Origin of the sequence: Pseudomonas sp. BF-R-26 (genome assembly GCF_019947395.1) — a bacterium.
Taxonomy (GTDB): Bacteria; Pseudomonadota; Gammaproteobacteria; order Pseudomonadales; family Pseudomonadaceae; genus Aquipseudomonas; species Aquipseudomonas farris.
Genome location: NZ_JAGYGK010000010.1, coordinates 1 through 57,671, shown reverse-complemented (window position 1 = coordinate 57,671; position 57,671 = coordinate 1). Strand labels below are relative to the sequence as shown.

The 57,671-nt window shown below is 58.7% G+C and carries 42 protein-coding genes (1 of these 42 running past the window's edge); 26 read left to right on the top strand and 16 right to left on the bottom strand.

Translation table 11 applies throughout. The features are described 5' to 3' along the window. Positions 1–117, bottom strand: the start of a protein-coding gene (locus tag KGB18_RS16430) for a hypothetical protein (protein ID WP_038981868.1). The gene continues 174 nt to the left of window position 1, outside the view; 117 of the gene's 291 nt are visible here — the first part of the coding sequence; its start codon is at positions 115–117; its stop codon lies beyond the left edge, outside the window. Positions 118–522: 405 nt separating this feature from the next. Here KGB18_RS16430 and argF point away from each other — a divergent pair, with 405 nt between their 5' ends. After that, a complete protein-coding gene (gene argF / locus KGB18_RS16425; protein ID WP_123719358.1) occupies positions 523–1,443 on the top strand; it encodes an ornithine carbamoyltransferase in 921 nt (306 codons plus the stop codon). After that, positions 1,440–2,549, top strand: a complete 1,110-nt coding sequence (locus tag KGB18_RS16420; RefSeq protein WP_123719359.1) for an ABC transporter ATP-binding protein — start codon at positions 1,440–1,442, stop codon at positions 2,547–2,549. The genes argF and KGB18_RS16420 overlap by 4 nt, the downstream gene beginning before the upstream one ends. A 122-nt stretch (positions 2,550–2,671) precedes the next feature. On the opposite strand, the gene KGB18_RS16415 is transcribed toward KGB18_RS16420, so the two are convergent. Next, complete coding sequence (locus KGB18_RS16415; RefSeq protein ID WP_123719360.1) at positions 2,672–3,454, bottom strand: PhzF family phenazine biosynthesis protein; 783 nt, start codon at positions 3,452–3,454, stop codon at positions 2,672–2,674. Between the two features lie 116 nt (positions 3,455–3,570). Further along, positions 3,571–4,041 (bottom strand): Cys-tRNA(Pro) deacylase, encoded by a 471-nt coding sequence (ybaK, locus tag KGB18_RS16410; protein WP_123719361.1) that lies wholly within the window; start codon positions 4,039–4,041, stop codon positions 3,571–3,573. 370 nt (positions 4,042–4,411) lie between these two features. On the opposite strand from ybaK, the gene KGB18_RS16405 reads away from it, so the two are divergent. The 11 genes from KGB18_RS16405 (at position 4,412) to KGB18_RS16355 (ending at position 17,047) form a co-directional block, all read left to right on the top strand. Beyond that, entirely contained in the window at positions 4,412–5,263 is an 852-nt protein-coding gene (locus KGB18_RS16405; RefSeq protein ID WP_123358047.1) for an MIP/aquaporin family protein, read from the top strand. 76 nt (positions 5,264–5,339) lie between these two features. After that, positions 5,340–6,845, top strand: a complete 1,506-nt coding sequence (gene glpK / locus KGB18_RS16400) for a glycerol kinase GlpK (protein ID WP_007898522.1) — start codon at positions 5,340–5,342, stop codon at positions 6,843–6,845. Positions 6,846–6,929: 84 nt separating this feature from the next. Further along, positions 6,930–7,685 carry a DeoR/GlpR family transcriptional regulator gene (locus KGB18_RS16395; RefSeq protein ID WP_007898523.1) on the top strand — a complete coding sequence of 252 codons (756 nt, stop codon included), beginning with the start codon at positions 6,930–6,932 and terminating at the stop codon, positions 7,683–7,685. 329 nt (positions 7,686–8,014) lie between these two features. Next, the gene (gene glpD / locus KGB18_RS16390; RefSeq protein ID WP_123719362.1) at positions 8,015–9,553 is read left to right on the top strand and encodes a glycerol-3-phosphate dehydrogenase; all 1,539 of its coding nucleotides are present in this window, start codon (positions 8,015–8,017) and stop codon (positions 9,551–9,553) included. A 448-nt stretch (positions 9,554–10,001) separates the two neighbouring features. Then, the gene (locus KGB18_RS16385; RefSeq protein ID WP_123719542.1) at positions 10,002–10,916 is read left to right on the top strand and encodes a glutamate/aspartate ABC transporter substrate-binding protein; all 915 of its coding nucleotides are present in this window, start codon (positions 10,002–10,004) and stop codon (positions 10,914–10,916) included. 193 nt (positions 10,917–11,109) lie between these two features. Next, a complete protein-coding gene (locus KGB18_RS16380) occupies positions 11,110–11,856 on the top strand; it encodes an amino acid ABC transporter permease (protein ID WP_030128211.1) in 747 nt (248 codons plus the stop codon). Next, positions 11,856–12,527, top strand: a complete 672-nt coding sequence (locus KGB18_RS16375) for an amino acid ABC transporter permease (protein ID WP_123719363.1) — start codon at positions 11,856–11,858, stop codon at positions 12,525–12,527. Before KGB18_RS16380 ends, KGB18_RS16375 begins: the two co-directional genes overlap by 1 nt. Next, positions 12,524–13,258, top strand: a complete 735-nt coding sequence (locus tag KGB18_RS16370) for an amino acid ABC transporter ATP-binding protein (RefSeq protein WP_052966165.1) — start codon at positions 12,524–12,526, stop codon at positions 13,256–13,258. Before KGB18_RS16375 ends, KGB18_RS16370 begins: the two co-directional genes overlap by 4 nt. Before the next feature lie 224 nt (positions 13,259–13,482). Beyond that, entirely contained in the window at positions 13,483–15,384 is a 1,902-nt protein-coding gene (locus tag KGB18_RS16365; protein ID WP_123719364.1) for a sensor histidine kinase, read from the top strand. Continuing rightward, positions 15,381–16,709: a sigma-54-dependent transcriptional regulator gene (locus KGB18_RS16360; RefSeq protein WP_123719365.1), complete on the top strand. Its 1,329-nt coding sequence runs from the start codon at positions 15,381–15,383 to the stop codon at positions 16,707–16,709. Before KGB18_RS16365 ends, KGB18_RS16360 begins: the two co-directional genes overlap by 4 nt. An 8-nt stretch (positions 16,710–16,717) precedes the next feature. Next, the gene (locus KGB18_RS16355) at positions 16,718–17,047 is read left to right on the top strand and encodes a GlpM family protein (RefSeq protein WP_176466865.1); all 330 of its coding nucleotides are present in this window, start codon (positions 16,718–16,720) and stop codon (positions 17,045–17,047) included. 63 nt (positions 17,048–17,110) lie between these two features. On the opposite strand, the gene KGB18_RS16350 is transcribed toward KGB18_RS16355, so the two are convergent. The 3 genes from KGB18_RS16350 to KGB18_RS16340 form a co-directional block, all read right to left on the bottom strand. After that, a complete protein-coding gene (locus KGB18_RS16350) occupies positions 17,111–18,019 on the bottom strand; it encodes a hypothetical protein (protein ID WP_123719366.1) in 909 nt (302 codons plus the stop codon). Beyond that, a complete protein-coding gene (locus tag KGB18_RS16345; RefSeq protein ID WP_123719367.1) occupies positions 18,016–18,711 on the bottom strand; it encodes a hypothetical protein in 696 nt (231 codons plus the stop codon). The genes KGB18_RS16350 and KGB18_RS16345 overlap by 4 nt, the downstream gene beginning before the upstream one ends. A gap of 96 nt (positions 18,712–18,807) precedes the next feature. Beyond that, entirely contained in the window at positions 18,808–19,473 is a 666-nt protein-coding gene (locus KGB18_RS16340) for a DsbA family oxidoreductase (RefSeq protein WP_123719368.1), read from the bottom strand. 545 nt (positions 19,474–20,018) lie between these two features. On the opposite strand from KGB18_RS16340, the gene KGB18_RS16335 reads away from it, so the two are divergent. After that, the gene (locus KGB18_RS16335; protein WP_223570240.1) at positions 20,019–20,375 is read left to right on the top strand and encodes a DUF6124 family protein; all 357 of its coding nucleotides are present in this window, start codon (positions 20,019–20,021) and stop codon (positions 20,373–20,375) included. Positions 20,376–20,445: 70 nt separating this feature from the next. On the opposite strand, the gene KGB18_RS16330 is transcribed toward KGB18_RS16335, so the two are convergent. After that, complete coding sequence (locus tag KGB18_RS16330) at positions 20,446–21,480, bottom strand: alpha/beta fold hydrolase (protein WP_123719370.1); 1,035 nt, start codon at positions 21,478–21,480, stop codon at positions 20,446–20,448. Positions 21,481–21,780: 300 nt separating this feature from the next. On the opposite strand from KGB18_RS16330, the gene KGB18_RS16325 reads away from it, so the two are divergent. Continuing rightward, a complete protein-coding gene (locus KGB18_RS16325; RefSeq protein ID WP_223570239.1) occupies positions 21,781–27,357 on the top strand; it encodes a dermonecrotic toxin domain-containing protein in 5,577 nt (1,858 codons plus the stop codon). 45 nt (positions 27,358–27,402) lie between these two features. On the opposite strand, the gene metE is transcribed toward KGB18_RS16325, so the two are convergent. After that, the gene (gene metE / locus KGB18_RS16320; RefSeq protein WP_223570238.1) at positions 27,403–29,715 is read right to left on the bottom strand and encodes a 5-methyltetrahydropteroyltriglutamate--homocysteine S-methyltransferase; all 2,313 of its coding nucleotides are present in this window, start codon (positions 29,713–29,715) and stop codon (positions 27,403–27,405) included. Between the two features lie 120 nt (positions 29,716–29,835). On the opposite strand from metE, the gene metR reads away from it, so the two are divergent. Beyond that, entirely contained in the window at positions 29,836–30,753 is a 918-nt protein-coding gene (metR, locus tag KGB18_RS16315) for a transcriptional regulator MetR (RefSeq protein WP_007898547.1), read from the top strand. A gap of 88 nt (positions 30,754–30,841) precedes the next feature. On the opposite strand, the gene KGB18_RS16310 is transcribed toward metR, so the two are convergent. The 4 genes from KGB18_RS16310 to KGB18_RS16295 all read right to left on the bottom strand — a co-directional run bounded on the left by KGB18_RS16310 (position 30,842) and on the right by KGB18_RS16295 (position 33,923). Then, complete coding sequence (locus KGB18_RS16310; protein WP_123719373.1) at positions 30,842–31,339, bottom strand: GNAT family N-acetyltransferase; 498 nt, start codon at positions 31,337–31,339, stop codon at positions 30,842–30,844. A gap of 2 nt (positions 31,340–31,341) precedes the next feature. Further along, positions 31,342–31,980: a LysE family translocator gene (locus KGB18_RS16305; RefSeq protein ID WP_123719374.1), complete on the bottom strand. Its 639-nt coding sequence runs from the start codon at positions 31,978–31,980 to the stop codon at positions 31,342–31,344. Between the two features lie 23 nt (positions 31,981–32,003). Then, positions 32,004–32,438, bottom strand: a complete 435-nt coding sequence (locus tag KGB18_RS16300; protein ID WP_201060519.1) for an NUDIX hydrolase — start codon at positions 32,436–32,438, stop codon at positions 32,004–32,006. A gap of 126 nt (positions 32,439–32,564) precedes the next feature. After that, positions 32,565–33,923: an HD domain-containing phosphohydrolase gene (locus tag KGB18_RS16295; RefSeq protein WP_123719376.1), complete on the bottom strand. Its 1,359-nt coding sequence runs from the start codon at positions 33,921–33,923 to the stop codon at positions 32,565–32,567. A 256-nt stretch (positions 33,924–34,179) separates the two neighbouring features. Between KGB18_RS16295 and KGB18_RS16290 the strand changes: the two genes are divergently transcribed. The 6 genes from KGB18_RS16290 (at position 34,180) to KGB18_RS16265 (ending at position 43,122) form a co-directional block, all read left to right on the top strand. Next, positions 34,180–36,486: an EAL domain-containing protein gene (locus tag KGB18_RS16290; RefSeq protein WP_223570237.1), complete on the top strand. Its 2,307-nt coding sequence runs from the start codon at positions 34,180–34,182 to the stop codon at positions 36,484–36,486. Next, positions 36,483–38,357: a putative bifunctional diguanylate cyclase/phosphodiesterase gene (locus tag KGB18_RS16285; protein WP_223570236.1), complete on the top strand. Its 1,875-nt coding sequence runs from the start codon at positions 36,483–36,485 to the stop codon at positions 38,355–38,357. Before KGB18_RS16290 ends, KGB18_RS16285 begins: the two co-directional genes overlap by 4 nt. A 46-nt stretch (positions 38,358–38,403) precedes the next feature. Continuing rightward, positions 38,404–39,363 carry a cytochrome-c peroxidase gene (locus tag KGB18_RS16280; protein ID WP_123719379.1) on the top strand — a complete coding sequence of 320 codons (960 nt, stop codon included), beginning with the start codon at positions 38,404–38,406 and terminating at the stop codon, positions 39,361–39,363. Further along, complete coding sequence (locus KGB18_RS16275; RefSeq protein ID WP_123719380.1) at positions 39,360–41,171, top strand: DAHL domain-containing protein; 1,812 nt, start codon at positions 39,360–39,362, stop codon at positions 41,169–41,171. The genes KGB18_RS16280 and KGB18_RS16275 overlap by 4 nt, the downstream gene beginning before the upstream one ends. Beyond that, positions 41,168–42,574: an ATP-binding protein gene (locus tag KGB18_RS16270; protein ID WP_223570235.1), complete on the top strand. Its 1,407-nt coding sequence runs from the start codon at positions 41,168–41,170 to the stop codon at positions 42,572–42,574. The genes KGB18_RS16275 and KGB18_RS16270 overlap by 4 nt, the downstream gene beginning before the upstream one ends. 263 nt (positions 42,575–42,837) lie before the next feature. Continuing rightward, positions 42,838–43,122, top strand: a complete 285-nt coding sequence (locus KGB18_RS16265; RefSeq protein WP_030129588.1) for a putative quinol monooxygenase — start codon at positions 42,838–42,840, stop codon at positions 43,120–43,122. On the opposite strand, the gene KGB18_RS16260 is transcribed toward KGB18_RS16265, so the two are convergent. From KGB18_RS16260 to KGB18_RS16250, 3 genes are read right to left on the bottom strand one after another with little or no spacing between them, the layout of a single operon-like run. Next, positions 43,070–44,641, bottom strand: coding sequence for a glycosyltransferase family 39 protein (locus tag KGB18_RS16260; RefSeq protein ID WP_223570284.1), 1,572 nt, complete (start codon positions 44,639–44,641; stop codon positions 43,070–43,072). The genes KGB18_RS16265 and KGB18_RS16260 overlap by 53 nt on opposite strands. A gap of 47 nt (positions 44,642–44,688) precedes the next feature. Further along, positions 44,689–46,197 carry a glucosyltransferase domain-containing protein gene (locus tag KGB18_RS16255; RefSeq protein ID WP_223570234.1) on the bottom strand — a complete coding sequence of 503 codons (1,509 nt, stop codon included), beginning with the start codon at positions 46,195–46,197 and terminating at the stop codon, positions 44,689–44,691. A 1-nt stretch (position 46,198) separates the two neighbouring features. Then, positions 46,199–47,140 carry a glycosyltransferase family 2 protein gene (locus KGB18_RS16250; RefSeq protein ID WP_123719383.1) on the bottom strand — a complete coding sequence of 314 codons (942 nt, stop codon included), beginning with the start codon at positions 47,138–47,140 and terminating at the stop codon, positions 46,199–46,201. A 253-nt stretch (positions 47,141–47,393) separates the two neighbouring features. Here KGB18_RS16250 and KGB18_RS16245 point away from each other — a divergent pair, with 253 nt between their 5' ends. Further along, entirely contained in the window at positions 47,394–48,518 is a 1,125-nt protein-coding gene (locus KGB18_RS16245) for an OpgC family protein (RefSeq protein ID WP_223570233.1), read from the top strand. 274 nt (positions 48,519–48,792) lie between these two features. Here the strand turns inward: KGB18_RS16245 and KGB18_RS16240 are convergent, their stop codons facing one another. Then, on the bottom strand, positions 48,793–50,214 hold the full coding sequence (locus KGB18_RS16240) for an amino acid permease (protein WP_201060509.1): 1,422 nt from the start codon (positions 50,212–50,214) through the stop codon (positions 48,793–48,795). 708 nt (positions 50,215–50,922) lie between these two features. Between KGB18_RS16240 and KGB18_RS16235 the strand changes: the two genes are divergently transcribed. From KGB18_RS16235 to KGB18_RS16225, 3 genes are all read left to right on the top strand, one after another. Then, positions 50,923–51,381, top strand: a complete 459-nt coding sequence (locus KGB18_RS16235) for an REP-associated tyrosine transposase (protein ID WP_123719386.1) — start codon at positions 50,923–50,925, stop codon at positions 51,379–51,381. A 345-nt stretch (positions 51,382–51,726) separates the two neighbouring features. Continuing rightward, positions 51,727–54,840 carry a transglycosylase domain-containing protein gene (locus KGB18_RS16230; protein ID WP_223570232.1) on the top strand — a complete coding sequence of 1,038 codons (3,114 nt, stop codon included), beginning with the start codon at positions 51,727–51,729 and terminating at the stop codon, positions 54,838–54,840. A 175-nt stretch (positions 54,841–55,015) separates the two neighbouring features. Next, positions 55,016–57,671, top strand: a 2,656-nt coding sequence (locus tag KGB18_RS16225) for a dermonecrotic toxin domain-containing protein (protein WP_317850979.1), incomplete at its 3' end; no start/stop codon positions are given.

Below are 57,671 nucleotides of genomic sequence, written 5' to 3'. Positions count from 1 at the left end.
TTCGTCTTCACTACGCATCAGCTCGAAAGACATCGAGGTCATGGAAGCGGTGAGGTGAGTCAGGGAGCGGGCCGTAAGGCCGAGTAGCTCCATTAACAGTTGTTCTTTCGATTCCATTCCTGAGGCTTCCTGCGTCGCTCGTGCTCTAGTTATAACCCAGCACTTTGCTTTAGCAAATGTTTCGGACAAGACACATTGCCCGCCAAAGGCCCGAATGACAGGTCAAAAACCGACCGCCAGCGTGTCGCCCGCGCCCTGTTTGATTGCCAAGCCCGGCGAGCGCGGTGTACAAATGGTTAGCTGCTGTCAGGAAACAGGCTTCAAAAGCGCTACTGCGGTCACCCGTAGCCCCTCTGAAATCCTCTAAACACCGTAGCCCATTGGAAAAACGCGACATTTAATGTCAATATCGCGCCTTCCCCTATTTCGTCGCCCCGTGCGGCTTACGCCGCAGGTCTCGCCCGTTTTTCAGTTAAACAAGGCTTTGAGTATCTGCGGTCTGTTGCAAAAAGGTAGTCAATGATGAGCGCAAGGCACTTTCTCTCCCTGATGGATTGCACGCCCGAAGAGCTGGTCAGCGTGATCCGTCGAGGCGTTGAGCTCAAAGACCTGCGTAACCGCGGCGTACTGTTCGAGCCTCTGAAAAACCGCGTGCTCGGGATGATTTTCGAGAAATCGTCGACCCGCACCCGTATTTCGTTCGAAGCCGGCATGATCCAGCTCGGTGGGCAGGCGATCTTCCTGTCGCCACGCGATACCCAACTGGGTCGCGGCGAGCCGATCGGCGACTGTGCCATCGTCATGTCGAGCATGCTCGATGCAGTGATGATCCGTACCTTTGCCCACAGCACCCTGACCGAATTCGCCGCCAACTCCCGCGTGCCCGTGATCAACGGCCTGTCCGATGACCTGCACCCGTGCCAGTTACTGGCCGACATGCAAACCTTCCTCGAACACCGCGGTTCGATTCAAGGCAAGACCGTGGCCTGGATCGGCGATGGCAACAACATGTGCAACAGCTATATAGAAGCGGCGATCCAGTTCGACTTCCAGTTGCGCATCGCCTGCCCGGAAGGTTACGAGCCTAACCCTGAGTTCGTGGCTAAAGCCGGCGATCGGGTGACCATCGTCCGCGATCCGCAGGAAGCCGTGCGTGGCGCGCACCTAGTGAGCACCGACGTCTGGACCTCCATGGGCCAGGAAGAGGAAACCGCCAAGCGCCTGAAGTTGTTCGCACCGTTCCAGGTCAACCGTGCCCTGCTCGACCTGGCCGCGACGGACGTGCTGTTCATGCATTGCCTGCCGGCCCACCGTGGTGAGGAAATCAGCCTCGACCTGCTCGACGACTCGCGCTCGGTGGCCTGGGATCAAGCCGAAAACCGTCTTCATGCGCAAAAGGCCTTGCTCGAATTCCTCGTCCCGCCTTCGTACCACCACGCATGAGCCAGCCATTACTGCTGAACCTGCGCAACCTGGCCTGCGGTTACCAAAACCAGCGGGTTGTGCAGAACCTCAACCTGCATTTGAATGCCGGCGATATCGGTTGCCTGCTGGGGTCTTCGGGCTGCGGCAAAACCACCACCCTGCGGGCGATTGCCGGTTTTGAACCGGTGCACGAAGGCGAAATCCAGCTGGCGGGCGAGACCATCTCCAGCGCTGGTTTCACCCTCGCCCCGGAGAAGCGCCGGATCGGCATGGTGTTCCAGGATTACGCACTGTTTCCGCATTTGAGCGTGGCCGAGAACATCGCTTTCGGGATCCGCAAGCACCCGCAAAAGGATCGCATCACCGAAGAGCTGCTCGAACTGGTCAACCTGAAAAACCTCGGCAAGCGCTTCCCTCATGAGTTGTCCGGTGGTCAGCAGCAACGTGTCGCCCTCGCCCGCGCCTTGGCGCCGGAACCGCAGCTGCTGTTGCTCGACGAACCGTTTTCCAACCTCGACGGCGAATTGCGACGCAAGCTCAGCCATGAAGTACGCGCCATTCTCAAGGCTCGCGGCACCAGTGCGATTCTGGTGACCCACGATCAGGAAGAAGCCTTCGCGGTCAGTGACCATGTGGGGGTTTTCAAGGAAGGTCGCCTGGAGCAGTGGGACACGCCCTACAACCTCTATCACGAACCCCTTACGCCATTCGTGGCCAGTTTCATTGGCCAGGGTTACTTCATTCGCGGTCAGTTGAGCAGCCCGGAGTCGGTACAGACCGAGTTGGGTGAATTGCGCGGCAACCGTGCCTACACCTGGCCAATCGGTTGTGCCGTGGATGTGTTGTTGCGTCCGGACGATATCGTCTATGCGCCGGACAGCCCACTGAGGGCGCAGATTGTTGGCAAGAGCTTCCAGGGCGCATCAACCCTGTACCGCTTGCAGTTGCCTACGGGCGCGCAGCTGGAGTCGATTTTCCCGAGCCATGCCGATCATCTGGTCGGTGCTGAAGTAGGCATTCGGGTGGCGGCTGAACACCTGGTGCTGTTTCAGGCGAACGGCAGCACGGCGGCGCAGATCCCGGTGATCGAATCCGGTGTTCGGCGGTACAGCACCGCCAGCTGACACCAGAATCTGTAGGAGCGAGGCTTGCCCGCGAAGGCGTCGTGTCAGTCAATGATGATGTCGACTGACACGGCGCCTTCGCGGGCAACTCGGATCGCCGCACCGCTCGCTCCTACAAAAAATCATCCGAGCAATAATTTGCCGCTTGCGACCAGCGTCGCATTCCCGCCAATACTCACCCGATCCCCTTCCAGCTGGCAAAACAACTCCCCGCCCCGTGCCGAACACTGATAAGCCGTCAGACTCGACTTGCCCAAGCGTTCCGACCAATACGGAATCAGGCTGCAATGGGTCGACCCGGTCACCGGGTCTTCGTTGATGCCGATTGCCGGGGCAAAGTATCGCGACACAAAATCATGCTTGTTGCCCTTGGCCGTCACAATGGCGCCCAGCCACGGCAGTTTTGCCAGCGCAACCATGTCCGGCTGACAATCGAGCACCGCTTGCTCGGACTCCAGCACCACGAACAATTCTTTCGAGCCCAGCACATCAACCGCTTTCACACCCAAGGCGCGCTCGATATCCAGGGTCACGCCCACTTCCGTCGGCACGATGACCGGGAAATCCAGCCACAAGCGCTCGCCCTCACGGCTGACACTCAGCAGGCCGGACTGGCAGATGAAGTCCAGCCGTTCGACCGGTTCCTTATAGATTTCAAACAGAACATAGGCGCTGGCCAGGGTCGCATGGCCGCATAACGGGACTTCGGTGGTCGGGGTAAACCAGCGGATGTGCCAAACGGCCGCCTCACGTACCAGAAACGCGGTTTCGGCGAGGTTGTGTTCGGCGGCGATTTTTTGCATCAACTCATCGTCGAGCCAGGCATCGAGCCGGTACACCATCGCCGGGTTGCCACTGAACGGCTGATCACTGAACGCGTCGACCTGATGAAACTCTAGCTGCATGCCACATCTCCCTTTTTTAGGTCGACGAGCATGCAGCCACGAAGAGCCCTTCACCAGTGACAGAACCAATCAATTTCCACCATACGGGGCCGGGCTGAACGCCCGAGACCCTCTACTCAGGCGCGACCGATATCGGCGAACTTCGCCTGGGTGTGTTCGGCCAACACGGCGGGCGCCAGTTCAACTTCCAGACCACGCCGTCCGGCGCTGACGAAAATGCTGGAAAAAGGCTGGGCTGAACGGTCAATAAAGGTACGCAGGCGCTTCTTCTGCCCGAGCGGGCTGATGCCGCCCAACAGATACCCCGTCGAACGCTGTGCAGCCGCGGGGTCGGCCATTTCGACTTTTTTTACGCCAGCGGCATGCGCCAGCGCCTTCAAGTCCAGACTTCCGACGACCGGCACCACCGCCACCAACAACTCTCCCTTCTCGCTGGCCGCCAACAATGTCTTGAACACCTGAGCCGGGTCCAACCCCAGTTTTTCCGCGGCCTCCAGACCATAGGACGCCGCCTTTGGATCATGTTCGTAACTGTGCACGCGATGTTCGGCACGAACTTTTTTCAACAAATCCAATGCGGGGGTCATGGCAGCTCCAAGCTTGGCGGCAGAAGAAAAATACTGCGCAGGATTCTAGGTCATTGATCGATAAAAGGCTCTATTACAACGCCATTTCAATAGCTTGGCCGGCCTTCGGTGCCGTTCGTCCACGGTCGGCCTGCCTGATGAACGATGCGGTCATTCACGTGACTAATAGTTGAAATGTGACCAACAGTTCACTTTCGACCTTTGACAGCAGCGTTTCTTGTCTATATTTTTTCGAATCTGAATACTGTACGAATGTCTCACCGCAGCACCCAGCAGTAAGCCGAGCACAGGATGGGGATTCTGCCTTGGTGAAAATCGCGCTTTGACCTTGATGAAAAAGCGCCAGACAACAACAAAAACGAGGTTTTCAATGACAACTGCTTTACAACAACCGTCGCTCTCGAGCCAATGCATGGCCGAGTTTCTGGGTACTGCACTGCTAATCTTTTTCGGTACCGGCTGCGTTGCCGCGCTCAAGGTGGCGGGTGCCAGCTTCGGACTGTGGGAAATCAGCATCATTTGGGGGGTGGGCGTCAGTATGGCGATCTACCTCACCGCCGGCGTTTCCGGCGCGCACCTCAATCCTGCAGTGAGTATCGCGCTGAGCATTTTCGCTGACTTCGAAAAGCGCAAACTGCCGTTCTATATCCTCTCCCAGGTGGCCGGCGCCTTCTGCGGGGCTTTGTTGGTTTACACGCTATACAGCAACCTTTTCTTCGATTTCGAACAAACTCACCAAATGGTTCGTGGCACCCAGGCCAGCCTTGAATTGGCTTCGGTGTTCTCCACCTTCCCGAACCCGGCCCTGACCACAGCCCAGGCCTTTTTGGTTGAAGTGATCATCACCGCCATCCTGATGGGCGTGATCATGTCGCTGACCGACGACAACAATGGCCTGCCCAAAGGGCCGCTGGCGCCGTTGCTGATCGGCCTGCTGATTGCCGTGATCGGTAGCTCGATGGGCCCGTTGACCGGTTTCGCGATGAACCCGGCCCGCGACTTCGGTCCTAAACTAATGACTTTCTTCGCAGGCTGGGGTGAAATTTCCTTCACTGGCGGACGCGATATCCCGTACTTCCTGATCCCGATTTTTGCACCGATTGTTGGTGCCTGCCTCGGTGCTGCAGCTTATCGCGGGCTGATTGCCCGTCATCTGCCCAGCGCCATACCTGCTACAAAGGATGCAGCACCGGCCATTGACGGCAAACCAAGAACGTCTTGAAACCGTTGGCGCGTGATCCTGCCCATGTGGTCCCGCGCCTGACCTCACTTCCTATTTTTCGTCCAAGGCAATCGACATGACCGACATACAGAATAAGAACTACATCATTGCCCTCGATCAGGGTACGACCAGCTCCCGCGCGATCATTTTCGACCGTGACGCGAACGTGGTCTGCACCGCCCAGCGCGAATTCGCGCAGCATTACCCGCAAGCCGGTTGGGTCGAACATGACCCGATGGAAATCTTCGCCACCCAAAGCGCCGTGATGGTCGAGGCCTTGGCTCAAGCCGGCCTGCATCACGATCAGGTCGCGGCCATCGGCATCACCAACCAGCGCGAAACCACCGTAGTCTGGGACAAGACCACCGGCCGCCCGATCTACAACGCGATCGTCTGGCAGTGCCGCCGCAGCACCGAAATCTGCCAGCAGCTCAAGCGCGATGGCCACGAGCAATACATCAGCGACACCACTGGCCTGGTCACCGACCCGTACTTCTCCGGCACCAAACTCAAGTGGATCCTCGACAACGTCGAAGGCAGCCGTGAGCGTGCGCGCAAGGGTGAACTGCTGTTCGGCACCATCGATAGCTGGCTGATCTGGAAATTTACCGGCGGCAAAGTGCACGTCACCGACTACACCAACGCCTCGCGCACCATGCTCTTCAACATCCACACGCTGGAGTGGGACGCCAAGATGCTGGAAGTCCTCGACATCCCGCGCGAGATGCTCCCGGAAGTTAAGTCCTCGTCCGAAATCTACGGCCACACCAAAAGCGGCATCGCCATTGGCGGTATTGCCGGCGACCAGCAGGCGGCCCTCTTCGGCCAGATGTGCGTCGAACCAGGCCAGGCGAAAAACACCTACGGTACCGGTTGCTTCCTGCTGATGAACACCGGCGACAAAGCAGTGAAGTCCAAACACGGCATGCTCACCACCATCGCTTGCGGCCCGCGCGGCGAAGTGGCCTACGCCCTCGAAGGCGCGGTGTTCAACGGTGGCTCCACCGTGCAGTGGCTGCGTGACGAGTTGAAAATCATCAACGACGCCCATGACACCGAATACTTCGCCAACAAGGTCAAGGACAGCAACGGCGTGTACCTGGTGCCGGCCTTCACCGGCCTGGGCGCTCCGTATTGGGACCCGTATGCCCGCGGCGCGCTGTTCGGCCTGACTCGCGGCGTACGCGTGGATCACATCATTCGTGCCGCGCTGGAGTCGATTGCCTACCAGACCCGCGACGTCCTGGACGCCATGCAGCAGGACTCCGGCGAACGCCTCAAGTCCCTGCGCGTGGACGGCGGCGCAGTTGCAAACAACTTCCTGATGCAATTCCAGGCCGACATCCTCGGCACTCAGGTCGAGCGCCCGCAAATGCGCGAAACCACCGCATTGGGCGCGGCTTACCTGGCGGGTCTGGCGTGTGGCTTCTGGGGCAGCCTGGACGAGTTGCGCGGCAAGGCAGTGATCGAGCGCGAGTTCGAACCGACGCTGGACGAAACCGCGAAGGAAAAACTCTACGCTGGCTGGAAGAAAGCTGTCAGCCGTACTCGTGATTGGGAACCGCACGAAGGCGCTGAATAAGCCAAGGATGGGGTTCTAACTGGTAGGGAGCAGATTCCTGCGGCATCATGGGCAAATTTTGCACGGCAGCCCAAAGGAAGCCCCATGAATCTGCCTCCCCGTCAGCAGCAAATCCTCGAACTGGTCCGCGAACGCGGCTATGTCAGCATCGAGGAAATGGCTCAGCTGTTCGTCGTTACACCGCAAACCATCCGCCGCGATATCAATCAACTGGCGGAAGTCAATCTGCTGCGTCGCTACCACGGCGGCGCAGCCTATGATTCCAGCGTCGAAAACACCGCCTACGCCATGCGCGCCGATCAGATGCGCGATGAAAAACAGCGTATCGGCGAAGCCATTGCCGCTCAGATTCCCGATCACGCCTCGCTGTTCATTAATATCGGTACCACCACCGAATCCATCGCTCGGGCGCTGCTCAACCACAACCACCTGAAGATCATCACCAACAACCTGCATGTGGCCTCGATGCTCAGCGCCAAGGACGATTTCGACGTGCTGCTGACCGGTGGCAACGTGCGGCGGGACGGTGGCGTGGTCGGTCAGGCGAGTGTCGACTTCATTAACCAGTTCAAGGTCGACTTCGCACTGGTCGGCATCAGCGGCATCGATGAAGACGGCAGTTTGCTGGACTTCGATTATCAGGAAGTGCGGGTGTCCCAGGCGATCATCGCCAATGCCCGGCAGGTGATCCTCGCGGCGGACTCCAGCAAATTCGGGCGCAATGCCATGATTCGCCTGGGGCCGATCAGCCTGATCGATTGCCTGGTCACTGATCAGCAGCCTTCGCCGGCCTTGGCGCAGTTGTTGAGCCAGCACAAGATTCGGTTGGAAGTGGTTTAACCCCCTTCGAAAACAGCACGCTCCCTTGTGGCGAGGGAGCTTGCTCCCGCTCGGCTGCGCAGCAGACGCAAATCAGACAATTTGTTCTTCCTGAAAAACCGCGCTCACCGGTTTTAGGGCTGCTTCGCAGCCCAGCGGGAGCAAGCTCCCTCGCCAAAAAAGCCCTCCCACGCTCATTAAATGTTCGTAAATTTTCCTTTAACTGCCCTTCGATCAGTATTTTCAATCGAAGTGGACTGGCTGCGGGCGTCTTTATGGGCTAATATTTTCGCAAATGAACATTAATGTTCGAATTCCAATATAGAAAATCAAAAGCCCGAGGCCAGCCGATGCCCACTTCTACCTTGCCTACGCCCCCTCTTGCCGAGGTTTACGATATCGCCGTCATTGGTGGTGGGATCAATGGCGTGGGGATCGCAGCGGATGCCGCCGGTCGCGGTCTTTCGGTATTCCTTTGCGAAAAGGATGACTTGGCCAGCCACACCTCGTCCGCCAGCAGCAAGCTGATCCACGGCGGCCTGCGCTATCTCGAACATTACGAATTCCGCCTGGTGCGCGAAGCCCTCGCCGAGCGCGAAGTGCTGCTGGCCAAGGCGCCGCACATCGTTAAACAGATGCGTTTCGTGCTGCCGCACCGCCCGCACCTCCGTCCGGCCTGGATGATCCGCGCCGGCCTGTTCCTTTATGATCACCTCGGTAAACGGGAAAAACTCGAAGGCTCGAAAAGCCTGAAGTTCGGCCCGGACAGCCCGCTGAAAAGCGAAATCACCAAAGGCTTCGAATATTCCGATTGCTGGGTCGATGACGCACGCCTGGTCGTACTGAACGCCATGGCCGCCCGCGAGAAAGGCGCTCACGTCCATACCCAAACCCGTTGCGTCAGTGCCCGTCGCACCAAAGGCCTGTGGCACCTGCACCTGGAACGCGCCGATGGCAGCCTGTTTTCGATCCGCGCCAAAGCGCTGGTGAACGCAGCCGGCCCGTGGGTCGCCAAGTTCATTCGTGACGACCTGAAGATGGAATCGCCGTACGGCATCCGTCTGATCCAGGGCAGCCACCTGATCGTGCCGAAACTGTATGAAGGCGAACACGCGCACATTCTGCAAAACGAAGATCAGCGCATCGTGTTCACCATTCCGTACCTGAATCACTTCACCCTGATCGGCACCACCGACCGCGAGTACACCGGCGACCCGGCGAAAGTTGCGATCACCGAAGGCGAAACCGATTACCTGCTCAAAGTGGTCAACGCCCACTTCAAGAAGCAAATCAGCCGCGACGACATCCTGCACAGCTATTCCGGCGTTCGCCCGCTGTGCAACGACGAGTCCGACAACCCATCGGCCGTCACCCGCGATTACACATTGGCGTTGTCGGGCAGTGGCGAAGAAGCGCCGCTGCTGTCGGTGTTCGGCGGCAAGCTGACGACTTACCGCAAACTGGCCGAATCGGCGCTGGCGCAACTGGCCCCGTACTTCACGCACATCAAGCCAAGCTGGACCGCCAGCGCCACCCTGCCCGGCGGCGAAGACATGACCACCCCGCAAGCCTTGAGCTTGCGGATCCGCGACAAGTTCGACTGGGTGCCCACCGAGATCGCTCGACGTTGGGCCACCACTTACGGCAGCCGCACCTGGCGCATGCTCGAAGGCGTGGAAAGCCTCAGTGATCTGGGCGAACACATCGGCGGCGGTCTCTACACCCGCGAAGTCGATTACCTGTGCAGCGAAGAATGGGCGACCACCGCCCACGATATTCTGTGGCGCCGCAGCAAGCTCGGGCTGTTCACCACCCCGGCGGAACAGCAAAAGCTCAAGGATTACCTGAACAAGGTCGAACAGAACCGCAGCAAGATCCAAGCGGCCTGATCGGGAATCCGGTTGAACCAAAGCCCCTGAATCGTGAGATTCAGGGGCTTTTTTGTATTCCGAACGCATCGCGAACCCCTGTGGGAGCCGGGCTCGCCCGCGATGACGCCAGCACAGTCAATAATAATGTCGACTGATACACCGCTATCGCGGGCAAGCCCGCTCCCACAGGGTTTGAGTAAAACCCAAGATTGCATTCGGTTTTCCGAACGCGACTTGCCAGTCGATTCGGTAAACCGGATTGCCCAATAGAAAATTCAACGCCACAAATATTTAATAACGTTATAAATCAATGAGTTGATCTATATCGCCTGGCCTGGCACGAGTCATGCTCTACACTCTTGGACGAATGCCTGTTGCGCCAACGCTTCAGGAGCCGTCAGGCATTCGAAGCACCAAAAGGCCGATGAACTGGCTCCATAAAAAAAACAATGTCGAGGAAAATTTGATGCGCATCGTTCCCCATATCCTGGGCGCAGCCATTGCTGCCGCTCTGATTAGCACTCCAGTTTTCGCAGCCGAACTCACCGGCACACTGAAGAAGATCAAAGAGTCCGGCACCATCACCCTCGGGCATCGTGACGCTTCCATTCCGTTTTCCTATATCGCGGACGCTTCCGGCAAACCGGTTGGCTACTCCCACGATATCCAGCTGAAAATCGTTGAAGCCATCAAGAAAGACCTGGACATGCCCAACCTCCAGGTCAAATACAACCTGGTGACCTCGCAAACCCGTATCCCGCTGGTGCAGAACGGCACCGTGGACGTCGAGTGCGGCTCCACCACCAACAACGTCGAACGTCAGCAGCAAGTTGACTTCTCCGTGGGTATCTTCGAAATCGGCACCAAGCTGCTGGCCAAGAAAGACTCGCCGTACAAAGACTTCGCCGACCTCAAAGGCAAGAACGTCGTGACCACCGCCGGCACCACGTCCGAGCGCATCCTCAAGTCGATGAACGCCGACAAGCAGATGGGCATGAACGTGATCTCCGCCAAAGACCATGGCGAGTCCTTCCAGATGCTGGAAACCGGCCGTGCCGTTGCTTTCATGATGGACGACGCCTTGTTGGCGGGCGAAATGGCCAAGGCCAAGAAGCCGGATGACTGGGCCGTGACCGGCACACCACAATCGTTCGAAATCTACGGCTGCATGGTTCGCAAGGGCGACGCACCGTTCAAGAAAGCCGTCGACGACGCCATCATCGCGACCTACAAGTCGGGCGAGATCAACAAGATCTACGAAAAATGGTTCATGCAGCCAATTCCGCCAAAAGGCCTGAATCTGATGTTCCCGATGAGCGAAGAGCTCAAGGCCCTGATCGCCAATCCGACCGACAAAGCGGCTGACGAAAAGAAATCCTGATTTCTGACTAACCTTATCCCCTGAGAGGGCCTTTTGCCCTTTCAGGGATTTGTCACTCCCTGCTGGCATTTTTGGAAACACTCGAACCGGTGGTTGTCGAGCCGCTCGTGTGTGCCTGACGTCATGGTCGGGCGGGAACGGAGATTCCCCAGGCGGGCATTTGTAAATCGAACGAATCCGAGGGGAGACCCTAATGAATTACAACTGGGACTGGGGCGTGTTCTTCAAGTCCACCGGCGTGGGCAGCGAGATTTATTTCGACTGGTACCTCTCCGGTTTGGGCTGGACCATCGCCATTGCCGTCGCAGCCTGGATCATCGCGCTGCTACTAGGCTCGATTCTGGGCGTCATGCGCACGGTGCCGAATCGCATCGTATCGGGCATCGCGACCTGCTACGTCGAACTCTTCCGTAACGTGCCGCTGCTGGTTCAGCTGTTCATCTGGTACTTCCTGGTACCCGACCTGCTGCCTGCGGACATCCAGGAGTGGTACAAGCAAGATCTCAACCCGACCACCTCGGCCTTCCTCAGCGTCGTCGTGTGCCTGGGTCTGTTCACCACCGCTCGGGTTTGCGAACAAGTGCGCACCGGTATCCAGGCGCTGCCTCGCGGCCAGGAATCCGCTGCCCGCGCCATGGGTTTCAAGCTGCCGCAGATCTACTGGAACGTGCTGCTGCCCCAGGCTTACCGCATCATTATTCCGCCGCTTACCTCGGAATTTTTGAACGTGTTCAAGAACTCGTCCGTGGCCTCGCTGATCGGCCTGATGGAGCTGCTCGCGCAGACCAAACAGACCGCCGAGTTCTCCGCCAACCTGTTCGAAGCCTTCACCTTGGCGACGCTGATCTACTTCACCCTGAACATGGGCCTGATGTTACTGATGCGCGGTGTCGAGAAGAAAGTTGCCGTACCAGGCCTGATCTCCGTAGGGGGTAAATGATGGAATTCGACTTCTCGGGCATCATTCCGTCCCTGCCGGGCTTGTGGAACGGCATGGTCATGACCCTCAAACTCATGGCCCTGGGCGTGACCGGCGGGATCATCCTCGGCACGATCCTGGCACTGATGCGCCTGTCCCACAGCAAACTGCTGTCGAACATCGCCGGCGCCTACGTTAACTACTTCCGCTCGATTCCACTGCTGCTGGTCATCACCTGGTTCTACCTGGCGGTGCCGTTCGTACTACGCTGGATCACCGGCGAAGATACTCCGATCGGCGCGTTCGCCTCGTGCATCGTAGCCTTCATGATGTTCGAAGCAGCGTACTTCTGCGAAATCGTCCGGGCCGGCGTGCAGTCGATCCCCAAGGGCCAGATGGGTGCTGCCCAGGCATTGGGCATGGGCTACGGCCAAATGATGCGATTGATCATCCTGCCGCAAGCGTTCCGCAAGATGACCCCGCTGCTGCTGCAACAGAGCATTATCCTGTTTCAGGACACCTCGCTGGTTTACGCGGTGGGTCTGGTGGACTTCCTCAATGCCTCGCGCGCCAGTGGCGACATCATCGGCCGCTCCAATGAGTTCCTGATCTTCGCCGGTTTCACATACTTCATCATCAGCTTTGCCGCCTCGCAGCTGGTCAAGCGTCTGCAAAAAAGGTTTGCCGTATGATCTCTATCAAGAATGTCAACAAGTGGTATGGCGACTTCCAGGTACTGACTGACTGCAGCACCGAGGTCAAAAAAGGCGAAGTGATCGTGGTGTGCGGACCATCCGGTTCCGGAAAATCCACCCTGATCAAATGCGTCAACGCGCTGGAACCGTTCCAGAAAGGCGACGTGATCGTCGATGGCACGTCCATCGCCGACCCGAAGACCAACCTGCCGAAACTGCGTTCCCGCGTCGGCATGGTGTTCCAGCATTTCGAACTGTTCCCGCACCTGAGCATCATGGATAACCTGACCATCGCGCAAATCAAGGTGCTGGGCCGCAGCAAGGAAGAAGCCTCAAAAAAAGCCCTGCAACTGCTTGAGCGAGTCGGGCTATCTGCCCATGCGCATAAGCACCCGGGCCAGCTTTCTGGTGGTCAGCAACAGCGTGTGGCGATTGCCCGTGCGCTGGCGATGGACCCGATCGTCATGCTGTTCGACGAACCGACCTCGGCGCTGGACCCGGAAATGGTCAACGAAGTACTCGACGTGATGGTGCAACTGGCCCATGAAGGCATGACCATGATGTGCGTGACCCATGAAATGGGCTTCGCCCGCAAGGTAGCGGACCGGGTGATTTTCATGGACCAGGGCAAGATCATCGAAGACTGCAAGAAAGAAGAGTTCTTCGGCGACATCAACGCCCGTGCCGAGCGTACACAGCACTTCCTCGCGAAAATTTTGCAGCACTAAGCATCGGACGCCGCTCCCCCTGTGGGAGCTGGCTTGTGTGGCGAGGGGGCTTGCCCCCGTTGGGTCGCGAAGCGGCCCCGGCATTTCGAAGTCAAACCGCATGCAACGGGTTTACGACTGCTTCGCAGCCGAACGGGGGCAAGCCCCCTCGCCACAGAGCCAACTCCCACAAGGATCTGTGGGTATATGGATATTTGTGTTGTGGTTGACCCAAGGCATCTGTGATGAAATGCGACTCCACCCTCTATCGCGCCGCGCCGCCATCACTCGCCGTGAAACCCCGTTTGATTCGCCATCTGTTCCTGCCGCCGCTGGTCATCGCCCTGATGATCGGATTGGGTTACATCGGCTTCTGGGTCAGTGAACACTACGGAATTCGCAGCCTCAGCGAGAATGGCCAGCGTCAGTTGGAACTGCACGCCCGCGCCGTCGAGAGCGAGATCAGCAAGTACACCTACCTGCCCAGCCTGCTGGAACTCGAATCCAGTGTTTCGAAGCTGTTGGCCGACCCGTCTCCGGAACTCCGGCAGACGGTCAACGAATACCTTGAAGGCCTGAACCGGCGCAGCCGCAGTCGGGCCATTTATGTGATGGACACCACCGGTCGCGTACTGGCCACCAGCAACTGGCGCGATGTCGACAGTTATCTGGGTGAAGACCTGTCCTTCCGCGCCTATTTCCAGAACGCCGTACGCGGTCAGTCGGGGCGTTTCTACGGCATCGGCAGCACCAGCGGCGAACCCGGCTATTACCTGGCGCACGGTCTGGAAGAGCACGGCAAGATCATCGGCGTCGCCGTGGTCAAGGTTCGCCTCGAAGCCATGGAAGAACGCTGGCAGCGCGCGCGCCTGGAAGCCTTCGTCAGCGACGAGAACGGCATCATCATTCTCTCCAGCGATCCGGCGCGGCGGCTTAAATCGGTTGTGCCATTGAGCGAGGAAACCAAGGAAAAACTGGCCCGTAGCCTGCAGTATTACTGGTTTCCGCTGAATGAACTGCAACCGCTGGCGCGGGAGAAACTGGCCGAAGGCGAGGAAAAACTGACCTTCCCCGCCAACAGCGAATTGATGTCCGATGAAGAGAACATCAGCTACCTCTCGCAAACCCGGCCGCTGAGCGACACCCCATGGAATTTCACCCTGCTCACCCCCCTGCAGGATTTGCGGCGTGAAGCGATCAATCAGGGGATTCTGGTGGCGGTGGCGTTTGCCCTGGTGGCGTTTCTGCTGATCGCCTGGAACGAGCGACGCAAGGTGATCGCCACCCGCCTCGCGGCGCGGGAAGCCTTGCAGGAAGCCAACAATCAACTGGAGCGTCGGATTACCGAACGCACCACCGACCTGCGCGCCAGCAACGAACGGCTCAAGGGTCAGATCCGTGAACGGCGGCAAGCGGAAGAGACATTGCGCCGGGCCCAGGATGAACTGGTCCAGGCTGGCAAACTGGCGGCCATCGGTCAGATGTCCACCAGTATCGCCCACGAATTGAACCAGCCGCTGGCAGCCTTGCGGACCTTGTCCGGTAATACCGTGCGCTTTCTGGAACGCGGTCAGCTGGATGTGGCCAGCACCAACCTCAAGACCATCAATGAGCTGATCGACCGCATGGGCCGGATCACCGCCAGCCTGCGCTCCTTCGCCCGGCGCGGTGATGACAAGGGCCAGGCCAGCTTTGGCAAAGCCGTAGACGCCGCCCTGCAATTGCTAGGCGGCCGGATGGAAAGCGCGCAACTGCACTTGCACCGCGACCTCGAAGACGTGCAGGTGCTGATCGACCAGACCCGTCTGGAGCAGATCCTGGTCAACCTGATCGGCAACGCGCTCGACGCCATGCAGTCGCAGCCCCAGCCGGAGTTGTGGCTCGAAGGCGAGGAGTTCGACGGCAAATATCGCCTGCGGGTACGCGACAACGGCCACGGTATTGATGCCGAAGCGCGCAAGCATTTGTTCGAACCGTTCTTCACCACCAAACCCGGCGAACAGGGCCTGGGCCTCGGCCTGACGCTTTCAGCCAGCCTGGCCGCCGCCACCGGCGGGCATCTGGGTGTCGAACACCCGGCCAGCGGTGGTACCACCTTCGTCCTAAGTTTACCGTTGGTAAGCCCCACTCCCGCCGAGCCAATATGAACAACGACCTTAGTGTGCTGATCGTCGAAGACGACCCCCATGTCCTGCTCGGTTGCCAACAGGCGCTGACCCTGGAAGACATTCCCTGCGTGGGTGTGGGTAGCGCTGAAGAAGCGCTGGAGCGGGTTGGCGATAACTTCGCCGGCATCGTCATCAGTGACATCCGTCTGCCGGGCATCGATGGCCTGGAACTGCTGACCCGGCTCAAGGCCCGCGATCGCAGCCTGCCGGTGGTGCTGATTACCGGCCACGGCGACATCTCCATGGCCGTCGGCGCGATGCAGAAAGGCGCCTACGATTTCATGGAAAAACCCTTCTCCCCGGAACGTCTGGTAGACGTCGCCCGCCGCGCGCTAGAGCAACGCAGCCTGGCGCGGGAAGTGTCGTCGCTACGTCGACAACTGTTCGAGCGCGACTCCCTCGAAGGCCGGATCATCGGGCGCTCGCCGGCCATGCAGAACCTGCGGGAACTGATCGCCAACGTCGCCGACACCTCGGCCAACGTGCTGATCGAAGGCGAGACCGGTACCGGTAAAGAATTGGTTGCGCGCTGCCTGCATGACTTCAGCCGTCGGCACACCAAACAGTTCGTCGCGCTGAACTGCGGTGGCCTGCCGGAGAACCTGTTCGAAAGCGAAATCTTCGGCCACGAGGCCAACGCCTTCACCGGTGCCGGCAAGCGGCGGATCGGCAAGATCGAACACGCCGACGGCGGCACGCTGTTCCTCGATGAAGTGGAAAGCATGCCGCTACCGTTGCAGATCAAACTGCTGCGGGTGTTGCAGGAACGCACCCTTGAACGCCTCGGCTCGAACCAGAGTGTGGCGGTGGATTGCCGGGTGATCGCCGCGACCAAGTCCGATCTGGATCAATCGAGCAAGGCCGGCGAGTTTCGCAGCGACCTGTATTACCGCCTGAACGTGGTAACCCTGGAACTGCCGCCGCTGCGCGAGCGCCGCGAAGACATCCTGCAACTTTTCGAACACTTCCTGCAGCTGTCATCCCTGCGCTTCGACCGCGCGGTGCCGGAACTGGACAATCAGACCCTGTCGAACCTGATGAGCCACGACTGGCCAGGCAACGTGCGCGAACTACGCAACGTCGCCGAGCGTTTCGCATTGGGCCTGCCGGCCTTCAAAAAATCCGGCGCCAATGGCAACAATCAGGGCCTGGCCTTCGCCGAAGCGGTGGAAGCCTTCGAGCGCAACTTGCTCAGCGACGCCTTGCAGCGCAGCGGCGGCAACCTGACCCAGGCCAGCCAGGAACTGGGGATGGCCAAGACCACGCTGTTCGACAAAGTGAAGAAATACGGGCTGAGTCACTGATGGACCTGATTTTCAAAGCAACCCTGGGCGCGGCGGTGGTGGTGATTCTGGCCATGCTGGCCAAGACCAAAAACTATTACATCGCGGGTTTGGTGCCGCTGTTTCCGACCTTTGCGCTGATCGCCCATTACATCGTCGGCAAGGGGCGCTCGCTGGATGATCTGAAAACCACCATCGTGTTTGGCATGTGGTCGATCATTCCGTACTTCGTCTACCTGGCGACCTTGTATGTGATGGTCGACCGGATGCGGCTGGAGGCTTCACTGGCGGTGGCTGCGGTGGCGTGGTTGATGGCGGCGACGGTGCTGGTCAGTGTGTGGGTTCGCCTGCACGGCTAAATTTAAAAAGATCGCGGCCTGCGGCAGCTCTTACGGGGACGGGGTAAGGGGCAAGTCCCTTGGTTACTGCCCGTAAACCTTCTGCAACTGTGCTTGTGTCAACGCATCTTCAAACGGCACCGGCACCGATTTCACCGCCCCGTAGAGGTTGCGATAACGCCAATAGTTACCGTTGTTGGCCAGTTGATAACCACGCTCGACCACTCGCTGGCCATCAAGGATATAACGCAAGGTTTCCTGGGCTGCCGCTGGCGGTGTCGGCTGCATCAGGTCGGTGGACAAAACGCGCATCGACTCGTCGATACACTCGTCGAGCACGGCCGTGACCTTTGCCAAATCTAGGCCGCCGTCATCGATGCACTGCTTGCCACAGCGCCGAATCGGCTGGCTGACGACTTCGATCCGCATGCGATACAGCGCCGAACCGGCAATGTCCTGAACCTGCACCTGATTGACCAGCACGAAACTGCCGCGATCGGGGGTCAGCATCAGTCTGGGCTCTATCACCAAGCGCGCGGTGACCTGCCCTTCTCCTTGCTTGAACCCGGCCACTTGCGAAGCCTGTTGATAGCGCTTTTGCAGACGCTCCTGCAACGGAACGCCAGCGAGCAAGTCGGCCATCGGTCGCGCCTCGTTGAGCGCGGTTTTTTCCGCATCGCGCTGCAAGCTGCCGCTGCCCATCTGGGTGTTGATCAGGCTGGCGACCAGCAAACCGGCAAGCCCGGCAGTGTTGCCCGAGCTCGCCACCAGATTATGACTCGACGACGCAGCCTTCAAGGCTGCCTGGGAGTCAATCACGGTGCTCGCACCCACAAAGGATTGCGGCAACTGCACATCGACCTTAAGCCCGTGGGTCTGGACATAAGGCAAGGCACTCTGGTCCTTGAAACCGGCCTCAGGGGCCGGTTTTTGCGCACACCCCGGCAGCATCAGCAGGGCCAGCGCACCAGCCACTATAGGCAGACGCTTCATTGCGCGAACGGGGTGATCATTTGCTGACGGCTATTGTCCACAGCCTGATAGAACGCGTTGGACAGGTTGGTGTAGGTCGGCTCGTCCCACTCGCCCTGGGCGGCTTGCGTAGCGACAAAGGGTTTGAACCACAGCAATTTGTTGTCTGCCAGATCGATCACCATGCCCTGTCCGCCCACCTGCGCCATCGGCACGCTGGTCGGCACGATGCTGTAGTAGCTGCGGGTAGCGCCGGTGGCGTAGACATTCACCAGCAGCAGACGATCGACGCCGTAGGTGGCTTTGACCGGCGTCATGTCACGGGTCATGTAGCCTTCGCGGAAACTGGTTTCCTTATAAATCTTCAGGTCGAACGGCTCGTTGATCCGCTTGGCTTTGTAACCCTTTGCCTGCAGCTTGGCGACAAGGACATCGGGCAAGGTATTGAGGTCGCCCACTTGCCATTTTTCGACATTGTCACTGAGCTTGTTGTTAACGCCCTTGTTGATGGCGTAATCGAGAATCCCCTGATTGCCGGTCAACGCCAGCACCGGCTCCGGCACCACAGTGATCGCCACGCCGATAGTCGGCTCTTTGGCATCCCAGAATTGGTGGTCCAGCGGTACTGGAGGTTGCACGTGAGCACAGCCCGTGAGGGTCAGGCAGGCGAGCAACGTCAGTGCTGCCCAGGTGCGTAGAGCGTGAAGATTCATGGATCAAGTCCCTATGATTATTAACGATGCTGCCTATGTCGGCAGCACCGGCAAAAACCGTAGTGGCACATTGATATATTTTTCGACCAGCAATCGTTAGTTGACCGTTCCGCCCTTGGCTTCACTCATGATCTGACGAATCGCACCGACAAACGTCTCCACCGGTTGCCCGCCACTGACGGCGTACTGCCCGTTGAACACCACCGTCGGCACCGAACTCACTCCCCGCGTTAACCACAACTGTTCTTCCTCGCGAACCTCTTTGGCGAATTCATCGGACGCCAGAATCGCCTCGGCCCGCTGCCGATTCAGCCCCACGCTTTCGGCGAGCTGCGCCAATTGCCCGTGATCGGACGGATTGCCGCCCTCGGTGAAATACGCCTTGAACAGTGCGTCTTTCAGGTTGAACTGCAACCCTTCCAGCCCCGCCCAGTGCAGTAAGCGATGAGCATCGAAAGTGTTGTAGATACGGCTGTTGCCGTCCGTGCGAAAGGCAAACCCGACCTCGGCGCCACGCGCGCGGATCATTTCGCGGTTCTTCTGCGATTGCTCAGGCGTCGAGCCATACTTTTCGCTGATGTGTTCGGTGATGTTCTGACCTTCGGGGCCCATCTTCGGGTTCAGTTCGAACGGCTGGAAACGGATCTCGGCCTGGACTTCGTCGCCGAGCAAATCCAGGGCACGGGTCAGGCTATACAGACCGACAACGCACCAGGGGCAGGACACGTCGCTGACGAAATCGATTTTCAGGGGGGTACTCATTACACACCTCGCAGGCTTGGATCGCGCCGGAAAGTTTGAACGATACACCCGAAGGCTGAGCCCGTGTGGCAGCCGTTCCACTCTCCCTGTGGGAGCCGGGCTTGCCCGCGATGACGGTGTTCAAGACGACATCTGCGGTGACTGACACGCCGCCATCGCGGGCAAGCCCGCTCCCACAGGTTTTGGGGTGTTTTGGGGGGCGTGTTTAGTTCTGTTTAGCGTTACTTCCTGAAAGCTACAGCGCCTTGCGCCGACGCCTACAACCACGTCAGAATCCGCCGGCTTGTGCGCCTGGAGGCCCGTCGGTAACTTGGTTCGTGTCACTGATTCCCAGTGATCGGGTTTAGTAGCCCGGCATTTCTTTCCGGTCGCATAAGTGTCATCCAGTCAGGCATTCGCCTGCACTTGATGGTGGCTGTGCGCATGGTGCCCTCGGGCGCGCCGGTTTTGACTGGTGGCCGGTCTACTAACTTGCGCACAGCTGCCTCCCCATTCCGTTTAGTAGCGAGATGAGTTGCAGCTCTACTAACAGGAGTACCAGTTCAATGTTCAAAATCACTCCAAACCCACCGGAAACCGACGACGTTTCCCCGTACGAAACCCCAGGCTCCAAAAAGCTCAACGAAGCCGCCGACCGCGCCCTCGATTACTACCTCAAACCGGTCATTCCCAAAGATACCCCACGCAAACCCAGCACCCTTTACCTCATCGCCCCCGACGCCAATAACGAAACCCTGCTGGTCAACGCCTGCGAATCCCTGGCAGCGGCGAGCGTGATGTTGAGTGATTTCGCGGGGCTGGTGGACGGCCCGCAGCGCAACACCGTGCTCGGCATCCAGAACTCCGTCATGTTGGGTGAACTGGCGGTGAACCGGGTGCTTGATAACTTCGTTCCAACGTAAAACCTGAACCTGTCGGAGAACCTAAACCCTGTGGGAGCGAGCCTGCTCGCTCCCACATTGGATTTTGGGGTTACAGGAGATTTGGGGCGGTTACCGGATCAATCTGCGCCCAGTGCGAGGTGTCTTCGCGATGGGCCTGCAAATACGGCAACACTGCCGCCAACAACGGCGCCTTGAACGCCTCTTGAAAACGATGGGCCAACCCCGGGATCAGCTTCAACTGACTGCCGCGAATGTGCGCCGCCAGGTGCACGCCATGCATCACCGGCAACAACGGATCGGCGGTGCCGTGAACCACCAGCGTCGGCACCCGCAATTGATTAAGCAGCGCCACCCGGCTCCGTTCGGCGAGGATGGCCATGATCTGGCGCTTCACGCCCTCCGGGTTGAATGCCCGGTCATAGGATTGCGCCGCCTGCTGCAACAGCGCCTGCCGGTCATCGCTCACCGCCGGGCTACCCAGCGCCGCCAGCAAATCGGCCTGTTGCTCCAGCGCCACCTCGCGATTCGGTGCGCCGCGTCGCGCGAGTAACTGCACCAGCGCCGCACTCGGTGCCGGCAAACCTTCGGCACCCGAGCTGGTCATCAACAACGTCAGGCTCTCGACACGCTGCGGTGCCATCGCCGCCATATGTTGGGCGATCATCCCGCCCATGCTGGCGCCCAGTACGTGGAATTGTTTGACGTGCAAAGCATCCATCAGTCCAAAGGCATCATCCGCCATGTCGGTCAGGGTGTACGGCGCCGATACCGGCAAACCGAGTTTGTAGCGCAACACTTCGAAGGTCAGGTTGGCCTCGATAGGCGTCTGCCGCCAAGTCGAGAGGCCCACATCGCGATTGTCATAGCGAATCACCCGAAAACCCTGCTGACACAGCGCAACCACCACCTCGTCCGGCCAGTGAATCAACTGCCCGCCCAGGCCCATCACTAGCAACAACGCAGGATCCGAGGCACGGCCAATGCTCTGGTAGGCCAGGCTCACCTGTTCCAGATCGACCCGCTCGGTCGGAACATTGACATCGCACCGCGCAGCCGCCAGGGACGACAGGCTGAACAATAAAGCGGCCAGAAAAGTGGCCGCCGATAAAAATAAAGCACGCATGAAAAACACCGAAACGCAGAACTCCAGTAGAGCGCGAGTCTGATGAAGTTTGTTCAAGCGCGCTGCCACAGTTACGTGACAGTTTGATGAAGATTGCCGAGCGGTCATCGACCGATACGGCCGAGCGCGTTCGACCGTCGCTCATCGCGATAAAAATGGGTCGTAGCCTGGAGGACGTAACCTGGCGGTTGATAAACGCACAACCCTATAACTATGTACCACCTGCCCCCCTCACAACTGACCTCTAATGGCCCCGATGCCGGAACACCCGGCCCTCTTGCCCTTTGGAGACCAGTCGCCATGTCCGACGCCACCAAGCCCTTACAGGCCGATTTCGGCTTTTCCCACCTGCTTGCCCCCGCACCCGATCAGAGCCTGTTACTGACAGCCTCGGAACGCTGGCGCGACTGTCGCCGACAATGGCTCGAACTCATGGCGCAAAGCCCGCAGGCGCGTGCCTCGATTACGCGTTTGCTCAAAGACCACTGGGATCTGGATGGCAATCGGGTCGGTCTGAGTTTCTTCACCGCCAGCAACCGGCCGGAACATTTTGTCAGCCTGACCCACGCCTGCGCCTTTGTGCTGCAACAGCCTGCGGTCGAGATTTCACTCGACGCGCGTTGCGTGGTGATCGGTCTTGCACGGGAACACCTCCTCTTCGGCAAGCCTCCCTCCGAATTGCTCGAACAGCTGAAAAACCTGAACCCGGAGCGCCTGCTCAATCACGACTGGGATCGTTGGTGGAGCGCCCGGGCACGCGGGACGGCGGTATCGCGCAGAGCGCTGGCCATCCAGCTGTATCGCCAGCACTTCGAAGCCTCCAGCCAGGTGGCCCATGCCCAGCGCACCTTGACGGCCGAACTGATGAAGTCGCTGCTGACGCTGATCGATGCCCCCAGCGACAGTACGGTTGTCGACGCCCCTCCAATGACGATCAAGCAACTGGCGCTCAGATTCGCTGACAGTCGCCGTGTCGAGTTGCCCGGTGTTCTGCTCATCAGCACCGAACAACCGGCCGCGCAATTGCTGTACTTGCCAGAGCAGCAGCCGGCTTGGAGGCACTTCCAGCACCGTCATGAGGTGGAAAGCTGGCTGACCACACACCCGCAAAATATTGCCGGGATGCCTCCGCTCGACGGTATCAGCTTCGAATACACCCGCATCGTAACCACACCGCTGGCAGTCGCCGCCGAGCAGCTGATTGCACGGGTATCGGTCGCCTGGATAAACAGCATTCGCCAGGTCAACGGCAGTGATATCGCCGAGCACGGCGCCACCGCGCTGGACGCCGCTGACCGATTGGATCGACAACACCGGCAAGAAGCTGCTTTTGCCGAGCCAGCCGAATTGCCGGCGGATATCCTCAGCGAGGAAGAGACCAGCGACAGTGTTCCGCAGTTCGGCTTGCTCACCCCCGACATTGCGCTGGACACCCGCCAGAGTGCCTTGGCGTATCACTGCGCAGCGCTCGAAACCCTGCTTGGCAAAGACTTCGCAGGTGATCTGAATGACTCGCGCCTGCAGAACCTGAAAAAACACCTCGACGCCTTGGCGGCAGCAGAACAGGCCAGCCAAACCGCCGCCTCCGCATTGCTGGACACCCGCGACGCGCTGAAGATGCTGGAACTGCGCCATGCATCGAATCCGCATTACACCGCGCTGTATCAGGCACGGTTAGCGGGGTTGCGCAGCGAGGCAGAGATTCAATTGCCCCTGAACCAGCTCAGCCCTGAAGAACACCGCTGGGTTCAAGCAGTTCTCGATGCTCCCGCTGCGCCGCGCAATGCAGATGTCGCGGTGGCGCGGCTGACTTTGTCGACCACTGAAGGCGACGACGGCACTCAAAGCGAGGAACTGGACGGCGTGCTGCTGATCACGCACCCATCCATACTGCGCGGTGTCGCGCCCCACAGTCTGTTGTTGTACTGGCCCGGCCGGTTCGGTGGCTTGCAGCGTTTCGCCTCTCGGCGAGCACTGGAACAAGCACTGTTCAAATTGAGCGCCAACGACGACGTGTTGGCCTTGCACCTGAGCGAGTTGAGCGGCGACCCGTTCGAATATGCCCTGCAAAATCAGCTTTACCGCTGCGTACAGCAGGCGACTCGACTGATTGCCGACAACCCCGTGCCAGCCAAAGCCCAGCAGCGTACCGTGGCGCTGGAAAAACTGCGCGAACACACCCTCGCCCGCCTGACAGTGCCGATGCCCGCCGCGCGGGAACTGGCCTTCGCGCAACTCCTCGAGCAAAACCACAGCAGCGTCCTGGCTAAAGCACTGCCACAGTGGCTCGGCACGCTGTCCGATGCTCGGCGCTTGCAGTTCAAGCATCTGTTCAAGACGTACATTGCGGCCATGAAACGCTCCCATGAGTTACTCGAACGGGATCTGCCGCCACGGGATGATTTCAGCAAAAAGCGCATCGACGCTCGCCTGCGTAAGGACTTCGCCCTTAAACAAGGCTTTGAGGTGATGCTGGATCTGCCCGATTCAACCACTTGGCAGAAGGTCGTGATCGAAGGCGCCGCGCCGGGAACGCCGCAAAAAAATGTGCTGATAGCCAGTAAAAACCGCAGCAAGCGGTCCCTCGCCGATCTGGCCCAAACCAATATCGATCAGGAGTTATGGTGGCGACTGTCGCTCATGCAGGTCGAGATCTCTACGGATGACGAGGCAGAACGCAAGAAGCTGAAAACCGGCATCACACAACCCTATCTGCGCAAGCTGATCACCGAACTGGATCTGGCCGGACATTACGAGACACAGATCCGCCACGCTTTTCTAGGCGCCCCCACCGCCTCGGCCTTCGACCTTGAATATCGCCGTGAAAGCCTCACCGAGCCTTGGCGCCTGATGCTGAAACTGCAAGGCGAATTTGCCCTGCTGCAACGACAGATCGACGCCCATGGACGGCAGGTGCTGAATATCGCGATTGACGCCAATACCGCGCAAGCCTTTGCTGCCCAAGGCAAGCGTATCGTGCTGCTGCCGGCCCATCTGACAGTGGGCGGTGAAGACACGCCGCATCAGGGCCCGAGCACTTTGTCGGGGGTCACCTTCATCGAGGAACAGGTCAGTGGCCTGACGCTGCTCTACCTGCCGGACAGCCCGGACGGTATCCACCTGCGCCAATACGACACCCTTGAGCAGGCACGCCAAGGCCTGTTCAACCTGTGCCTGCACAACAGCATGGTCAACTATTTGGCCGGGCGTGCCTTGCAAGGCGACTTCGCCCTTCACGTCAGTCGGATCAATGAGGCATTGCTGCGAAACTTCAATGCGCTGATCGGCGTTGGCATGGCGTGGCCGGCCGCCACGTCGCTGGCGGCGCATCTGCTCGATGTGCATATGGGGCGTTTACTGGAAGCCCATCGAAGTACCTCACGCTCCAATGACGCCTTGTACCTGGAGCACTGCGCACTGAAGTCCGGCGCGATGTTCAACTATCTGAAAATGGCCCTGGGCATAGTGCCATTCGTGGGCTCGGCCATTGCCTTGTATGACGCTTGGGGCAGCGCCAATCTGGCGGTCGCTGCTTTCCTGCGTGGCGATGTCGGTCATGGTCTGGCCGAAGTGGAGGCGGTGTTGTTGTCGTTGATCGACGCTGCCATGGATGTGCTTCCGGGTGCCAACGCGGCTCCGGGTGCTGCCCGTGCAATAACGCGCCATCGTCAGTTACGCACAGTGGCCAGAAAGGCCGGTGCTTTGCAGATGCCCTCGCGTCGACAGGCCCATCGCGTCCGTGATTACTTTCACGGCTACGAATATGAACACGAAATTTCTCTGGCTGAACTGCAACCTGCCACACACGGCATCTATCGCAATGTCTATCGGCATGCCGAGGGCGATTTCATGATCAGCCAGGGGCGCATCTACCGGATCGAGCTGAGCGATGCTCCTCGTGGCTGGCGCTTGCACGGCACATGGGCACGCGCCTATAAACAGCCGATCGCCCTCGATGAGGCCGGCAACTGGAACACCCACTATGCGGTGTACGGCACATTGATGGAGGGCGGTGGCGTGGGCGGCGGTGCGGTGCTCGGGCATCTGGCCGACGGCATGGATCCGCTCTGGCCAGCGGTCATCAGGCGTTGGCTGCCCCGCTGGTGGACTGATCGGACTGCGCGTCGTCTGGGGACATTGAAACACACCATCGACGCGAGTACCCGGCAGCTCACGACGCAGTCCAAAAAAACTAAAATCGCCCTCATGGAATACTATGAAGCCGGCACTGAACAACGCATAAAACTGCAACCTTCTGTCGACGCTGCCTGTGCCAAAGACATCGACATCGCTCAGAACCAATACGCCGATCTGGAAGAACTGCGCAGTTTTGGCGAGCGACGACAAGCCCGGGAAATTGCTGAGGTTAAAAACAAATGCGCCTTTTTAGTGGTTGATCGCACCCTGTGCCGGATCGACCTGGCCAATCAGCGACTACAGGGCTGCCTCGACCGGATCGATGAATTCAATGAACTTTCCAACACCACACCCGCGAGCGATATCCGCAAACACCTGGACTTGATGGCGCAACGCACGGCGGTCCGTAAAGCTTTTCTTCAGGACCTCGAATACGCTTACACCGCGACCGAACAGGCCAACCTGTGGAATGGTCGAATCACCCTTAAAAACCAAAAACTGGAAATGGCCGATGATCTGGCGAAGGTAAACAAGGCGTTCAGCGGGACAAGCTACCGTTACCTGAAAGCAGCACACAGCCTCGAAATCATTACCCGATACGACGCCGTCCACGACCAGTCCTGGTTGTATTTTCATGTGCAGTTGAAAAACGCCAGGATCAAAGTGGATCGTGCCATGGTCACCCAGCACAACCTTCCGACCGTGCACGCCAACGTGACACAACGCCACAGAGTGCTGAAAGACTGTCTGGAGACTTACTCCAAATTCCGCCGCGACCTGAATGCCTGGGTACTGGGCTATCCGCAACACCTGGATAAGGAACAAGTCACCCGGTTTCTGGATAACCTGGCGAATCTCGAGACATCTGCTCAAAAAGTCTTGGGTAACCGCACCTCCACCTCACCGAATGAAGTCGCATCCGGTAAAAAGTTTTTTGAGACCGAAGACAACCAGTTACTGATCGGCGTCGAAAAAACCGATGCGGTGACTCAGCAGAAGCGGTTCACCATCGAGGGGGTCGATGGGCACACGGAAACCTGGCTGCCGCGCTCAAGCGGTAAATATCACCTCAGCGAGCAATCTTTCGCCGTACAACGTCCGCAGCAGACGGATGTTCGACCGTTGCTGGCGGAGTCCCGAACACGGCTCGCTGCCATAGAAAACTACCAGAGCAAGGTCAAAAGTTATGCCGACCAGGGCATGCTGCCGGTCGACCTTGAGCACATGATGAACAGCGAAGCTGACGAACTCATCATGCGGGCGCGGGACATCGAACGACTGTCACCCACCGATCCGATCATCGTGCAATTGAAGGAGAAGGCCCGGGATCTTGCGCGTGCCGGACGCACCCTGCGTATCGAACAGTCCATGAACAGCAGAACCCCCACCGAGGGTTATCTGGACTACCTGCTGGAACAACGGGTGGTGGACATTCGCAAGGAAGGCGCATTGCGCGATATCGGCAAGCGCCCGGACGGTCGACGGGATTTTCTGCAGGAGTATGAAGTTCGCGATTTGACCCGCCAGCCGCTGCAAACGCTGTGGTATGCGCATTTTCATTACCCCTCGGCGAAATCACCGTTCAACGAGTTCGTCAAAGGTCATCTGAAATTGCCTGAACAACGCAACCTGGGCCTGCAATGGCAACAGGCTCAAGCCAACAGCGGCGCTCAGGTGGAGTCAATCTGGCGGGGCGACATCGGCAAACCGCTGGCGCTCAAACATTTTCCACTGCTGTGAAGAACGACAACGGAGCGCCCGAAGCGCTCCGTTGTCAGTCAGCTGTCAGGCCAGCTGACTACGCAGCAGACGTGCCGCCGCGACCATGTTCACCAGCGCGGCTTCTGTTTCCGGCCAGGCACGGGTCTTCAACCCACAATCGGGATTGACCCACAGGCGCTCGGCCGGAATCCGCTTCACCGCTTTGCTCATCAACTTCACCATCTCGGCGGTGTCTGGCACCCGTGGCGAGTGGATGTCATAGACGCCCGGGCCGATGTCGTTCGGGTAGTCGAACGCTTCGAAGGCTTCCAGCAGTTCCATGTCCGAGCGCGAGGTTTCGATGGTGATCACGTCGGCGTCCATGGCGGCGATGGACTGGATCACGTCGTTGAATTCGCTGTAGCACATGTGGGTGTGGATCTGGGTTTCGTCGCGTACGCCCGATGCACTCAGACGGAAGGCTTCCACCGCCCAATCGAGGTATTCCTGCCATTGCGCCCGGCGTAGCGGCAGCCCTTCGCGGAAGGCGGCTTCGTCGATCTGGACGATTTTGATGCCGGCGTTTTCCAGGTCCACCACTTCATCGCGCAAGGCCAGGGCCAGTTGCTGCGCCTGAACTTTTCGCGAGACGTCTTCGCGCGGGAACGACCACATCAGCATGGTCACGGGACCGGTGAGCATGCCTTTCATGACCTTGTCGGTCAGGCTTTGAGCATAGGTGATCCAGTCAACCGTCATCGGCTTCGGACGGCTCAGGTCACCATAAATGATCGCCGGTTTGACGCAGCGCGAACCGTAGCTCTGGACCCAGCCGAACCGGGTGAACAAGTAGCCGTCCAGTTGTTCGGCGAAGTACTCGACCATGTCGTTGCGCTCGGCTTCACCGTGTACCAATACGTCCAGGCCCAGGCGTTCCTGGATTTGCACGGCGTGGCGGATTTCGCTATGCATGGCATCGGTGTAATCGTTGGCCGACAGCTTGCCTTGCTTGAAGGCCTGGCGCGCCAGACGGATCGAACCAGTCTGTGGGAACGAGCCGATGGTGGTGGTCGGAAACGCCGGCAGTTTCAGACGTGCCTGTTGTTGTTCGATACGTTTGGCAAACGGCGAGTGACGTTGGCTGTCCGCGGCGCCGATGGCGTTGATTCGGGCCTGAACATCCGCTTTGTGGATACGCGGAGATTGGGCGCGACTGGCCGCAATGGCGCGGCTTTCAGCCAGGGCAGCTTGCACCTTTGGCGCTTGCGGATCGTTGAGGGCATCACGCAGCACGGCGATTTCACCGCACTTCTGCACGGCAAACGCCAGCCAGCTTTTCAGTTCCGGGTCGAGTTTGTCTTCACGCTCCAGGTCCACCGGGCTGTGCAGCAGCGAGCAGGAACTGCTGACCCACAAGTTATCGCCAAAGCGCTCCTGAGCCGGCTGCAGTTGCGCGAGGACTTGCTCCAGTTCGCAGCGCCAGACGTTGCGGCCGTTAACCAGACCTACCGAGAGAATCTTGTAGGTAGGCAGGCGATCCAGCACTTGGCCGAGTTGATCCGGCGCGCGCACCGCGTCGATGTGCAAGCCTTGCACTGGCAGGCTGACAGCCAGGCCAAGGTTGTCTTCCAGGCCACTGAAGTAAGTCGCCACGAGTTTTTTCAGCGGCGAATATTGGAGGATGTGATAGGCGCGCTCGAAGGCGTTTTTCCAGACCTGTGGCAGGTCGAGGGTGAGGATCGGTTCGTCGATCTGCACCCACTCCACGCCTTGGGCAGCGAGGCGACCGAGGATTTCGCCGTAGATCGGCAGCAGGCGCTCCAGCAGGTCGAGTTTGTCGAAGCCATCACCCTTCGCCTTGCCCAGCCACAGATAGGTCAACGGGCCGATGATCACCGGTTTGACGTTGTGGCCCAGGGCCTTGGCTTCTTCGACTTCGTCGAACAGCTGTTCCCAGCTCAGTTTGAACTGCTGGTCTGCGGTGAATTCCGGGACCAGATAGTGGTAGTTGGTGTCGAACCACTTGGTCAGTTCCTGAGCGTATTGCGCCTTGCCATTTCCCCCGCCGCAACAGGCCGCGCTAGCGCCACGGGCCATGGCGAACAGGGTGTCGAGTGTCGGCAGGCCACGGGAGTCTTTGGCACTGTCGAAGCGCTCGGGGATGACACCGAAGGTCAGGGAGTGAGTCAGTACCTGGTCGTACCAGGCGAAGTCGCCCACGGGGAGCAGGTCGATGCCGGCGTCTTTTTGCAATTGCCAGTGGGTGGCACGCAATTGGCGGCCGACGCTTTTCAGTGCGTCCTGGTCAAGATCACCCTTCCAGTAGGATTCGAGGGCTTTTTTCAGTTCGCGGTCGGCGCCGATGCGCGGAAAACCAAGAGTGTGGGCCAAGGCCATGGTAAGAGTTCTCTCTATAAAGGACGCTATAAAACATGGTGCTATTGTCGACAGCTCACCCAACATGAGACAAACTCAACCTTTTCGTGTTGATCACAAGTTTTCCTCATGGAGCCCCCGGTGCTTGAAATCCGTCACCTGAAAACCCTGCACGCTTTGCGCGAAGCCGACAGCCTGGTGGATGCGGCCGACCGCCTGCACCTGACCCAGTCGGCGCTGTCCCACCAGTTCAAGGAGCTGGAAGAGCGCATGGGCATGCCGCTGTTCGTGCGCAAGACCAAACCGGTGCGCTTCACCAGTGCCGGCTTGCGCCTCCTGCAACTGGCCGACGCCACCCTGCCATTGCTGCGCGGCGCCGAGCGAGACATTGCACGGCTGGCCGGCGGCACTGCGGGGCGTCTGCACATGGCGATCGAGTGCCACAGTTGCTTTCAGTGGCTGATGCCGACCATCGACCAGTTCCGCGATGCCTGGCCGGAAGTCGAGCTGGACTTGGCCTCAGGGTTCTCCTTCGCCCCGCTGCCGGCGCTGGCCCGGGGCGACCTGGATCTGGTGGTGACCTCCGACCCGCTGGAACTGGTCGGGATCACTTACGTGCCGTTGTTCACCTACGAAGCCATGCTTGCGGTGGCTAATCAGCACCGCCTGGCGAGTAAGCCGTACATCGTGCCCGAAGATTTGCTGACGGAAACCTTGATCACCTACCCTGTGGAGCGTGATCGGCTGGACATCTTCACCCGCTTCCTGGAACCGGCCGACATCGAACCGGCCCAGGTGCGCACCTCGGAACTGACGGTGATGATGATGCAACTGGTGGCCAGCGGTCGCGGCGTCTGCGGCATGCCCCATTGGGCGCTGCATGAATACAGTTCACGGGGTTATGTGAAGGCCAAGCGACTGGGCGAGAAAGGCTTGTTCGCAACGCTCTACGCCGGGATTCGCGCCGATATGCTGGATGCGCCGTACATGCGCGACTTTTTGCTGACGGCCAAGGACACGTCGTTTTCGACGCTGGATGGGGTTAGTGCAGTTCGCTGAAATCCTGTCGATTCTGATCAAAGTTGAAGGGTGATTGTTCAGGCCTCATCGCGGGCAAGCCTCGCTCCTACAAGGGAGCGGGGTGCTTTCAGAGCTCACGCCACATATGGATCTTGTCGAAGTAGTCTTCGCCAACCCGCACTGCCAGCGGCTCAAGCCCGAACTGCACGAAGCCGCAACGCTGATACAGCTTGAAGGCAGCTTCATTGCCGGCGGTGACGGTCAACTGGATCAGCCTCAGGCCCTGATGGGTCTGCGCTTCAGCCAACGCGGCCTGGACCAGCCGGTAGCCGAGCCCGCGCTGCCGAACCTCACCCGAAACGTACATGCCAAACAACGTCGCCTTGTGCCGAGCCTTCTCCCTCGCTTCAAAAGCCAAGCCGACGATGCCCGCCAGTTTCCCTTCCTCAAACGCCCCGAGTACCCGGTCCAGCTTGCTGGTCAGCCGCGATTCCCACCAACTCAGCGGCATCACGGCGCGCTCGCGCACGCTGGAAGTGAACGCCTGGGGATGCAAGTCATAGGCCTCAAGCATCAGCGCCCGATAATCCAGGGCATGACTGGCATCAAGCCGTTCAATCCACATCTTCAGGCCACTCGCCGCTGCTCAACCATCAAGCGCACCGCCAGCCCGGACAGCACGAAGCCCATGAAATAACGCTGCATCGCCAGCCAGTTCGGGTTGTTGACGAACCAGGACGCAATGCCCGCGGCAAACAGCGCGATCAGCAGGTTGACGCTGAAGCTCACGCTGATCTGGGTCAGGCCGAGGACGATGCTCTGGGTGAACACCGAACCGTGCTCAGGAGTAATGAACTGCGGAAACACCGACAGGTAAAACACCGCGATCTTCGGGTTCAGGGCGCTGGTGAGAAAGCCCATGGTGATCAACTTGCGCGACGAATCTGCCGGCAGCTGCTGCGCCTCGAACGGCGAGCGCGCACCAGGCTTGACCGCCTGCCAGGCCAGCCACAGCAAGTACAGCGCGCCGGCCCACTTCAACACTTCGTAAGCCATCGGCACTGCCACGAACACCGCGGTCAAACCCGCGGCGGCCGCGAACAGGTGCACTAAAAATCCCGCGACCACGCCGAGCAACGAAGTCACCCCGGCCTTGCGGCCCTGGCAGATTGAACGAGAGATCAGGTAGATCATGTTCGGCCCGGGCGTGAGTACCATCAGCAGTGCCGCGGCGGCGAAAATCAGCAAGTCTTGAAGCGGGATCATGGGCATCCTCCGTCCTTGGACGATCAGGCAGTTTCGATCAGTGAGGCTCGATAAAACGGCAAGATCAGGTCCCGTGTCAATGGCGCCAACGTGACATCGCCGTCGGTGGCCGGATCGATCCAGCGCACCTCTTCGATCTCCGCCGCCGGGGAAACGTGCGAATCGATGGTCAGCTGAAAGAGTTCGGCCTGTACGACATAACCCGGCTCATTAGCGGCCGGCGCCGAGAATTGCCCCAAGTAGGCGGCATGCGCCGGATCGATGACCAGGCCGAGTTCCTCCTCCAGTTCACGGGCGAGAGCATGGACCGGTTGCTCATGGGACTCGATCTTGCCCCCCGGCTGCATGAACGCCTGGGTGCCGCGCTTGCGCACCAACAGGGTGCGGCCGTCGGGGCCGATCAGCAGGGCAGCGGCAATGCGGATGAGGCGGGGGGAAGCGGCGGATGAATGCGTCATGGATCGGGATTGGCCTTGGGTAAAGGCAGCAAGGATCACATGAGCGCCGGTTCTTCGTCACGCCGAAAACTTATCTGCCTCGCCACAGGTCGCTCCCACATTGGATCTGTGCAAAGGCCAGGAAGCTCAACTCGTCTCGAGAAGTGCGCCCTCCACTTCCTCCGGCACTTTCACGAAAATGCTGTACTTGGCACCTTCCATCGCCTCGAAAGCGATCAACTTCTCCACCAGCGGCCCATTCAACACCTTGCCGGCATTGAGCAGCAGCATGCCGTTGTCGGCATTGAGATTGCGCGCCAGGATCATGCCCGGCACCAGATCCCGGGTGGTTAGCACCTTGACCGTTGGATCGGCCAGCGTCACGTCGCTCAGATAAGCCGCGCAGACCTGAATGAAATCCTCCACCAGTTCCGGATCGTAGAGACGACCGGCGTATTGGCGGATATACACCAGGGCTTCATCGCTGTTCATCTGCCGTTCGAGGATCAACCCTCGCTGCAACTCGATGAAATCCACCGCCAGTTTCAGCAACCGCGAACCGAACGGAATCGCTTCGCCCTTGAGCCGATCAGGAAAACCGCTGCCGTCCCAACGCTCCTGGTGATGCAGGATCAGCCGGGCGGCATCCTTCATCGGATCGAGCGTCATCAGCAGCGACTCACTCTGCTTCGGATAACCCCGATAGCGCTCGCGGTCATTGTGATGCAGCAGGTCCGAGGGCGTGCTCATCATGCTGTCGGTCCAGCTCAATTTACCGATGTTGTAGAGCGCCGCCGCCATGGTCAGGTCACGACTGCTGCCTTCGTCCAGCCCATGGAGTTTGCAGTACACCCGCACCAATTCGATGATCTGCCGGTTGGTCTGTTTGGCGGGCGGCAGGCGCAGGTTGGCCAGCAATGAAAACACTTCCGTGCCGGTGACATAGCTGCGCTTGAGCTCTTCGTAGGCCAGGTCCAGCATGTCGGCAGTCTGTTGCAGCTCGCTGGTGCGGGCCGCGACGTGTTTTTCCAGGGTGGCGTTGAGCTGCTTCAGTTTCTCGTTCTGATCCCACGTCTCTTGCACCAGACGCAAGCGCTCACGCTCGGAATGCTGATAGGCAAGTGATTGTCGCAGAGTCAGCAGCATTTCCTCATCGTGCCAGGGTTTGCTGATGTAACGATGAATCTGCCCTTCATTGATGGCTTTGATAATGGCCGACGGATCGGCATAACCGGTCAGCATGATCCGGAGGGTGTCGGGGTAGCGCTGATGGATGTGGGCCAGCAGCGTCGAGCCATCCATATTGGGCATGCGCGCATCACTCATCACCAGATCGATCGGCTGCCGCGCCATGATTTCCAGCGCCTGGGCACCGCTGGTGGCCAGCAGCACCTCGTAGGGTTGGCCGCGCAGCAGGCGGCGCAGGCTGTTGAGAATCGACTCCTCATCGTCGACCAGCAGTAACTTGGGTTTATAGGTCACAGTCGTGGGGAGTTGCTCTTCCATGGCATTACCTCAAGAAAACGTGTGTCTTTATGTCGCGCGCGGGGCAAACGTCCTGGCGTTCCCGCGCCTGACTTACAGGCTAGATGATTTTCAGCCTGCCCCCGGAAATGATTCGTTTCAGTCAACCGGGCGAAGTGCCGGACGGGCGACTATGCTCAGATCACTCGGATCCAGAACGATACCCGCTCCATCCAGCGATCAGGGAAGGGATACCCTCTATGAGCTCATTGCACCAACCTGCTGTCGGCACAGGCGCATGTCAGTGAATACGCTGCTTGCGCGCATTAATCGTCGGATTCTCATCGTCGATGACACGGCGTCGATCCATGAGGATTTCGCCAAGATTCTCAGCCCGCCATCGATCGAAGACGACAGCCTGATCAGCGCCGAAAACGCCCTGTTCGGTACCCCGGTGTCGGTATCGTTGCAAAATTTCGTCATCGATTCCGCGTTTCAGGGCCGCGAAGCGCTGGACAAGGTCGAGAGCGCGCTGGCGAATGACTCCCCCTACGCGATGGCCTTCATCGACATGCGCATGCCGCCGGGCTGGGACGGTCTGGAAACCATCGAACGCCTATGGCAGGTCGATCCCAAGTTGCAGGTGGCGCTCTGCACCGCGTATTCCGACTATTCCTGGGAAGACATCGCCGAGCGTCTGGAGCTGGGCGATCGCCTGCTTATCCTGAAAAAGCCTTTCGATGCCATCGAAATTCGCCAGATGGCCAGCGCATTGACCGCCAAGTGGCAAATGACCGAAGACGCGGCGCTGAAAATGTCCTTGCTGGAGCTCGCGGTCGAAGAGCGCACCCGGGAGCTGTCCGACGCCAACATCATCGTGCAGAACAGCCCGACCATTCTGTATCGGCTGCGGGGCGAACCGTCGTTTCCGTTGATGTACATCTCCCACAACATCACCAAATACGGCCACATCGCGGCAGCCCTGGTGGCTTCGTCCAACTGGGCGCAGGAGCTGATCCATCCCGACGATCAATCGAAAGTCGATACGGCCATGGCCCGGGTGCTGGACCGCCATGCGGCAGGTGCTTCCATCGAATTCCGGATGCGCACCGGCGACGGCGACTGGCGCTGGGTCGAAAACCGCTATATCCCGGTGCGCGACGATGAAGGCCGCTTGCTGGAAGTCGAAGGCATCATCATCGACGTCACCGAACGCAAACTGGCCGAGGAAAAAATCGCCCTGTTGGCCCGCACCGACGGGCTGACCGGGCTGGCCAACCGCGCGACGCTGATCGAACGATTGCACCAGGCATTCGCCGCCGCCCGGCGCGGGGCCACCCCCTTTGCCATGTTTTATCTGGACCTGGATCACTTCAAACGCATCAACGACACCCTGGGCCATCCGGTGGGCGACCTGCTGTTGCAGGAGGTCGCCAGGCGCATCAAAAACTGCGTGCGCGAAAACGACGTGGTTGCCCGCCTGGGTGGCGACGAGTTCGCGATACTGCAACTGGATGTCGGCGATCCGACCCAATCAGCGTCCCTGGCCGCCAAGGTCCGCGATGCACTGGTGCTGCCCTACTCCCTGGCCGGCAATGATGTACGGGTCTCGGTCAGCATCGGCATCAGCAGCTACGCGCCGGTCAGCCTCAGCGCCGACAGCCTGTTGACCCAGGCCGACATGGCGCTGTATCGCTCCAAGGAAAAGGGCCGCAACCAGTACCACTTCCATTCCGAGGAGATCAATCAGGAAGTGGTCGAGCGCATGACCATCGCCAACGACTTGAAAACGGCCATCGAACACGACGAACTCGAACTGCGTTACTGGCCGGAAGTAGACCTGAGCAGTGGCAAGATCCTCGGCATGGAAGCGCAGGTCAGCTGGAACCACCCTCAGCGCGGGTTGCTGGAAGCCCAGGCGTTTCTGCCCGCGGCGGAAAAAACCGGCACCATCGTCGCCCTCGGTCACTGGGTGCTGGAGCGCGCCTGTCGGCAAATGCGCCAGTGGCGTGACGAAGGCATGGCGCCACCGGTGGTGGCGATAAAACTGTCCCTGGCTCAGCTCAAGAGCGGTCCCGAGCTGATCTATGACGTGTTGCGCACCACCGCGCGTTGGGAACTGTGCCCGTGGGACCTGCGCTTCGACGTCACCGAAGCGACCCTGGCCCAGACCAAGTGGACGCACAACGATGTACTGCCGCGCCTGCGTGAGCTGGGGGTGAAAATCGCCATCGACGACTTCGGCACCGAATACTCCTCGTTCGATTACCTCAAGACTTATCAGGTCAATCACCTGAAACTCGCCCAGACCTTCATCGACATGGCCGCACGCGACCCGGCCAGTGCAACCACCTTGCGGGCCATCATCAACTTCGCCCGTGAGGTAGGAATCGGCATTATCGCCGAGGGCGTCGAAACCCAGGAGCAACGCAGTTCGTTGATGGCAACCGGCTCACCGATGAACGCCCAGGGTCACTACTTCAGCCAAGCGGTCAGCAGCCAACAGGCTGCCGAGTTGCTGAAGGCCGGGAGCATCGTGCATGCCAGCCACGAAACCGGAGCGATGCCCGACGACCCGCGGCGTGCCACGGAGGACAACGAATGAAAACTTCGTTCGCCCAGGCTAACCGGCGCATTCTGATCATCGACGACACGCCTTCGATCCATCAGGACTTTCGCAAGATTCTCGGCCCGGATACCGACGACGAACAAACCATCGCCGGCACTGAAGCAGCGCTGTTTGGCAGCCAGCAATCTACTCGGTTGATATTCCAGCTCGACTCCGCCTATCAGGGCCAGGAAGCGCTCGAACTGGTCAAGCGCGCCCAGGCTCAAGGTCGCCCTTATGCCATGGCGTTCACCGACATGCGCATGCCCCCGGGCTGGGACGGTCTGGAAACCATCGAACAGCTCTGGAAGGCTGATCCTCACCTGCAAATCGCGCTGTGCACGGCCTTCTCCGATTACACCTGGGAAGCCATGGCCGAACGACTGGAGTTCGGCGATCAGTTGCTGGTGCTGAAAAAACCCTTCGACAGCCTGGAAATCCGCCAGATGGCCAGTGCCCTGACCTGGAAGTGGCAGATGGCGCAGGACGCGGCCATGAAAGTGCAGACCCTGGAGCAAACCATTGAGGCCCGGGTCCATGAGCTGCTCAAGGTATCGCACTTGTTGCAGTACGACGTATTGACCGAATTGCCCAACAGCACCTTGCTGGGCGACCGGCTGAACCAGTCACTGGCCCTGTCCAGACGCCATGACAAACAACTGGCGGTGATGTTTCTCGGGCTCGATCGCTTCAAGCGCATCAACAATGCCTTGGGTCACCCGACCGGTGATGAGATGCTCAAACGTGTCGGGCACAATCTGGTGGCCTGCGTGCGCGAGTCCGACTCGGTGTTTCGCTACGGCTCCGATGAGTTTGTAGTGATCCTGGCTGACATCCACCACCCCCAACAGACCAAGGGCATCGCTGAAAAGCTCTTGAACGCCATACGTGCGCCTCAACACATCGCCGGCCACGACCTGAGCGTGACGGCCAGCCTGGGCATCAGCATCTATCCCGAGGACGGTTTCGATGCCATCGCACTGATCAAGAAAGCCGAAACCGCCATGCGCAACGTCAAGGAGAGCGGCCCGAACGATTTCAGCTTTTTCATCGATGAGATGAACCAGCGCGCCCGGGAACAGCAGAGTATCGAATCGGGTATTCGCCTGGCGTTGGAACGCAACGAATTTGTCCTGCACTACCAGCCCAAACTCGACCTGGGCAGCGGCAAGGTGGTCGGCGCCGAGGCATTGATCCGCTGGCAAAAGCCGGGGCAAGGCTGGATTTACCCGACAGACTTCATCGGTGTGGCCGAGGACAGCGGCTTGATCGTACCGTTGAGCAAATGGGTGCTGGCCCAGGCCTGTCAACAAGCCCGTGCCTGGCAGGCGAAAGGCCTGCCTGAGCTCTGCATGTCGGTGAACGTGTCGGCCATCGATTTCCGTCAGCGGGATTTTGTCGAAGGTATCGAACAGATACTCAAGCAAACCGGTATGGACCCCACCTTGCTGGAGCTGGAAATTACCGAAGGCGTATTGATGCAGAATGTCGATGCCACGATGGTCGCGCTGAATCGGCTCAAGGCATTGGGCGTACGGCTGGCCATCGATGACTTCGGCACCGGCTATTCCAGCCTGAGTTACCTGCAACGGTTTCCCATCGATGTGCTGAAAATCGACCAGTCATTCATTCGTGGCCTGAGCCGTGACAGCAATGACGCGGCTCTGGTCAGCGCCATCATCAGCCTGGGCAAGAGCCTCAAACTGACCGTCATTGCCGAAGGGGTGGAAACCGTCGAACAATTGAATTTTCTCAAGGCCCTCCAGTGCGAGGAAGGCCAGGGTTATTACTTCAGCAAAGCCGTGGAGCCGGATGCCTTCGTGAAATACCTGACGTCTGTGCAGTCCGCTCCATCCGGCACCAAATGAATGATGTGCAACGACACCCAGGCCACCTGCGCCAAGGAATCATAAGATGTCGAGCCCCTTCTACTACTTGCTTCTTGCACCTCTACTCGGATGTTGTCTGATAGCCAACGGCGCACCGCTGGACGAACCGCTCAAGCCCTTGCCCACGGTGCCCGAGCTGAATCCCTTGCAAGTCGAACTGGGGCGTCGGTTGTTCAACGAGCCACGCCTGTCGGTCAACAACACCCTGTCGTGCGCCAGTTGCCATCGGCTGGAAAGCGGAGGCGCCGACGCCCTGGCGTTTTCCATCGGCTTCAACGGCGCCCCCTTGACGATCAATACCCCCAGCGTGTTCAACGCAAGTCTGAATTTCCGCCAATTCTGGAACGGTCGCGCCGACACGCTGGAAACACAAGTTCACGAAGTGGTGCAGAGCCCCAGCGAAATGGGCAGTCATTGGGAGCATGTCGTTAAGACACTCACCGCTGACCCGGCTTACAAAAGCGCTTTCGCCCAGGCCTACCCGGACGGCGTGACCATGAACAATGTGCAAAAAGCCCTGGCCACCTATGAGCGCACGCTGATCAGCGCCAACTCACGTTTCGATCAATACCTGCTGGGCAATACCGAGATTCTGACGACCGAGGAGAAATACGGTTACCAACGCTTCAAGGACTATGGCTGCATCGCCTGCCATCAGGGGGTGAACATCGGCGGCAACATGTTCCAGAAATTCGGAGTCATGGGCGATTACTTCCAGGTGCGGGGCAACCCCACCGAAGCCGATCTGGGCCGCTATCTGGTCACCAAGGCTGAAGAGGACCGCAACGTGTTCAAGGTTCCGAGCCTGCGTAACGTCGCCGTGACCGCGCCGTACTTTCATGACGGCTCGGCCAAGACGCTCGAAGACGCGGTAGACGTGATGTTCAAGTTCCAGCTCGGTCGCGTGCCCTCTGACCAGGACAAGACCTTGATTATCAAATTCCTCAAGACCCTGACCGGTGAGTGGGGAGGCAAACCTTTATGAAAACGTACCACCGTCGCAACCTGGCATTGCTCAGTGGCGTGGCCTTGCTATTGGCTTCGACATTGCTGTTTCTGTACCTCAAATCAAGCTCCGACCAGACCTCGACGTACGCCGAGTCCCGGGGCCTGATCGGCCAGATCAAACAGTTCAACGCGCAGTGGGAAACCGAGATTCTCAAATCCCGAATTGCCATCAGCCACAATTACGATCCGCTGGTGGCACCGCTGACCGAGATAACACACCTGTGGGAGCGGTTCGAGACCATGGAATCCACTCATGGCCGCAATGACTCGCCGACCTGGCGTGCCAGCCATGATGCTTACCACGCCGCCATTCAGGAAAAAACCCGGCTGGTGGAGCAGTTCAAATCCCATAACGCGGTGCTGCGCAACTCACTGGCGTTTTTGCCCACTGCCGAAGACGACATTCAGGAACCGCTTACCCGACTGCTCGACGAAGACAAACTGCAACTCCAGAACATTGCCACCGACACCTACGACTTGCTGCTCAGCAGCCTGGAGTTCGCCCAGGTCACCTCCGACGACAAAGCGGCCGATATCCTGGTCGGGCTGAACAAACTGAAGGTGAACAAGGAACGATTACCGGAGCAGTTTCATAGCCCGATCGATGTCTTGAGCAATCACATCGCGCTGATCCTGCGGGAACAACCCGTGGTCAATCGGCTGCTGCAAAACATCGAAGCCGTTCCTGTAGCCGCACGGCTGGACGACATTACTGCTCTGCTGAACAAGGATCAGCAGCAAACCGAGGCGGCCAACCGGCGCTACCACCTCTACATGCTGGTGTTTTCGACGCTGCTGGTACTGGTGCTGGTGTACATGGCAATTCGCCTGATGCGCAGCTTCGGGGAGATCAACCGGGTCAACAAAGAACTGCAAACTGCCAACGACGTACTCGAACAACGGGTCGAAGAGCGCACCCGCGAACTCAAGGATACTCAGAGCGAATTGCTCGACACCGCACGCCAGGCCGGCATGGCTGAAATCGCCACTAACGTGCTGCACAACGTCGGCAATGTGCTCAACAGCGTGAACATCTCGGCCGACCTGGTCACCCGCAAGTTGCGTGGCAGCAAGGCCCAGGGATTGGCCAAGGCGATGCATCTGATCAACGAGCATCAAGGCGACCTGGGCACCTTTTTGACTCAGGACGAGAAAGGAAAACTGCTGCCCGGTTACCTGAACCAACTGGTGGACGCCATTGCCCTTGAACAACAGGGCATGACCGACGAACTCGCTCAGTTGAGCAAAAGCGTCGACCACATCAAGGACATCGTCGCCACCCAGCAGTCTTATGCCGGTGCCAACAGCCTGGTGGAACCGCTGTACATCAGCGAACTGCTGGAGGACGCCCTGCGGATGAACGCCGGCGCCCTGACCCGGCATCACGTCACGGTGGTCAAGGAGTACGGCGACGTACCGCAAGTCATGGGCGACAAACACCGGTTGTTGCTGATCCTGATCAACCTGATCAGCAACGCCAAATACGCCATGACCGACCTCAGCAATCGCCCCCGGCAAATGACCCTTGGGGTGAAAGTCGTCGAGGACACGATCCTGCAAATCAGCGTCAAGGATGATGGCGAAGGCATCGACCCGGAAAACATGACACGGATCTTTGCCCACGGTTTTACCACCCGCAAGGAAGGTCACGGCTTCGGCCTGCACAGCTGTGCCCTGGCCGCGATCGAGATGAACGGCCATCTCACCGCCCACAGTGACGGGCCAGGCAAAGGTGCACTGTTCACGTTGCAGATCCCGTTGAAACCCGTCATGGAGGAAGCATGAGCGATCTTTCGAACCGACGAATTCTGCTGATCGACGACACGCCGTCCATCCATGAAGACTTTCGCAAGATCCTCACCCCGACATCAGCGCAGCATGCAGAGCTGGACGAAATGGAGGCCGCGCTGTTCGGCAACGAAGTGAAGTCCGCCAGCGCCTTGTTCGAACTGGACTCTGCCTATGGCGGTCAGGAGGGTCTGGGCAAACTCATCCAGGCATTACAGGAAAACCGCCCCTATGCGCTGGCCTTCGTCGACATGCGCATGCCTGAAGGCTGGGACGGTGCGCAGACCATCGAACACCTGTGGCAGCAAGACCCGCAGCTGCAAGTTGTAGTGTGTACCGCCTATTCCGACTATTCCTGGGATGAACTGCTGGAACGCTTGCACGCCCACGACCGCCTGTTGATTCTGAAAAAGCCGTTCGACAACATTGAAGTCCAGCAAATGGCCAACACCCTGCTCACCAAATGGGAAATGACCGAGCGGGCGTCCATTCAGATGAGCCATCTGGAGCATCTGGTAGATCAACGCACGGCCCAGTTCAAGCAGGCCAGCGAGGCGTTGCAGCGGGAAATCGACGAGCGCAAACAACTGGAAAGCCAATTGGTGCAGTCGGAGAAACTTGCTTCGCTGGGGCAACTGGCGGCGGGCGTCGCCCATGAAATCAATAATCCCATCGGCTTCATTTCCTCCAACCTCGGCACCCTCGATGGCTACTTCAAACAACTGCAGGACATGCTCGATGCCTATCGGGAGGCGGAAAACGCCATTGGCTCAAGCGAGGTCATCGACCGTCTCGGTCAGTTACGTGAACGGGTGGAACTGGACTTTCTGCGCGAAGACATTCCGCTGCTGATCAAGGAGTCCAAGGAAGGCATTGGCCGGGTCGGGCAGATCGTCAAAGACCTGAAGGACTTCTCCCGCGTGGACTCCAATCAGGAATGGCAGTGGGCCAATCTGCAACAAGGCATCGAGTCGACCCTGAACATCGTCGCCAATGAACTCAAGTACAAGGCCGATGTGGTGAAGGAGTTTCAAAAGCTACCCGATATCGAATGCCTGCCGTCGCAAATCAATCAGGTGATCATGAACCTGATCGTCAACGCCTCTCAGGCGATAGGGCCCGAACGGGGCACCATCACGCTACGCACCGGGCTTGAAGGTGAAACGGTGTCAATCGAGATCGTGGACACGGGAATAGGCATCGAGCCGGACAACCTGCAAAAAATATTCGACCCGTTCTACACCACCAAACCGGTGGGCCAGGGGACAGGGCTCGGGTTGTCCCTGTCCTATGGCATCGTGAAAAAACACCGGGGCGATATTTCGGTACGTAGCGAAGTCGGGGTAGGCAGCACCTTTCGGGTCGAGTTGCCGGTACGGCAATCGAAAGCGGCTGTCTGACCAGCCGAACAAGGGATCAAATCTCAATCCGGGCTGTTTTCGTTTTTTCTCCAGGCGCAGAATGCCTGACATCCTGTTTCTAACACAGGAGATCTCTGTGGCGAGGGGGCTTGCCCCCGTTCGGCTGCGAAGCAGCCGTAAAACCTGCAAATGAGACTGTCAGGAAGAATGCAGTGAATCGTTTGGGACTGCTGCGCAGTCCAACGGGGGCAAGCGAACGCCAACCTCATCGGATGGTTGGCTTAACACCAAGGAAGGACACGATGCTGAAAGTAATCGCTCAAGATTTCATCAAACCCGAATACATTGAAACCGTTCGCCCGTGGTACGCCGAACTGGTCGAGAAGACTCGATTGGAGCCTGATTGCATTGCTTACGACCTGTTCATCGATCAAAAAGACCCGGGGCACTTTATCTTCGTCGAACAATGGCCGAATAAGGCGGCGCTGGATGCTCATTGCCAGTCTGAGCATTTTCGGCGTCTGGTGCCGCAGATCAACGGTTACCAGGCGAGGGATTGTATTGTTGTGCTGATGGATGCGTTCTGACGCCAGCCTCAAGGGTGGTTGGCGTTACATCAAGAATGAACAAGCGGGCTTCACTGTCCCCTGCCTTTAGCATCAGCACTTGTTTCCAGTGTTTGGGAAACAAGGCGTCATGTTCAGGGCGAGCGTTGCCCGTTACCCACCAGATCCGCTTGGCATTCAGTTTCAAGGTTGAAAAATCGTCGAAGAAAATCGAATGCAGATGACGAGGGATGAGTGCCCAACCACCGTATTCGGCGGTTCCCCAAAGGGTGCCTGTCGGTGGTTTGAAGGCGTATAACCTCGGTTGAATACCGGTCGAGTTGTAGTACGTGAACGGCAAGTACCAATACAGGTTATCCACGATGATTTCGTCACCCGGACGAACTTCGCGGCCAAGACCTGCGATCACGGCGTCCAGTTTTGCGTCTTTGCGAATGCTTGTCCCGTTCATCTCATCCGTTTGCGCGTAGACCGCCGAAAGCCCGTGTACTTCTGCCAATAAAACCAAAGCCATGGCGACAGCGGCAAGAACGGCGTGGCGTTGGCTCCATGCATCCAGCGCGAGCGCAATGATAAGGGGCAACGCGGCGGCAGCGAACACCAGGTATCTGGCATTGAAAACCGGCACGATCAGCGACACCAGAAAAACGGTCAGCACCGGCACAAAGAAATAGCCCACCAGCAAGACGATGAAAGGTCGCTCATGGCGTGCCTTGAGCAGCGCCGCAGCGGCGCAAACAACGATCAACACCGAGGGCAACACCCGCCATAAGGATGAATGACTGACCGCTCCCTCCATCATCACCAGTTGCCAAACGAAGGTCGGCGCCGTCTGCCAGGTGAGCGGCGGTATCCACTCGAGCCCGTCCATTCGCAGCAATTGATCGATGAAATCGGGTAGCCATGGCAGGTACAACACAACGATTGCACTGTTGGCCACGACCCATGCACGAAACGGTATTGCCGTGGACCGACCGCCATCTCGCACTCGCCACCAACAAAGCCAATGCACCAAAACGCACAGCGCGGCGAAGTAATGCGTGTAGAAAGCAGCCGTCATCAGCAGCACGTAAAAAACCGGATAACGTTTTTGATCCGGGGCCCTGACCCAGCACACCAGCGCCACGGTCGCGCCCATCAGCCAGAAGCCGAGCAAGGTGTACATTCGCACTTCCTGGCTATAGCGCACCGATATCGGTAGCGATGCCAGCAACACTGCCGCTATCCAGGTCGCCTTTCGCGTTGTCACCAGGCTCATCAATTTAATGCACAGCAACAGCGTGCCGACATCGGCCAGTGCACTCAGTGATCGCGCAGCCAACACGCCATTGCCGAACAGCAACATCCAGAAATGCAGCAAGACATAGTAAAGCGGCGGATGAACATCCCGCGCCGTTGTAGCCCAGATATACGCAGGCGAACCCTCGGCCAGCAGCAGGCTGTAGGCCTCGTCATACCAGATGACCGGCACGGTGATGGAGTGAAACCTTGCGAACAACGCGAGGACGATCACCGCCACCAGACCTGCCCTGTCGGCCATCCGGGATGAAAAACTTTCGAGAGGGATCGGAGAGGTAATCACCAGGCTCACCACTGCAGTGTGGTGATCGGGGTCGGTTCTTTCATGACGATAAAACCGTAATCGCCCAGCAGATAGAGGCGATAGAACTTGCTCTCCACCAGCGGCGGATAGCCCTGGTAACCCATCAGGGTCGCGTTATGCCGTTCCCTCTCCACCTCCACGTTGGTGATGCCCGCCTTCGGCAGGTTTTCGGCCAGCATGAAGAAGTTGATGTTCAGCAGATAATGCAAGACCGGCATCTGCTTGAACGAACCCGCGGCGCCCACCAGCCAGTGATCGGAATAACTCACCGACAGGTAAATGCGCTTGGCCTCGTACAGTTGCCGCTGGGCCGCAATGTCATGCCCCAGGGAAAACAACGCGCTGGACGCAAAGGTGTTCTGCACCGTCAGCACGCGGCCATAGGCGTAAGACAACGAAAGCATGGCCAACAGAGGCACCGCCAACAGCAGCGTCAGCCGCTCATGGATGGGCGCCAGCGCCAGATGACTCAAATAGAACAACAGCACCAACAGGACCGCGAAACCCATCAAGGTTCTGGCGCCTTCATTGAAGTCGCGGAAAAACAGCGCAGCCCCCGACACCAGTAAAGTCACGACCGGCACCGTCAGCACGCACACCAGGCCCATCAAGATTTTTCTCAGCCCGGTGTCGTGGCGTTCAATCACGTTCCGGGCTAACTGTGCGCCACCCACAAGGGCACACAACAGCAGCACGGCGAACACCCAAGTGAATCCACCGTGAAACAGCAGCGCGACTTTTTCCAGCACCCGGCCGATGTTGATTTCAAGTTGCAGCAAAGGCTCTGCTGCCCAGTTCAGCAATAAGGCGCGATCGTGGTTCATGTACGGATAAGCCGTGACGCTGTAGATCAACCCGCCGAGCCCTGCCTGGGCGAATTTCCAGCCGATCAATTCGTACCACTGCCGCCAGGCCCATCTGTCATTCGCGCCCCTGAGCAGTTCCAGGCAACACAGGCCCAGAAACACATTCAGGCTCACCTGATAGAACCCCAGCGCCAGCGCAATCAGGAAGGCCGGCACCAGCCATTGCAGAATGCGCGAGGGATGACGAAAAGTGATCGCGTAGATCACTGCCACCAGACTCAAGGCATTGGCCGGCCCGTCGTATTGATAAGACAGGTTCTGCAAAAAGAACGGGTTGTACCAGAGCGGCAACAGCACCAGGCAGCAGGATATCGTCGGCTGCGGGTAGTAATGGAATGTCAGGCTGGTCAACGCCGAGGCCATGGCAAGCGTGGCGATCAACAGCGGCAATGGAAAGATGTTCGGCGCAGCATCGCTGAACGTCAGCAGGTTGTAGAACAGCTCGGTGAATAACCGCCCCTGCCCCGCCCAGGCCGTACCGGCCGACAGCGAGCGCCAGTTGTCATCGATGTAGGGATAGTCCGCGAGGATCAGCGGAATGACATAAATAAGGGTCGCGACCAGGAAAAACAGCCAGACCCGACGACGCCCGAGTTCTTTGCTGAAAAAGTCGCCCAGTCTGCCCATGCTAAAGCCCGATCCGGTCTTTGCCGCCAATGACGTCTTTGACCACATAACGGGGCCGGTGCTTGGCTTCGATGTAGATGCGGCCGACATACTCACCGAGGATGCCGATGCCAATCAATTGGACGCCACCGAGAAACAGAATGGCCGTCATCAGCGACGGATAACCGGGAACACTGTTACCGAAGAAAATCTTGTCCAGCACCATGTACACCGCGTACAGCACCGCGAAGATCGAAATGCCGCCACCGATGTAAGTCCACAACCGCAACGGCACAGTGCTGAACGAGGTAATGCCTTCCAGCGCCAGGTTCCACAGTTTCCAGCCATTGAACTTGCTGCGTCCTGCCACTCGCCGGGCTCGCTCGTATTCCACCACCGCCGTGGTGAACCCGGCCCAGGACAGAACGCCCTTCATGAACAACTGATGCTCGGGAAGCGCACGAATCACATTGACCACCTTGCGGTCCATGAGCCGGAAATCCCCGACGTTTTCTTCGATCCGGGTGTAGGAAATCCTGTTCAGCAAATGATAGAAAAGCGATGCGCTGTGGCGTTTCAAATAACTGTCACTGTCACGATTCCGGCGTTTGGCGAGCACCACATCGGCGCCCTTTTGCCACTCGGCAATCAACTGCGGGATGACGCTGATCGGATCCTGCAGGTCCACGTCCATGGGAATCACCGCATCGCCGGTGGCGTATTCCAGCCCGGCAAACAACGCCGGCTCCTTGCCGAAGTTGCGCGAGAAGTTGATCAGCAATACCTGTTCATCGACCTGTGCCAGCGCCTTGGCCTGCTCAGCCGTCCGGTCGGTACTGCCATCGTTGATGAACACGATCTCGACTTCACACGGGTCAAGTTTCAATTCACGACGCACCGCCTGATGGAACAGACTGATCGCCTGCTCTTCATTGAATACCGGAACAATCAGCGAAACTTTCACGTTTCACACTCCTGAAAAACGAAGTGTAGATGTTCGTCAGGCCGCCATCAGGGGGCGTTCTGGCGCGCGAACTGCCCGGCAGACCAACGGACATGCCGTCCCAATTCGTTCGCTATAGGCAACTGAGATATTCAGTAATATCCGTCTTTTGCAATTGCCCGCGAATCACGCCACTCTGCGCGCCGCCAATGTGCGGCGAATCTTTTGCTCGCCGGCCACTTCTTATCCACAACCCGTTCAAGAGCCCGCCGTCATGACGTTTGAACGCGATCACCGAATCGATTTTTTTCGTGGCCTGGCCCTGATCTTCATCTTCTGGGATCACGTGCCGCAAAACCCGCTCGCGCAGTTCACGGTGCGCAATTTCGGTTTCAGCGACGCGGCGGAGATTTTCGTGTTCCTGGCCGGGTACGCGGCCGTGCTGGCCTACGGCAAGATCGCCCGGCGCGACGGCTTCATGGTCGCCACGGTGAAAATCCTGCGACGCGCCTGGGTGCTTTATGTGGTGCATATCTTTTTGCTGGCGCTGTTGATGGGCATCGTGTTTTTCGCCAACAGCCACGTGGAAACCCGAGACCTGGTGCAGGAAATGGGCTTGCAGTATTTCCTCAGCAATCCGCAGCAGGCGTTGATGGATGAGTTGTTGCTGCGCTTCAAGCCGAACCTGATGGACCCGTTGCCGCTGTATATTATTTTGCTGCTCGGCCTGCCGCTGGTGCTACCGATGCTGCTGCGCAAGGCTGAATACGTGGTGGGGTTGTCGGTGGCGTTGTACCTGCTGGCGCCATGGCTCCAGTGGAACCTGACGGGCACCGACGGTGGTGTGTGGTTTTTCAATCCGATGGCCTGGCAGCTGCTGTTTATTCTCGGTGGCGCAGTGGCGATCCACGGGCAAAGGCCTCGGGTGCAGCAACCTCGGCCGCTGACTCGGCTGCCGATTTTTATCGCCGCGTTGACCTATCTGATGGTGACCGGGCTGATCGCAGTATCGTGGAAGTGGCCAACCGTGCATGACGCCTTCATGCCCCAACGGCTCGGCGAATGGCTCTATCCGATCAGCAAGACCAACCTCTCGCCGGCGCGCCTGCTGCATTTTCTCGCCCTCGCCTACGTCACCGCCAGGTTGTTGCCGGACACCGGCTGGACGCAACACTGGCTGGCGCAACAAAGCTGTCGCATGGGCCGTTACTCGTTGGAAGTGTTCTGCCTTGGCGTGTTGCTGGCGCCGTTGGCAGACATGCTCAACGCCTTGGGTGGGAACACACTGGCAATGCAGATATCCAGTGCATTGCTGGGGGTCGGGCTGATGGCATTGCTGGGGGCCTGGCTGGATTTCAACAAGCGGTTGAATCGGCCAACTCAAATCGCCGTCGTCTGATATTGAGACAAGCAAACCTTTGGGCTGGGGAGCTTTTGTGAGGAGGGGCTTTTGTGGCGAGGGGGCTTGCCCCCGTTCGGCTGCGAAGCAGTCGCAAATCCGTTCCACGCGATATGCCTGATAAAAAATGTGCTGCTGGTTTTTGGGGACTGCTGCGCAGTCCAACGGGGGCAAGCCCCCTCGCCACAAAAGCTCGCTCGCCACAGGAATCGCGCCAACCAATAAAAAGCCCCGGTCATCTCGACCGGGGCTTTTGCACTTCTGGCATTACGACTTACGAAGCCGAACGCACCGCACCTTGCGACACATTGGTCGGTTGCAGTTTGAACACATAGAACAACACCGTCAGTAGCACCAGGAAAGCAGGCCCGACATACAGTGCCACGCGAGTGTCCGGGAAGTACGCCATCAGGCCGACCACCAGCACCAAAAAGGCCAGTGCCAGGTAAGAACTGACCGGGTACAGCCACATGCGGTATTTGAGGCCGGCACGTTCGCTCGCGCTCAGGCCTTTGCGGAACTGGAGCTGGGCCAGCAGGATCATCACCCAGGTCCAGATCGCGCCGAAAGTGGCAATCGCGGTGACCCAGACGAAGACCTTCTCCGGTACCAGATAGTTAAGCAACACGCCCAGCAGCAAGGCACCGATCGACAGCAGCAGCGCACGACGGGGCACGCCGTTGTTCGAGGTCTTGGCGAAACCGGCCGGGGCCTGGCCGTTCTGCGCCAGGCTGTAGAGCATGCGCCCGGTGCTGAAGATGCCGCCGTTGCAGGACGACAGCGCAGCGGTGATCACCACGAAGTTGATGATACCGGCGGCGGTCTTGATGCCCAGACGCTCGAAGGTCATCACAAACGGGCTGCCCTGAGTGCCGATTTCGTTCCACGGGTAGATCGACAGGATCACGAACAAGGCGCCGACGTAGAACAGCAGAATCCGCCAGAACACCGAGCCGATCGCATTGGGAATGGTCTTCTGCGGGTTCTTGGCTTCACCGGCGGTCAGGCCGATCATCTCGACGCCGAGGTAGGCGAACATCACCATTTGCAGGGACATCAACACGCCTTGCACGCCATTGGGCATGAAGCCGCCGTGAGCCCAGAGATTGGAAATCCCTAGCGCCACGCCGTCGTTGCCGAAGCCGAACGCGATCACACCGATGCCACCGACCACCATCGCAATGATGGTGACGATCTTGATCAGGGCGAACCAGAACTCGAACTCACCAAAGGCTTTCACCGCGATCAGGTTGATCGAGCCCATGCTGATCAACGCCGCCAATGCCCAGATCCAGCGCGGCACGTCGGGGAACCAGACGCCCATGTACACGGCCACCGCAGTGATTTCCGCGACGCAGGTCACCAGCCACAGGAACCAGTAGTTCCAGCCGGTCAGAAAGCCTGCCAATGGGCCAAGGTAGTCTTGTGCATAACGGCTGAACGAGCCGGCGACCGGGTTGTGCACGGCCATCTCGCCGAGGGCTCGCATGATCACCAGGATCGCCAGACCGCCGATGATGTAGGAGAGCATGATGGCCGGACCGGCCATTTCAATGGCCTTGGCCGAACCCAGGAACAGGCCGACGCCAATACAGGCACCGAGCGCCATCAAGCGAATATGCCGTTCGCCGAGTTCGCGTTTAAGCGGGCCGCCCTGAGCGGTCTCGCCGTGAGGCAGGTGATTGCCGACTGGCATAGGTACAACCTCGTCTTGTTATTGGATGTGACCACCGAGTCTCGAAGCACCGACCGATAAGCCAGCGCCTGCGAAACCGGGCCTGCTTCATGGGCAGACACGTCTTGCAGGACCAAAACCTGCAAGATCAGCGGGCATGCAGTATAAAAAGCTTCCAGCAGGGTTTTTCACTCTATAAACCACAACATTCAGCCATAACTCTCGGCAAAAGCGCGGTTTACGGAGTGGCATTACCTGACTTATGTAGGATTATTCGCCACTGAAACGGCGCGGAGTATTGCACAGCAATGGTGCATCGTCATGCCCCTACCTAGGCAGCATTTATCTCTTTGATGCGTCTAGCTCGGCTATTTCAGACGATACTCCCCTCCTGTGGGGGGGGAGCTGTTGTGGCGAGGGGGCTTGCCCCCGTTCGGCTGCGCAGCAGTCGCAAATCCGTTGCACGCGGTATGCCTGACACAACATCGAGGGTTCAAGTTTCGGGGGACTGCTGCGCAGTCCAACGGGGGCAAGCCCCCTCGCCACAACAGCTCTCCTTGCCACAGCAAGCCCTCGCCACAACAGCTCTCTGGGCATAACTGCACCCTCACCGCAGTTAATCCTTCGCAAGAATCAGAATATTCACTCAATAATTACGGCCCCGATCCAGGAAATCGGCAACTAGCCTGAGAAGCGTCAAGTTGACTACTTACGCAAGGAAGCAATGGATTGCCTACTCAACCAAACTCTCATCGCCTGCGCTTTGGCAGAGCCTCCGAAAACGGCCGCGCTTATCTCATCACCGCTGTTATTCACGAACGCCAACCTATATTTTCTGACTGGCAATTAGGACGTCTGCTGGTCGCAGAACTGCGCCGGGTTCACGACGCGGGTTTAGTGGATTCAATCGCCTGGGTTGTGATGCCCGATCACTTCCATTGGCTAATGCAGCTGCAAGACAACAATCTGGGCAGTGTTGTCGGTTCTACCAAGTCACGCTGCACCCAGGCAGTGAACAAAATGACCGGTCGAAGTGGCCCGCTATGGCAAACCGGCTACCACGACAGAGCAATCCGTGATGGCGAAGAGCTTCTGCCTTTTGCTCGTTACATTGTTGCCAATCCGTTACGGGCAGGATTGGTGGAAAAAATTGGCGATTACCCGCTGTGGGATGCCTGCTGGCTATAACGCTGAACAGCACATCTGTGAGGGAATTCTGTGGCAAGGGGGCTGTTGTGGCGAGGGGGCTTGCCCCCGTTCGGCTGCGTAGCAGTCGTGAATCCGTTGCACGCGGTATGCCTGATACAAACATAGTGCTGCTAGTTTTGGGGACTGCTGCGCAGTCCAACGGGGGCAAGCCCCCTCGCCACAGCAGCCCCTAGCCACAGCAAACTCCCTGACTACAGCAAGCTCCCTCACCACAAGGAACTGTGCATACCCGATATTTGGTTATTCACAATTTTTTCACCAACGCCAACCACCGTCTAAGCTTCAAACAAGTCCGATCAATCTGCGTGAATGGATCAGTCGACTATGGGCGCTTTGTGGCAAACCGATTCGAGTGAAACTGTGGTTCCGACTGAACGTGTGGATGAAGCGCCTTTACCTGAGAAACCCCGTCGTTCCCGACACGGCTGGGGGGCGTTCTGGTTGTTGCTGCTGATTATCCTGATTGTCCTAGGCCTCGCTGCGGCCAAGGAAATGCGCACCTCCAAGTTTCAGGCCCGGGAAATCAGCAAATATGCCGCCTCGCTGAAATACGAGCTGCAACCCGGCCCCAGCGATGCGATTCGCTATCCTGGCGCGGGCCCGTTCGATCAGCGTTTGGGTTACAGCGCCCTGGATGAGTTTCTGCCGCGCCTGCTCAAGCGCAACTACGTGGTGTCGGCACAAACCCGCTTTTCCCCGGCGCTTATGAAGTACAGCGACAGAGGCTTTTTCGTGCCTTATGCAGAAAAAATCCAGGCCGGGCTGTCGATCACCGATTGCCGCGCGGCACCGCTGTACCAGTACAAATATCCACAACAACTCTATTCAAGCTTTGCGGCTATCCCTCCGGTAGTGGTCAGCAGCTTGCTGTTCATCGAAAACCGCTTTTTGCTCGATCCCCGTCAACCTCTGGCCAACCCGGCCGTTGACTGGCCACGGTTCGGCATGGCGGCGTGGTCCCAGGTGGCCAAGTTGTTGCGCCTGCCAGGCCAGTCGGCGGGCGGCAGCACGCTGGCCACTCAGCTGGAGAAATATCGACACTCGCCCGATGGCTTGACCGTGTCGGGCGCGGAAAAGATCCGGCAAATGATTTCCGCCAGTGTGCGGGCCTATCAGGCGGGCCCGGAAACACTCCAGGCCCGGCAAAATGTGATTCGCGACTATCTCAACAGTGTTCCGCTGTCGGCAGTACCGGGCCACGGTGAAGTGCATGGCATGGCCGAAGGTTTGCGCGTCTGGTACGGCGCCGATTTCAACCGGGCCAACGAACGGCTGGCCAGCACCAACACCGATCCGAAAAGCCTGTCGGAAAAAGGCTTGGCCCTGCGTGAAATGCTGTCACTGATGATCGCTCAGCGTCGCCCTTCCCATTACTTGACCAAGGGCCGTGATGAATTGGCCAGTCTCACCGACAGCCATATTCGCCTGCTCGCGCAGAATGGCGTGATTGATGCGCCACTCGCGACAGCAGCATTGGCCAGTAAAGTGACTTACCGCGACTGGGCCACCCAGCCCACCATTCAGCCAATCGAAACCAACAAGGGCATCAGTGTGGCACGCAGCCGCCTGGGCGGGTTGCTCAACCGTCCGCTGTATGACCTCGACCGCCTCGACCTGTCAGCCACCAGCACCTTGCAAGGCGAGTTGCAAACCCAGGCCACTGCGTACCTCAAGCATCTGGCCGACCCAACTTATGCAGCGGAAATCGGCCTGATTGGCGAACGTCTGCTTACACCCACCAGCACCGCGCAGGTGCGCTACAGCTTCACCCTGTTCGAACTGACGCCGGACGGCTCGCGAGTGCGGGTGCAGACCGACAGCACCGACCAGCCGTTCGACATCAATGAAGGCAGCAAGCTGGAACTGGGCTCCACGGCAAAAATGCGCGTGCTCACCACATACCTGCAAATCATCGCCGAGCTGCACGATAAGTACGCAGAGATGAGCGTCCCTGAACTGAAAAAAGTCGAGGTCCCGGACCAGGACCGTCTGAGCCGCTGGGCCGTCGATTACCTGATTCAGAACAAAGACCGAAACCTGCCGAACATGCTGAATGCCGCGCTGGATCGCAAATACTCCGCCAGCCCTGGCGAGGCCTTTTTCACGGGTGGCGGGCTGCATACCTTCAATAACTTTCGCAAGGAAGACAACGGTCGCCTGCCGACCCTGCGTGATGCCATTCGTGAGTCGATCAACCTGCCGTTCATTCGGCTGATGCGTGACCTGGTGCGCTACACCACCTATTCCGGTCCCAACAACAGCGCCGAATTGCTCAAGGACGATCGCGACCCTCGGCGTCAGGAATACCTGGCCTCATTCGCCGACAAAGAAGGCACCTCGTTTCTGCTGAAGTTCTGGAAGAAATACCGCAACAAAGACACCCAGGCGCGGCTCGAAACCTTTCTCGACGGCATGCGCCCGACGCCGATTCGCATGGCCGCCGTGCATCGTTATCTATTCCCCCAGGCCGACCAGGAAAGCTTCAACAACTTCGTACGCTCGCACCTCAAAGGCGCCAAGCTCAATGAAAAACTGACTGACGAACGCCTCGAGCGCCTCTACCTGAGTTATGGCCCTGGCAGTTATGACCTGCCAGACCAGGGCTTCATCGCCAAGGTGCACCCGCTGGATCTGTGGTTGATCGGCTACTTGCTGAACAACCCCGACGCCAAGTTCAGCCAGATCGTCAAAGCCAGCCAGTTCGAGCGCCAGGAAGTCTATAGCTGGCTGTTCAAGAGTCGGCACAAGGGTGCCCGCGACAGCCGAATCCGCACCATGCTGGAGATCGAGGCATTCCTCGACATTCACCAGCGCTGGCAGAAAGTCGGTTATCCGTTCGATCATCTGGTGCCCTCGCTGGCCACCGCCATCGGCAGCTCCGGTGACCGTCCGGCGGCATTGGCTGAACTGATCGGCACCATCCTCAACGACGGTGTGCGCATGCCGACACTGCGTATCGACAGCCTGCACTTTGCGGAAAATACACCGTACGAAACCAAACTGATCAATGACCCGGATGTCGGCAAACGGGTAATGCCTTCCGAGGTGGCAACGGCCATGCGCGAGGCTTTGTCGCAAGTGGTGGATGCCGGCACGGCCAAACGCGTGGCGGGCAGTTTCAAACTGGCTGACGGTAGCCCGTTGGCCATGGGCGGCAAAACCGGTACTGGCGACAACCGCATTGAGGCCATCGGTTCCGGCGGGCGGATTCTCAGCTCGAAATCGATCAACCGTACCGCGACTTTCGTGTTCTACATTGGCGACCGGCATTTCGGTACCCTCACCGCCTATGTCCCCGGGCGTACGGCCGAGAATTTCAAGTTCACTTCCGCGTTACCTACGCAAGTGCTCAAGGGCATGGCGCCGATTCTTTCGCCTTACCTGCAACCCGGCACTCATACGTTGTGCCAGGGCACGGTGACAACGGCTGAACGCTAACGGGGCGTTTCAGCCGCTGTTTCAAGCGTGGTGTTAACTATGTATTTTTCGCTCTTGATTATTGAAAGCATCGCTTCGTAAACGCTGCCCGAATCCTGCTTATATTTGCGCTTTTTTCAGCGCTCCCCCTTGCCTAGTCTGGTCGTCCTATCATGGATGACTGGACGACAACCCCATGCCGATTACCCCGCTTACACCTGAAAGTACTCATCACGAATTAATCCGTAATGCCATACCCCCGTGGCTCACCGATGCATCATTGCAACGCGTCAGTGCGCTGAAAACTGTCAGGCTGAATCTTCCCGACTGGCACAAAACCGCCTCGGCAGCCGAACACCAGCGTTTGAAGGAAGACATCAAGGATTATTGGGTCGCGCAGAACAGCGTGGACAAGGCGCTCAGCGGCCTGCAAGACGTCCACGCCTTCGCCGAACCGATTCTGAAAAAAGCCCTGAAAGACCGATTTGGCCTGGAAGAAGATGTGAAGGAAACCTGGCTGCGCCTGTATGCGCCAGTGAAAACGTCTTGGTGGGTGCATGACTTCGCGGCCGGCACTCAAAGCCGCACGGTGTCCCTGCTCGATGCGGCGCTGCACAACTTTTCGAGCAGCGAAATCTTCACCACGGATTCCGAGTTCATTACCCGCCCAGACAACCGGGGGCATTTCAGAACAAAACCCATCAAGCACAAAATGCGCATCGATCAGTTCAAGACACTCTGTCGCGATCTGAACCTCGGTGCTCAATACGAACGACATCTCAAATCGTTTCTGCTACCGGCCGACAGGCTGGCCAGCAATGTACTGCGCTACCGGGTCACTCAAAGCCAGAAAAGTGCATTAAAAGCTGCCGCGCGCATGGCACTGATGAAAAAAGACCTCAGCCAACACGCCTACGCCGTTGTACAGGACATGCTCAATGAGCAAAAAAAACCGACATGGAACGGTAAAGCCGTCAGCTACTACAACCTGGCGATGATGGACGTTGCCCTGACCGGCATCGTGTTGATCACCGCCGATGTGCTCACCAGCAAAGTTCCCGAGCCACTGATTGCCTATGTCTCCAACGACCCCGAACATCCGCTCAAGGAATACCCTTCATCCATCGAATTCATGGCCGAGCTGACCCGCCAGTTACGGGATGATCCAGCCTCGCCAACACCGGGATCAGGACGCTATCAAACATTTTTCAGTCAGTTCATTACTCACTCGCAGCGCGGTGCTTTTTTCGCCAGGCTGAACGCACGTTTGAGCCAAGTGAAATGGCACCAGGCTGCCCCCGGTCCGAACACGCCGAGCTGGCGAGAGACACCAGTGGACAACCCGAACCTGCAGTTCAGCCTGTCGAAGATCGAGGATGATCGCCAGACCCGCTTCGACGGCGAGCTGTGGAAGTACCTCTACCAGGAGAAGCTGAACAAGATTCTCAATGACGCGCGAGACATCGTGATTTCCACCGACTATGCCGATCGCATGGCGCGCTGGGCCTGGTGGGACAATCTGGAAAAAATGCTCTCGGATATTCTCAATGTCGCGTTGCTGGTGGCGACTCCCTTGGTGCCCGGCTTGGGCGAACTGATGCTGGCGTACACGGCATATCAACTGACGGATGAAGTGGTCGAGGGCATTGTCGACCTGGCCGAAGGCCATTTGGCCGAAGCCGGTGAACAAGCCATCGGGGTGCTTGAAAGCATTGTTCAGCTGGGCGCTTTCGCCGCGGGTGCAACAGTGGGCAAGGTGGTGAACCAGAAGCTTTCGTCGTTTGTCGAAGGGCTGAAACCGGTGCAACTGGCCGATGGCAAGACCCGCTTGTGGAACCCGGATCTCGCGCCCTATCAACAACCACCCAGCGTGGCTTTGCCCAGCGACACCCGGCCGGATACGCTCGGCCTGTATCAACACCAGGGCAAGCGCCTGCTACCGCTGGATGGTCAATTGTTTGAGGTGGAAAAAGCCCCGGACAGCGACCAGCACCGCATCAAGCATCCGCAACGCCCCGATGCTTATGGTCCGGCGCTCACCCACAACGGTGAAGGCGCCTGGATCAGCGAAACGGAAAACCCGCGCGGTTGGGAAGGCACGACATTGATGCGTCGCATCGGTCACCGCGTCGACACGTTTACCGACACGCAGCTGGAACAGATTCGCCAGATCAGCAGCACCGATGAAACCGTGTTGCGCAGGGTACACGTTGATCGCGCCCCGTCCCCCGCACTGCTGACCGATACCTTGCAGCGCCTCGGCGCATCCGCAAAAGTCGCCGAAGTAGTATCCCCCGACGTCACCCTGCTGCTCATCGACTTCCCCGACCTCCCCACACCTGTTGCGGAAAAAATCATCCAGGGCGCCACACTCCAAGAACAACAACAGATGACGCAACAACGACGTCTGCCGTTGCGCCTGAAAACCCGGGCACGGGAGCTTCAGTTCGAGACGCAATCGGTTCGGGCTGCCCAGGGCCTGTACCAGGATGCTTTGATCAACATTGATACCGAACGCCTGCTGCTGGGGACGTTGCGAACCTACACCGACACATTCGGCGACTTGCGCATTGAAATTCGTGAGGGTGCATTTGATGGGGAGCTTCGTTGCAGTGCGGGCCCCGAGGATGCGACGCAGGTTCGGGTATTGATTCGAAACGAGGCCGGAAAGTACCGGGTACGGGATGCCTCGGATCAACCGATCCATGAGGACGAGGGTTTTCTTGGAGCGATCCTGCATGCCATGGGTAGGGATCGACAAAATGCGTTGGGCTATAAACCGGGTGACGCCGAGTCCTTCAGGCAGTGGGTCATTGCCAAGACCGCCCCGTCCAGCGAGCGCAGGACTCTGC

What these genes read in the sequence shown, in the direction of transcription:
- metE (WP_223570238.1), bottom strand. Translation starts at nt 29,715, where the DNA reads ATGGCCTTGGCCCACACTCTTGGTTTTCCGCGCATCGGCGCCGACCGC.
- KGB18_RS16340 (WP_123719368.1), bottom strand. Translation starts at nt 19,473, where the DNA reads ATGAGTACCCCCCTGAAAATCGATTTCGTCAGCGACGTGTCCTGCCCC.
- KGB18_RS16345 (WP_123719367.1), bottom strand. Translation starts at nt 18,711, where the DNA reads ATGAATCTTCACGCTCTACGCACCTGGGCAGCACTGACGTTGCTCGCC.
- KGB18_RS16365 (WP_123719364.1), top strand. Translation starts at nt 13,483, where the DNA reads ATGAAATGCGACTCCACCCTCTATCGCGCCGCGCCGCCATCACTCGCC.
- glpD (WP_123719362.1), top strand. Translation starts at nt 8,015, where the DNA reads ATGCCCACTTCTACCTTGCCTACGCCCCCTCTTGCCGAGGTTTACGAT.
- argF (WP_123719358.1), top strand. Translation starts at nt 523, where the DNA reads ATGAGCGCAAGGCACTTTCTCTCCCTGATGGATTGCACGCCCGAAGAG.
- KGB18_RS16310 (WP_123719373.1), bottom strand. Translation starts at nt 31,339, where the DNA reads ATGTGGATTGAACGGCTTGATGCCAGTCATGCCCTGGATTATCGGGCG.
- KGB18_RS16375 (WP_123719363.1), top strand. Translation starts at nt 11,856, where the DNA reads ATGGAATTCGACTTCTCGGGCATCATTCCGTCCCTGCCGGGCTTGTGG.
- KGB18_RS16280 (WP_123719379.1), top strand. Translation starts at nt 38,404, where the DNA reads ATGTCGAGCCCCTTCTACTACTTGCTTCTTGCACCTCTACTCGGATGT.
- KGB18_RS16270 (WP_223570235.1), top strand. Translation starts at nt 41,168, where the DNA reads ATGAGCGATCTTTCGAACCGACGAATTCTGCTGATCGACGACACGCCG.
- KGB18_RS16420 (WP_123719359.1), top strand. Translation starts at nt 1,440, where the DNA reads ATGAGCCAGCCATTACTGCTGAACCTGCGCAACCTGGCCTGCGGTTAC.
- KGB18_RS16290 (WP_223570237.1), top strand. Translation starts at nt 34,180, where the DNA reads ATGTCAGTGAATACGCTGCTTGCGCGCATTAATCGTCGGATTCTCATC.
- KGB18_RS16295 (WP_123719376.1), bottom strand. Translation starts at nt 33,923, where the DNA reads ATGGAAGAGCAACTCCCCACGACTGTGACCTATAAACCCAAGTTACTG.
- KGB18_RS16255 (WP_223570234.1), bottom strand. Translation starts at nt 46,197, where the DNA reads ATGGGCAGACTGGGCGACTTTTTCAGCAAAGAACTCGGGCGTCGTCGG.
- KGB18_RS16380 (WP_030128211.1), top strand. Translation starts at nt 11,110, where the DNA reads ATGAATTACAACTGGGACTGGGGCGTGTTCTTCAAGTCCACCGGCGTG.
- KGB18_RS16360 (WP_123719365.1), top strand. Translation starts at nt 15,381, where the DNA reads ATGAACAACGACCTTAGTGTGCTGATCGTCGAAGACGACCCCCATGTC.
- KGB18_RS16385 (WP_123719542.1), top strand. Translation starts at nt 10,002, where the DNA reads ATGCGCATCGTTCCCCATATCCTGGGCGCAGCCATTGCTGCCGCTCTG.
- KGB18_RS16350 (WP_123719366.1), bottom strand. Translation starts at nt 18,019, where the DNA reads ATGAAGCGTCTGCCTATAGTGGCTGGTGCGCTGGCCCTGCTGATGCTG.
- KGB18_RS16245 (WP_223570233.1), top strand. Translation starts at nt 47,394, where the DNA reads ATGACGTTTGAACGCGATCACCGAATCGATTTTTTTCGTGGCCTGGCC.
- KGB18_RS16305 (WP_123719374.1), bottom strand. Translation starts at nt 31,980, where the DNA reads ATGATCCCGCTTCAAGACTTGCTGATTTTCGCCGCCGCGGCACTGCTG.
- KGB18_RS16330 (WP_123719370.1), bottom strand. Translation starts at nt 21,480, where the DNA reads ATGCGTGCTTTATTTTTATCGGCGGCCACTTTTCTGGCCGCTTTATTG.
- KGB18_RS16325 (WP_223570239.1), top strand. Translation starts at nt 21,781, where the DNA reads ATGTCCGACGCCACCAAGCCCTTACAGGCCGATTTCGGCTTTTCCCAC.
- glpK (WP_007898522.1), top strand. Translation starts at nt 5,340, where the DNA reads ATGACCGACATACAGAATAAGAACTACATCATTGCCCTCGATCAGGGT.
- KGB18_RS16240 (WP_201060509.1), bottom strand. Translation starts at nt 50,214, where the DNA reads ATGCCAGTCGGCAATCACCTGCCTCACGGCGAGACCGCTCAGGGCGGC.
- KGB18_RS16230 (WP_223570232.1), top strand. Translation starts at nt 51,727, where the DNA reads ATGGGCGCTTTGTGGCAAACCGATTCGAGTGAAACTGTGGTTCCGACT.
- KGB18_RS16395 (WP_007898523.1), top strand. Translation starts at nt 6,930, where the DNA reads ATGAATCTGCCTCCCCGTCAGCAGCAAATCCTCGAACTGGTCCGCGAA.
- KGB18_RS16265 (WP_030129588.1), top strand. Translation starts at nt 42,838, where the DNA reads ATGCTGAAAGTAATCGCTCAAGATTTCATCAAACCCGAATACATTGAA.
- KGB18_RS16300 (WP_201060519.1), bottom strand. Translation starts at nt 32,438, where the DNA reads ATGACGCATTCATCCGCCGCTTCCCCCCGCCTCATCCGCATTGCCGCT.
- KGB18_RS16370 (WP_052966165.1), top strand. Translation starts at nt 12,524, where the DNA reads ATGATCTCTATCAAGAATGTCAACAAGTGGTATGGCGACTTCCAGGTA.
- KGB18_RS16335 (WP_223570240.1), top strand. Translation starts at nt 20,019, where the DNA reads ATGTTCAAAATCACTCCAAACCCACCGGAAACCGACGACGTTTCCCCG.
- KGB18_RS16415 (WP_123719360.1), bottom strand. Translation starts at nt 3,454, where the DNA reads ATGCAGCTAGAGTTTCATCAGGTCGACGCGTTCAGTGATCAGCCGTTC.
- KGB18_RS16260 (WP_223570284.1), bottom strand. Translation starts at nt 44,641, where the DNA reads ATGGCCGACAGGGCAGGTCTGGTGGCGGTGATCGTCCTCGCGTTGTTC.
- KGB18_RS16285 (WP_223570236.1), top strand. Translation starts at nt 36,483, where the DNA reads ATGAAAACTTCGTTCGCCCAGGCTAACCGGCGCATTCTGATCATCGAC.
- ybaK (WP_123719361.1), bottom strand. Translation starts at nt 4,041, where the DNA reads ATGACCCCCGCATTGGATTTGTTGAAAAAAGTTCGTGCCGAACATCGC.
- KGB18_RS16275 (WP_123719380.1), top strand. Translation starts at nt 39,360, where the DNA reads ATGAAAACGTACCACCGTCGCAACCTGGCATTGCTCAGTGGCGTGGCC.
- KGB18_RS16405 (WP_123358047.1), top strand. Translation starts at nt 4,412, where the DNA reads ATGACAACTGCTTTACAACAACCGTCGCTCTCGAGCCAATGCATGGCC.